The organism is Stenotrophomonas sp. 62841_Sma, from assembly GCF_056482945.1.
Genome location: NZ_CM151224.1, coordinates 987,416 through 1,043,381, shown reverse-complemented (window position 1 = coordinate 1,043,381; position 55,966 = coordinate 987,416). Strand labels below are relative to the sequence as shown.

The window sequence follows — 55,966 nt, the reverse complement described above, 5'->3', positions numbered from 1 at the left end:
TCATCGGGGTCATTGGGGAAGCAGACTGTTGGGACCTTGTTACCGCACACATAGCCCGGCTCCACCAGGGCTGCCATCATGGAGCGCTCGTTAGTCTGACCTGCGATATCACAGAAGCCGACCCTACGGCGCTGGATGCGCTCTTGGGCCTTGGCAGGACAGTCCTTCGCAGCGATGTAGAACTGAGGGACAACCTCAGCCCCTCCCAACGGAAGGCTTTCCCAGACGGCTGAACGGCCCGATCCAGCGACGTAGGCCTTCGCACCAAAGCGGTGTTGCTGAACATGACGGCCTTCAATAACTCCGATCCTTCCCTTCCCCGGACACCGTGTGAAATATGAGCGCTGGCCTGTCATGTCGACCTCGCGGCAGAACTCTGCAAACCAAGGCGAAAGAGGGTCGTCCATACGCTCTCCACGCTCAACCAAACGCTGGAACAATGCCCAGCTCGCATTGCTATGGACCTCCGGCACACTAAGGTCCGGCCGCACTGCGCGCAGGGTCTTCCTTCCAATGCGAACTCGGCTCAACACCTCCGTCTCTGTTTCCGTCCCACCCTCACGGGTCAGTTGGATAGGCTCCTTTGTATGGGTGTTAGCGTGCTGAGTAAAGCTGAGCGCCAAGAACTTAAAGCGGGTATCTATTCCAAAGAAGCGGGCGCGATTGTCGAACAGCCCAATCTCAAGCCGTTCAGCGCGGTCGAAAAGTGCTTCCCGGAGGGCTTGAGTACCTTGAGAGCGTATCAGCCCCCCCGGGACCAAGACTGATGCCTGACCTCCCGGCTTCAGCAGATTCAAGTAAAGCGCCATGAAAGCCGCATACAAGTCTGGCTCGCCTCGCACCAGGAGAGGAAAACGCCTCGCCAGGAACTCTGCGTAAGACTTCACCTCGCCCGACGATGCTTCGAACGCCGCGCGGTCCATGTGTTCGAGATCAGAGCCGTAGTGACGAGCGGTGCCCTTTCCCAAGAGGAACTCGTGCTTAGTTAGACGAACTTTTTCCCACGGGGGATTAGCAATGATCGCGTCAAAGCCGCGCGGAGCCATCCTTTCCCACTCTGCCGCCTCGAGCGCAAGGCTGTCGCCTGCTCTCCAACGGCTACGCATCTCGATAACCGCACTAAGGTCATCGGTGAGCGCCGCTAGAGACAATGTTGCCCCGCGAAGCGCAGCTTCAGAAAGGTCCATTGCATGGACGCCATTCCGAAGCCAACGAGCCGTCATCCGACGATCATCCCCGCATACAGCCAAGGTCAGCGCTACAAGCAAAATCCCCGAACCCGATGCCGGATCGATGACCTTACTCTTGGCGGTTAGGTTCGGAGCCAAGACCTTCGCCAGACGCTGAGCGAGTCGAAAGTCTGTGTGATACGCCCCAGTGCTTTTCTGCTGGGACGCCGTAAGTGCCTCCCGAGAGAGTGCACTCAGAGCAAGGGCCGGTTCAATGCCAGCCATACGAATCCGTGCAAGCACTGCGCCGGCGACTTCGTCCAGCTGAGCAGCTGGAGCAATCAAAGCCCGGCCAAAAGCTCCTTGGAACTCTGCAACGTCGTGTGAGCCAAGGCGTGCTGCCACAGCCTCCAGCAACTGGAATCGAGCTTCTTCCTGCTTAGACTTGAACTGGCTTGAGAAATCGCGAATCTGAGACGCCGCAGCTCGCAGCCGCGCTTGTTCCAATGTTCCAGGTGAACTCATTTCCGTGCCGTCGCACTCATTCTTGGCAGCGAGGCCGCTGACTTCGGCTCGATGACGACGAGGTATTCACTGACCTCAGAAGCGTTGTCACTCGCCTTCTGATTTGGCCTGTAGCGACCAATACTTGCCAGTGGTTCAACATTGACAACGCCAGTGTCAACCAAACGTTCGGTCAGCTCGTCCAGATCAACGTGACCTTCGCTGCTGTAGGACAAGAGGACTCGCCGTGCGTCAACACCTTGAATCAGGCCAACCAATGCCCCGAGCGCCTTTCGCTTGTAGCAAAAGTCGGATGCCAGATGCTGCCAAGGGCGAAGTCCCGAAACACCCTCCACCACGGGAGCATCGCCATGAACGATCGTTTCCAGGAGGTGGTAATAGGACGCGTATTGGCGCTTCGTGTAAGGGGGATCCAAGTAGACGGTGTCATCAGGGGTAATGCTGACATCCATCACGTCCCCCACCGAAATGTCGACTGGCATCCCTTCGTCGACCAAATCACGCGGACGAAGCAAAAGGCTTCCTTGGCTCTGCGCCGTCCAGCGCGACAAGAAGCATCCGTAGGTGCCCGCAATATTGGCCACACGATTGGCGGCTGAAAGCAGATCTGCCAACAGCACTCGTTCTTCTGAAGAATTCAGCAGCCCCGCCTTGCTCCAGTCGAAAATCTGCGAACGGCAGCTGTCGATACGCGCGGCGTTGGCCTCGGTGAAGTAGCGACGTTCTATACCTGCGCGGGAATGCTGCAAGGAAGCCGGGCTGTACTCGCTCCAGATGAACCCCCGCCGGCCGTCTAGTTCGTTCAGCCGCTCTATCGCTGAGGTGTAGCCTCCCAGCTCAGCGAAGGGCACCTGATTGCGGCCCGTCAGCCGAGCCGAGCTCATGACAGCAGCGTAAGACAGGTGGTCGTTCAGCAACACAGGCCAGCCTAGCTGGGATGCCTGGGCTGCCACAGAGCCCATGCCACAGAAGGCGTCAACGAAGCGACCTTTCCCGGAATATTGCCCGATGAAGGGTGCCAAGCCATCCACGAGGCGAGTCTTCGAACCGATGTATCGCAAGGTCACTGAAGCTCTCCTAAGGGCCCACAAAGTGCTCTAACAGACTGAACAGCCAAGGATTCCAAACTAACGGAATCTTCCGTGCAGTCAAGGGCCGGACAGCGGAACCGATTGTAACATCTGGACCGACGACGGCTCAGAGCCTCCTGGGCCGCCCGCTCTACCCGTCCCTCCTGAAGGGGACAAGGTCAAGGCACTCTCCCACTGTTTCCCGTCCCCCTCGGAAGCTATGATGGACAGGACACAACACAGGACACACTCCTGGTTTGCGATCTGTTGCAGGGTCAAGGGGTTAGGTTCGAGTCGATCCGATCCCCCTCTCTCCGCCAGATAACTGAAAAAGGCTGCCCCCAGGGGCGGCCTTTTTCAGTTATCTGGCGCGGGACGCGAAGTGCGCTGCGCGCGCTTCGCCCCAAACGTTGCTGCGCAACCTTTGGGCCCCTCCCTTTGCCGGCCTCTCCCCGCCCCTGTCGGGGCAGCCCCTCAACAGAGGGGCTTGTTCCTCCAGATGCGCGACATGCACGGACAGATCACCGCAGGCGGGTCCCGAGGCGCAACGCGCATCGGGATCGGGTGCATGGATGCACACGACAATCCCCCTCTCTCCGCCCCTGTCGGGGCAGCCCCTCAACAGAGGGACTTGTTCCTCCAGATCCATCAGTAGATCCACGCCAGGCGTGGATGCTTTTGATCGCCTTACGCACGCTCGTTGGCACTCCAAAACAAAGCTGAACGAAACCTGAAAATTCGCTATCGTAGGCGCCTTCATCCGACGCCTGGCCCATTGCCCATGAGTTCGACCGACAGCGCTCACGCCGACTGCGAGAACTGCAACACCGCCCTGCAGGGCCACTACTGCCATCGCTGCGGGCAATCGGCGCACAACCCGCTCAAGCACGTGGGCCACGCCATTGAAGAAGTGTTCGAATCCTTCTGGCACCTGGACGGGCGCATCTTCCGCACGCTGCGCGATCTCTGGGTTCCCGGCCGCATCACGCAGAACTACCTCAAGGGCCGCCGGGTCGGATACGTGCAGCCTTTGCGGCTGTTCGTCATCCTCACCCTGTTTACGTTCTTCATCGGCAAACTGTTCGTGCACGTCGACGACATCCGCATGGGCGGAGGCGATTCGCTGTATGCCAAGTCCATCACCGTTGAACAGATCGAGGCCGCACGCGCGAAACAGCTGACGATGATCGATCAACAGCAGGCCAGCTCACCTGCTACCGGCAACGCCGGCTTCGCCATGGCCAGAGCGGCGGTGAATGCGGCAGCCGCACAGCGCAAAGCCGAGCTCACCGGCACCAGCAAGGAGGTCGCCACGACCGAGCCCCGCACCTTCTTCAACCACACCGTCAACGGCAAACCGTGGGACGCTGACACCAACCCCATCGTGGTGGCCGGCTGGCCCCGGTTCGCCAACAACTGGCTCAACAAGCGCCTGCACAACGGCAACGCCAACATCCAGCGCATGGGGGGCAAGACCGATCTGTACATGCAGGCGATCCTGACCGCATTGCCCGGTGCCCTGTTCTTCCTGATGCCGGTGTTCGCGCTGGTACTGCGCATCGCCTACGTGCCACGGCAGATGGGGTATCTGGAACATCTGGTGGTGGCGCTGTACAGCCACTGCTGGCTGATGATGGTGCTGCTGGCAACCTTCCTCATCGCCGGCATCAGCAGCGCGCTCGCATCCCCCGCCTTCGCCGCCGCCAGCCAATGGCTGTATGCCCTGCTGTGGCTGGCGGTCCCGGTCTATCTGTTGTGGATGCAGCAACGCGTGTATGGCGGCAACAAGGCGCTGACCGTGTTGCGCTACCTTGCCATCGGCGGCGTCTACCTGTTCCTGGTGAGCTTCGTGGTGATGTATGCGGTGCTGGCGGGAATCTCGGCCTGAGGGATACACGCACGGCATCCGGCCCATGAATCCACGTGTAGCGTGGATCTACTGACGATCGTCTATCGTGGGCCCATGAACCTCCGCCTCTACCGACCCGCAGATGCCAGCGCCTGCCTGTCGATTTTCGACAGCAACGTGCCCACCTACTTCGCGCCCGAAGAGCGCAGCGACTTTGAACGCTTCCTGCGTGAGCAGGCCATGGACTGCGCCTTCCAGGTGATCGAGCGCGACCACCGCATCGTGGCCTGTGGCGGCCTGTCGCGACGCGGTGATGGCAGTGCCGGTTTCTGCTGGGGCATGGTGCAGCACGCGCTGCACCGGCATGGACTGGGACGCGAACTGGCGCTGGCGCGCCTGCGCCAGGCCGAAGCGGATCCCTCGATCAATCGCGTCACGCTCAGCACCAGCCAGCACACCCAGGGCTTCTACGCCGGCCTGGGCTTCCAGGTGACACGTGTGGTGCCCGATGGCCACGGCGCCGGGATCGACGCTGTGGAAATGGAGCGGGAGCTCTAGCGCTCCCGCCCCGGTCCCATCCACGCCCGCCGTGGTTCTACCGCTGGCCCGCTCCCCTCAGAAGCCCACGCGCAGGTTGATCTGCCCGCCGACATCGCGGCGACCGTCGCCGTGCTGGCCCTGCACGAACATCGACAGCTGGCTGTTGCGGCCGAGCCCAACCGCCACGCCCAGCTGGCTGACCAACGCATTGCGTGCCATCACCGCGCTATAGACGTCGAAGGAATTGCCACCGACCGCGAAGCGGTTGCGGCTGGCCACGTCGGTGTCACCCGAAGCATGCTGCCAGCCGAGGCCGACCGTCAGCTGTGCAGGGAAGCGCTCGCCGCTGCCCACGTCCCAGCGGCCCCGCACACCCACGGTGCTGACATTGAGCGTGTCCTTGCCGCCTTCCAGCTCCAGCGCAGCAGTGCCGCCCTGCTCCACCGCGCGATCACTGTCGACCCAGTGCTTGGTGAACTGCACATACGGCTGCAGCTGGGTCCTGCCGTGGGTCCAGGTCCAGCTGCCTTCCACCTGGGCGATGGTCACATCCGAGTCCTGGCGGCTGTACAGGGTCTGGCCCAGCAGCGGCACCTCACGCGTGGTGCGCGTGCGGTAGTCGCCGCGCGACACGCTGCCACCGACCGCAAAGCCGTTGTTCCACTGGCCCTGCGCATACAGGCCGAAGGTGTTGCCACGCAGGCGGGCGCGCGAGCTGCGATCGTGCAGGCGCGTATCCAGCCGTTCGTTGCCGGCCGCTGCACCCAGCACCACGTGCTCGCCCAGCTGCCAGTCCACGCCGGCCATCAGCGCATTGCGGTTGGAGCGTATGTCGTCGCCGTTGCCATCACCATCCTGCCTGAACACCTTGCCGCTGCCGGCCAGCCAGGCCGACGCGCGCTCGCCACGCACCGTCGGCAGCTCGCTGCCCAGGCGCTGGCGGATGCCTTCTTCCAGATAGTTGTCATACAGCAGCACAGCGCGACTGGCGGCATGCACTTCACCGGACAGCTGGTCGAATGCGCTGCGCGCGGTGGCGGCGTCATAGATCAACACCGTGTTGTACAGCCCCAGCGCCGGACCACTCTGCGGCAGGCTGTCCAGCGCTGCGGCGGTGTTGTACTGGTTGCGCGTCTTCGCCGCCGTGGTGAAGGCTGCGGTCTGCGCCACATCGATCTGCAGATTGGCCGTGTTCGCCGTGTAGACCGGGGTGATGGTCAGGAAGGCCGACGGCGTCTTCGCCGAAGCGAACTGCCCGCTCACGCCACCGCCCGCATTGACCACGGTGTACTGCTGGCCCTGCTGGTAGCTGGTGCTCGGCGAGATGGTATTCACCTGCACGCTGCTGCCACCCACGTTGGCACTGCCACCCACCTGCACCGTGTCGCTGCCGGTGGCACCCAGATCGATGCCCAGCGTGCTGCCCGGCGACAAGGTCAGGTTGCCACCCACCGTGATCGTGCCGGTGCCATTGCCCGCACCGCTGCCATTGCCTGGGCCATTACCCGGCGACAGCACGCCGCCACTGGATACCGTCACGCCACCACCGGTACCCCCGATGGTGCCGGTGCCGGACAGCGTGGTGCCGCTGCCGATGGTCCACTGGCCGCCGATGTTGCCGGTGACATTCAGGCCACCGCCGGTGACCTGGCCGGTGCCGCTGAAACCACCACTGTTGCCGCCGAGATTCAACCCACCCGGGCCGGCCTGCACGATGCTGCCACCTCCGCTGATGCTGCCGCCCAGCGTGGTGCTGCCACCGGTGTTGATGATCAGCCCACCGTTGTTGGTGATGTTGCCGGTGATCGAGCCACTGGCGCCGCCATTGCCAACCTGCACGGTGCCACCGGCGTTGATGGTGGTGCCCCCGGTGTAGGTGTTGTTGCCGGTCAGGGTGATGGTGCCAGCACCGGCCTGGGTCAGGCCACCGCTGCCGCTGATGGTGCCACCGACGGTGGTGTTGCCACCGACGTTGAACACCAGGCTGCCGTTGTTGCTGACGTTGCCGGCAATCGATCCGCTCGCGCCGCCGTTGCCGACCTGCAGCGTGCCGCCGGTGTTGATGGTGGTGCCGCCGGTATAGGTGTTGTTGCCGCCCAGGATCAGCGTGCCGCTGCCGGCCTGGGTCAGGCCACCGCTGCCGCTGATGGCGCCGCCGACGGTGGTGTTGCCACCCACGTTGAAGATCAGGCTGCCGTTGTTGGTGACGCTGCCGCCAATCGCACCGGTCGCGCCGCCATTGCCCACCTGCAGGGTGCCACCGGCAGTGATGGTGGTCGGGCCGGTGTAGGTGTTGTTGCCGGTCACGGTCAGTGTGCCGCTGCCGGCCTGGGTCAGGCCACCGCTGCCGCTGATGGTGCCGCCCAGCGTGGTGTTGCCCGCGACGTTGGACACCAGCGTACCGTTGTTGGTGATGTCGCCGACGATCGAGCCGGTCGCACCACCATTGCCCAGCTGCAGCGTGCCACCGGTGTTGATGGTGGTGCCGCCGGTGTAGGTATTGGTGCCGGTCAGCACCAGCGAGCCACTGCCCGCCTGGGTCAGGCCACCCGCACCACTGATGGTGCCTCCCAGCAGGGTGTTGCCTGCGACGTTGGAGATCAGCGAACCATTGTTGGTGATGTCGCCAGCGATAGCACCGGTCGCTCCACCATTGCCCACCTGCAGCGTGCCACCGGTATTGATGATGGTACCGCCGGTATAGGTGTTGTTGCCGACCAGCGTCAGCACGCCGGCACCGGCCTGGGTCAGGCCACCACTGCCACTGATCGCGCCACCGACGCTGGTGTTGCCTGCCACGTCGAAGACCAGGCTGCCGTTGTTGGCGACGTTGCCGGTGATCGCACCGGTCGCACCGCCATTGCCGACCTGCAGCGTGCCACCGGCATTGATGGTGGTGCCGCCGGTATAGGTGTTGTTGCCGGTCAGCACCAGCGTGCCAGCGCCGGCCTGGGTCAGGCCACCACTGCCGCTGATGGTGCCGCCCAGCGTGGTGTTGCCCGCCACGTTGGACACCAGCGCGCCGTTGTTGGTGATGTCGCCGACGATCGCGCCGGTCGCACCACCGTTGCCCACCTGCAACGTGCCGCCGGCATTGATGGTGGTACCGCCGGTATAGGTGTTGTTGCCGGTCAGCACCAGCGTGCCGCTGCCGGCCTGGGTCAGGCCACCGCTACCGCTGACCACACCGCCCACGGTTGCGGTGCTGCCCAGGTTGTAGACCAGGCTGCCGTTGTTGGTGATGTCGCCCAGCACCGAACCGGAGCTGCCACCGTTGCCGAGCTGCAGCGTGCTGCCACCGTTGATGGTGGTGCCACCGGTATAGACGTTGTCGCCGCTCAGGGTCAGCGTGCCGGTGCCGCTCTGCACCAGGCCACCGGTGCCACTGAGCACACCGCCGAAGGTGGTGCTGCCGTTGTTGCCGCCGGTGGTCAGGGTCGCACCGCCCAGCACCACGCTGGATCCGGTTACGCCGGCCAGGCCTCCGATGCTCTGGTTGCCACCGGCACTGATGTCCAGCGTACCGGCACCGGTCAGATTGACCGTGCTCGCACCCGACAGGGTGCCACCGGCCGCCACCGCCAGCGTGCCGCTGTTGATGGTGGTGTTACCGGTGTAGGTGCTGGCACCGCCGAGGGTGACCGTTGCTGCGCCATCCTTGAGCAGGCCGCCAGCGCCGCTGATCGGGCCGTTCAAGGTCAGCGCGTTGCTGCCGGCAAGGGTCAGCGTGCCGCTGGCCAGCTGCACGGTATTGGCCAGCGTCAGCGCGCTGGTGCCGTCCAGGCTGGCATTGCCGCCCACGGTCAGCGTGCCGGTTCCCAGTGCATTGTTGTTACCCAAGGCAAGGCCACCGGCGTTGAGTGCCACGCCACCGCTGAAGGTATTGCTGCCGGTCAGGCCCTGGATGCCTGCACCATTCTTCACCAGGCCACCGGTACCGGTAATGTCACCAGCGAAGGTCGTGTTTCCTACGCCATTGAGGGTCAGCGTGCTGCCGCCGAGCGCAACCGTACTGCCGGTAACACCCGCCAGTGATCCGATGCTCTGCGCACCACCGGCAGAAATATCGAACGCTGTTCCGGCGTTGGCCAGTGTCACCGCGCCATTCGCTGCCAGGCTTCCTCCGGCGCCAATCGCCAGCGTGCCCGCATTGATGGTGGTGCCACCAGTGAAGGTATTGGCACCGGTCAGGGTCTGGGTGCCGGTGCCTTCCTTGATCAGCCCACCGGTGCCCCCCACCGAACCACTGAACGTGCCATTGACGGGACCACCAATGGTCAAGGTGTTGCCGCCCAGGTTCACCGTGCCGTTGCCGATCAGGGTACCGAACTGCTGCGTGCCGCTGCCCGCCGACAGATCGAAGGTGGCACCACTGGCCAGGTTGACGATGCCACTGGCATTCAAGCTCGCGCCGGCACCCAATGCCAACGTACCGGCATTGATGAAGGTGCCACCGGTATAGGTATTGGCACCGTTCAAGGTCAGCGTTGCCGCGCCCTCCTTGGTCAGCGAGCCGGTGCCACTCAGGCTGCCGTTGAGGGTGAGGTTGTTGCTGCCGAGTACGGTCAGCCCGGCGTTGAGGACGAAGTTGTTGGCCAACGTCACCGCAGTGTTCGAATCGAGCGTGCCGTTGCCACCCACCGTTACCGCCCCGGTGCCCAGAGCGGCATCGTTGCCGACCACCAGGCCGCCTGCATTGAGCGTTACACCGCCACTGAAGGTGCTGGCGCCGTTGAGGGTCTGCACGCCTGCGCCGTTCTTGACGAGGCCACCATTGCCGGTGATCGCACCGTTGAACGTGCTGTCTACCGTGCCGCCCAGGGTCAGCGCACTGCCCCCCAGCGCCACGGTGCTGCCGGCCACACCGGCAAGCGAACCGGTGCTCTGGTTGCCGGCCGAGATGTCCAGGGTACCGGTACCGGCCAGGTTCACCGCACCGGTCGAGGCCAGGCTGCCACCAGCACCGATGGCCAGCGTGCCGCTGTTGATGGTGGTGCCTCCGGTGTAGGTATTCGCACCGCTCAGGGTCACGGTGGCCGCACCGTTCTTGATCAGCCCACCGGTACCGGAAACGATGCCGCCCAAGGTCAGTGCATTGCTGCCCAGCAGGTTGAGGTTGGCACCTGATGCCAGCGTGATGTTGTTGGCCAGGTTGGCCGCGGTCGAAGCATCCAGCGTAGCGCTGGCCCCCACCGTCAGCGCACCGCTGCCGAGCGCAGCGTTGTTGCCGATCACCAGGCCACCGCCGTTGAGCGCCAGGCCGCCGCTGAACAGGTTGGCGCCGCCCAGCGTGAGGATGCCGGTGCCGTTCTTGACCAGGCCACCGGTGCCGGAAATCGCGCCGTCGAACACGCTGTTGCCGTTGCCGCCGAGGATCAGCGACTGCGCGCCCAGAGTGACCGTGGAGCCGGTCACGCCGGCCAACGAACCAATGGTCTGGCTGGCACCGGACGTCGAGATGTCGAAGCCGGTTCCCGCTGCGGTAAGTGTCACTGCACCGGTGGCCGCCAGGCTGCCGCCCGGACCGATCGCCAGTGTGCCGGCATTGATGAAGGTGCCGCCGGTGTAGGTGTTGGCACCGGTCAACGTCTCGATGCCCGCACCGACCTTGGTCAGGCCACCCGTACCTGCGATAGAGCCACTGAAGGTGCCATTGGTCGCACCGCCGACTTCGATCGAGTTGGCACCGAGATTCACCGTACCGTTGCCGACCAGCGTACCGAACACCTGCGTGCCACTGCCGGCCGACAGATCCAGCGTCGCGCCGGTGGCGAGGTTCACGGTACCGCTCGCCGCCAGGCTGGCACCGGCCCCCAGCGCCAGCGTGCCGGCGTTGATGTTGGTGCCACCGGTGTAGGAGTTGATACCGTTCAAGGTCAGCGTTGCGCCACCATCCTTGGTCAGGCTGCCGGTACCGGAAATCACCCCGTTGAGCGTCAGCGCATTGGTGCCCAGTACGGTCAGGCCTGCGTTGAGCGCGATGTTGTTGATCAGTGCTGCCAGGCCGGTGGTGTCCAGCGTGGCGGCCCCGCCGACGGTGAGCGCGCCAGAGCCCAGCGCCGCGTCATTGCCGAGCACCAGCCCGCCTGCGTTGAGCGTCACGCCGCCGCCAAACGTGTTGGCACCGGACAACGTCTGCACGCCTGCACCCACTTTCACCAGGCCGCCGCCGCCACTGATCACGCCGTCGAAGGCGGCATTGCCGGCCGTGCCGAAGGTCAACGAATTACCGCCCAGCGCCAGCGTGCTTCCGCCCGCACCGTTGAGCGCGCCGATGGTCTGGCTGCTGCCGGCACCGGAGATATCGAAGCCAGCGCCTGCGCCCAGCGTGACATCACCCGCCGCGGCAAGGCTGCCACCTGTTCCCAGTGCCAGCGTACCGGCGTTGATGGTGGTACCGCCGGTATAGGTGTTGGCACCGGACAGCGTCAGCGTGGTGGCACCGTTCTTGATCAGGCCGCCGTTGCCATCGATCACACCCGACAGCGTCAGCGCATTGCTGCCCGGCAATGTCAGTGCAACACCCGAGCCCAGCGTGACCGCATTGCCGAGCGTCGCTGCAGCACCCGCATCCAGCGTGGTGCTGGCATTCACCGCCAGCGTGCCGGAACCGAGTGCGCCGTTCGCGCCGACCACCAGGCCACCACCGTTCAAGGTCAGGCCGCCACCGAAGGTATTGGTGTTGTTGAGCGTCAGCAGGCCTGCACCGTTCTTGATCATGCTGCCGCTGCCGGCCACCACGCCTGCAAGGGTGAGATCGCTGCTGCCGCCCAGCGTCAGCTGCGTACCCCCACCGAAGTTCACGGCGTTGGCCAGATTCAGTGCCGTCGTTCCGTCCAGGCTGACGTTGCCGCCGATGCCCAGCGTGCCCGTGCCCAGCGCCCCCGAATTCCCGAGGATCAGGCCACCTGCATCAAGCGCGACACCGCCACTGAAGGTATTGGCACCGGACAGCGTCTGCACGCCAGCACCGACCTTGATCAGCCCACCGCTGCCATCGATGACACCGGCAAAGCTGCCATTGCTGGCGCCACCGAAAGTAAGGGTCTGCGTGCCCAATGCCACATGGCTGCCTGCCACGCCGTTCAACGCGCCAATGGTCTGCCCGGCACCCGCTGCGGAGATGTCCAGCGTCGCGCCGGCACCGGCGAGGTCCACCGCACCGATGGCGGCAAGACTGCCACCCGCGCCGAGTGCCAGCGTACCTGCGTTGACCGTGGCGCCACCGAGGAAGGTATTGGCACCGGACAAGGTCAGCGTCGAGGCGCCGTCCTTGATCAGGCCACCGGCACCACTCACCACACCGCTCAGAGTGAGATTGCTGCTGCCCGGCAGGGTCAGCGTATTGGCGCCCAGGTTCACTGCATTGACCAGCGAAACCGGGGCGCTCGCATCCAGAGAAACATTGCCGCCGATGTTCAGTGCACCGGTACCCAACGCACCGTTGGCGCCGACCGACAGACCGCCCGCATTCAGCGTCAGACCACCACTGAAGGTGTTGCTGTTGTTCAACGACAGCACGCCAGTGCCGGTCTTGATCAGGCCACCGGTGCCGGTGATCAGTCCGCCCAGAGCAACATTCTCATTGCTGGTCAGGCTCAGCTGCGCACCGGCATCGAGATCGATGGCATTGCCCAGGTTCAATGCCACCGTACTGCCCAGGGTCGCGTTCGCGCCCACGGCAAGCAGCCCGGTTCCCAGTGCGCCAGCGTTGCCCAGCATCAGGCCACCGCCGTTGAGCGTCAGCCCACCGGCGAAGTTGTTGGCGCCGTTGAGCGTGAGCGTGCTGGCGCCGTTCTTGACCAGGCCACCGGCTCCGGAAACCACCCCGCCAAGCGTGATCGCCTGCGAACCCGGCAGCGACAGCGCAGCCCCACTACCCAGAGTGACATTGTTGACCAGGTTCAACGCCGTGCTGCCATCAAGCGATGCATTGCCACCCACGCTCAATGCGCCCGTCCCGAGTGCACCGCTGTTGCCCAGCAGCAGGCTGCCGGCATTGAGGTTCAGGCCGCCGCTGAAGGCATTGGTGCCGTTCAAGGTCAGCAGCGAGGCACCGTTCTTGATCAGGCTGCCGGTGCCGGTGATGTTGCCGCCCAGGGTGAGGTTCTGGCTGCCCGGCAGGGTCAGCACCGCGCCAAGGTTGATGGCATTGCCCAGATTCAGTGCTGCGGTTGCGTCGAGCGAGCCATTGCCGCTGACCGTCAACGCGCCGGTACCGAGTGCACTGCCGTTGCCCAGCAACAGGCCACCGGCCGCCAGGTTCAGGCCACCACTGAAGGTATTGGCGCCGCTGAGCGTCTGCGTGCCCGTTCCCTGCTTGACCAGGCCACCGGTACCGCCGATCACGCCGCCGAATGTCTGGTTGGTGGCATCACCGAAGGTGAGCGTGCTGCCGCCCAGCGTCACGGTGCTGCCAGCGATGCCGGACAGCGCGCCGATGGTCTGGTTGCCGCCGAGCGAGATGTCCAGTTCGGCGCCGGCCCCCGCCAGGCTCACCGCCCCGGTGGCCGCCAGACTGCCGCCACTGGCCAGTGCCACCTTTCCTGCGTTCACGTTCAGACCGCCGGTGAACGCGTTGGCCCCACCCAGCGTGAGCGTGGAGGCGCCGTTCTTGACCAGGCTGCCGGTACCACCGATCACGCCGCCCAGCGTCAGCGCGTTGGAGCCCAGCACGTTGAGCGAACCACCCACCCCCAGGTTGATGCCGTTGCCCACGGTCAGTGCCGAGCTGGCATCAAGCGTCACCGCGCCACCGACATTCAATGCGCCGGTTCCCAGCGCACCGCCGTTGCCGAGCACCAGTCCTCCAGCCGTGAGCGACAGCCCTCCACCAAACGTGTTGGCGTTGTTGAGGGTCAGGGTGGTCGCACCGTTCTTGACCAGGCTGCCGGTCCCACCGATCACGCCGTTGAACGTAAGTGCCTGGTTGCCGGACAGGTTGAGGATGCTGCCCGCCCCCAGATTGACCGTGTTGGCGAGCGCAAGCGCGCCCGTGGTGCCATCCAGCGTCACGTTGCCGCCGACGCTGAGCGTACCGCTGCCCAGCGCAGCAGCATTGCCCAGCAGCAGGCCACCGGCGTTGAGTGCCACGCCGCCACTGAGGCTATTCACGCCCGACAAGGTCTGCACGCCGGTGCCCAGCTTGATCAGGCCCCCCGTGCCTGCGGCGAACGTACCGGCGTAGCTGGTATTGCCCAGCCCGGCGAGCGTGAGCGTGTGGCTGCCCAGGTTGACCGAACCGCCGAGGCCCGCCAGCGAACCGATGGTCTGGTTGGCGGCTGCCGACAGGTCCAGGGTGGTGCCGACGCCGACCGTGATCGCACCGGTGGGCGACAGGTTGCCACCCGCGCCCAGCGCCAACGCGCCTCCGGCCAGGTTGAAGTTGCCGGTCAGCGAATTGGCGCCGTTCAGGGTGAGGGTGCCGGCACCGTTCTTGGTCAGGTTGCCGGCACCGGAGATCGAACCGTTCAATGACAACGCATTGCTGCCCAGCAGGTTCAGCGAGCCCCCGCCGTTGATCACCAGATTGTTGCCCAGGGTGAAGCCCGCCGTCGTATCCAGCGACGCGCTGCCACCGACGGTCAGGTTGCCGCTGCCCAGTGCCCCGGCATTGCCCAGTACCAGGCCGCCGGCATTGAGGTTGACGCCGCCGGAGAACAGGTTTGCGCCGCCGAGAGTAACGATGCCGGTGTTGCTGACCGTCAGCCCGCCAGTACCGGACAGCACGCCACCCAGACCGAATGCATTGGTTCCGGACAGAGACAGATTGCCACCGAGGCTGAAAGCGTTGGCCAGGTTCAGACCGGCCGTGGAGGAGGCGATGGCACCGCCGCTGGCGGTGAACAGCCCTGTGCCGAAGGAACCGGCATTGTTGAAATTGATCAGACCATCATTGAGCGTGGTCGTACCTGCACCAGCCCACGCACCCTGCAGGTTCCAGGTACCGCTGTTGACGGTGAGCCTCTGGAAGTTGATGTACTGGTTCCAGCCCAGCGTGGTCACCGCCCCACCGGTACCGCTGCCCGGGCCGGTTGGGCTGTTCTGCAGCACCAGGCTGTTGTTGGACGCCGAACCACCGTCGACGATGCCGGCCGCGGCCAGATTCACCGCAAGCACGCCGACCTGTCCAGCGACGCCGATACCGGCGGTATTGACGCTGGAACCAGACACGGCGGTGAAGGTGTTGCCGGAGACCGAACTACCCAGGTTCACGCTGCCGTTGATGGTTCCCGCATTGAGGAAGGTATTGCCGGCCCCCGCCGTGGCCGAGCCTTGGAACCCTATGCGGCCGGTAATGGTGCCGGTGTTGTTGAGATTGGTCTGCGCACCACCGTAGCTGACGATCGATGCCGCATCGGCCGTGGTCAACAGGCCTGCGCCAAGGATCGACATGTCCACATTGCCGGCGTTGATGATGTTGCTGACACCGCCGGAAGCGTTCTGCATCACCAGCGCCTGTCCACCGAAACCGAGAATGGAGCCGATATTGACCAGGCCTTTGATCGCCCCGCCCGCCTGGTTGTTGACGTTGATGGTGTTTCCACCGACGGTGTTGTTACCCAGCACCATGCCCGACGCCGCCAGGCTCAGGCCACCGTTGAGGGTGGGATCGATCGTGCCCTGGTTGTTCACGGTGATGCCGTTACCGCTCAAATTCACGGCACTTCCGCCAACGATCGGCGGCACGCTGAGCACAGCGCCGGTCTGGATATCCAGCGTCACGCCATTGATGCTGTTGGCCAGCGAATTGGTATTGGAGCCAGTCGCGCAGGTCACCGTGGTGCCTGCGGTAGTGCACGCCGCGAATACCGAACCACTGGCCAGCGTGGCAGCCAATGCCACCGCCAACTGGTGCGCCCTCAATCGCGGCACCCGCCCTGCGCAGACCGCGCTTCCGCCGGGATTCTGGGCGACCTCCGAAGCAACCTGCATTACGCCGAGGGCACGATTGAAAACCAGACGGTAAATGCGGTTCATCGGTAAATCTCCATGAAAAGACCAGATGGCACTGCAGGCAGGTTTTTTTGAAGACAATGCGGCCCACCCCGGCTCCCGACACGGGAACAAGGCCTGGCGTCATTAACTTCTGAAAATCTTCACATCTTCACGCGACCGCACCTGGAAAAGGCAGGTCAACGTGTCCGTCAAGGCGAAAACTCCCCGATTTCGCATGACGAATGGCGGCACTGTGCGGCCGATGGCGCCAGCGGCATGTGAATCACGCTCGTTATTTTCATGACGCACGTCAAATAAAACGGGCGGACAAAATGGTTTTGCCGAAAATGCATATACCTGCAGCAGGCGGAGATTCCTTTCTCCGCCCAACTAAATGCATTCAGCTGCTCGAGAGTTTCATCAGCACCAGGCCGGAAACGATCAGCACCGCCGCACCGATCCGCATCGGGCTGACCTGCTCACCGAGGAAGACGATGCCGACCACGAACGCACCGACCGCGCCGATGCCGGTCCAGATCGTGTAGGCGGTGCCCAGCGGCAGGCTGCGCATGGCCACCGCCAGCAGCCAGAAGCTGGCGATCATGCCGATGATGGTGACCACGGTAGGGGTGAGCTTGGTGAAGCCTTCGGACTGCTTCATGGACACGGCCCAGACGATTTCCAGCAGGCCGGCGAACAACAGATAGATCCAGGCCATGACAGCCCTCCTCTTGGTAGGGCCAGGCCGTCCTGGTCATTGATTCCCGATGTGGGGGAGGTCGTTCCTCCTGGCCGGCATTCTAGCAACGCCGGTCGGCGCGGGGCGTTGCCGGCAGACGCGGGTTACAGCCGATTCAGTGCACGAAGCTGGCGTCGATGTACCTGCCTGCGCTATAGTTGCCGTCTGCCATCGGCCAGCCGATGTGCAGTCCGGCTGTGGTCTCCGGCGCATCGCGCGCTGCTTCCCCTGATCCGTGAACCGGCCGCCCATTGGGCGGCCAACGTCTCTATGGTGGCCCCGTCGGCCCCTCGCGACGCTAGGTCGAAAATCCCGCCAGGGCCGGAAGGCAGCAACGGTATCGATCGACGCGGGCGCCGAGGTCAGCCGGCGGGGCCATCGCCTTTTCGGGCGTGGCCCCACTTCTGGTAGCTGCCAATCTTGGTTGGCGCTTTTCGCCGGGCATGGCCCGGCGCTACCGCGCCTCAGGCGTGCCCTGGTGAAACACCACCCTCCATTCCTGCGCATGCCGTCGCCACAGCGAACTGCGCAACACCCAGCCCTGGGCCTGGCCATCAACGTGATAGCGGCTGCGGTAGCGCACCTGGGCCAGATTCTCGGCCAACAGCCACACCGCGTACTGTTCCGATTCGATCAGCACCTGCGCGCGCTCCAGCGGGATCTCCTGCAACGCCGCATCACGGCCGTAGCATTGCCCGGAACTGCCGATCTCGCTGAAATCCTCGTCCAGAAGTGCCGCCAGTTGCTCGCGATCGGCCCGCACCTGCGGCGCATGCAGCGCGCGTTCCAGCGCCTCCAGCTCGGCAGCCAGCGCCGCGTCGGCGGGCTGGCCAGCACCGCTCACGGCGGATCCTGCACCAGCACGTGCGCTGCAGTGGGGTTGGCCAGCGGCACGCACTGCCCCGGCTGCGCCACACGGTGCCCCCGCGCGGCCAGCGCCTGGCCGTCGGCCGCGCTCGCATAGTGGTAGAGCATCATCCGCGCCTGCAGTTCGGCGCTGTACTCGCGCTCCAGGTCGTCCACGCCAGTATGCGACGGGTTGCCGTGCAGGCCGCAGTCGTGCGCGATCAGTTCATTGTCGTTGGCGAAGCGGGCCAGCATCTCCGGAATCGGCCGGGTATCGCCACTCCAGGTCAGCGCACCCTGCAGGCGCAGGCCATAGGCCGTCTCCGGCCAGTGGTGGCGCACCGGGAACACTTCCAGGCGTACGCCCTCATGCCAGAACGCATCGCCCACCACGATCAGCTGGAACGCATCCCAGAAGTTGGCACCGCCCTCGGCCAGCACGTTCGGGTAGTCCCCGATGCGCTTGTGCAGCAGCGGCACCACCGTGGCAGGCACATACAGGCGCACCTTGCCGCGCCGGTGCGCGTTGAAGAAGGTATCGACGAACAGGCGCTCGAAGCCCGCTACGTGGTCCAGGTGCACATGGGTGACGAACAACGCCTGCGGCATGTGGCCGTAGTGCGCCTTGAACGCGGTCAGGCCTTCGCCGCCACAGTCGATGGTCAACCACGGCCGACCGTCCCGTTCGATCACCGACATCGGCGACCCCAGCTCGACCGCCGACGCATTGCCGACGCCGAGGAAACGCAACGACCAGTCCATCAGGTGCCCCGGTTCCAGGCCATGTCATAGGCGCGGCGCAGCCGCGCGTAATCCTTCTGCACGTCTTCCATGCTGCGCTCGCCGCGCAGCTTGATCAGCGAGCGCAGCAGGCGCTTGAGATTGCGTTCGCGCCAGGCGGTCGCCGGGATGCGGATCACCCCGCGGTCGAAGTCGATCAACCAGCCGTGGCCGTTGCCGTCGAACAGGATGTTGTGCGCATTGAGGTCGGCATGGTCCAGGCCGGCACGATGGAAGCGGGCGATCAGCCGCCCGGTCTCCTCCCACGGTGCGCCCCGGCCCGCGACCAGCGCGCGGTCGGCCAGCGAACGGACACCCTCGATCCGCTCCATCAGGATCGCAGCCCGGTAGCGCAGGCCCTCGCGCATGTAGAACGCCGCCAGTGGCCGGGGCACCGGCAGCTTTTTCTCGCGCAGCGCGCGCATCAGCCGGAATTCGGCGAAGCTGCGCGTCCGGTCCGCGCCGCGCCAGAGGTACTGGTCATGGCTGATCTTCGCCGCCAGGCCACCGCGCAGGTAGTGGCGCAGCACGCTGGCGCCGAACGGCGCATCGACGAACCAGGCGCTGCCACGACCGCCCTCGCCCACCGGCCGAGCCCTGCTGCCCCAGTGCTGGGGCGAGAACAGGCCGATCTCGGCTTGCCGCAGCCGCTCGCGGTCGAACAGAATGGCCCCGATGCCGCGACCCTCGCGGCATGGCGTCAGCGCTTCATTGGCGTCGAATGCGACCATTTCATTGAGTCTAACAACACATGGCATCAGCGTCCTCCTCCTTGTGCCTCCTGCGCCTGTCCGCACTTGGCGATGTCACCCACGTGGTGCCCCTGGTGCGCACCCTGCAGGCTGCGCGCCCGGATACGCCGATCCACTGGATCATCGACAAGGCCGGCCACAAGCTGCTCGACGGCCTGCCCGGTGTCACCTTCCATGCCTACGACAAGAAGAGCGGCATGGCCGGGGTCAAGGAACTGCGCAGGCAGCTGCCGCCGGGGCGCTTCGAAGCGCTGTTGCAGATGCAGGTGGCGTTCCGCGCCAACCTGCTGTCGGCCTTCATTCCCGCAGAGCGTCGCATCGGCTATGACCGCAGCCGCTCCAAGGACCTGCATGGTCTCTTCATCAACGAACGCATCCCCGACCGCCCCGGCATCCATGTGCTGGATGCCATCGGCAGTTTCTGTGAACCCCTTGGCCTGCGCCAGACCGAGGTCAGCTGGGACCTGGCGGTGCCGCAGTCCGCATATGAGTGGGCCGCCGCGCAATGGCAGGACGATGGCCGCCCGGTGTTGATGATCTCGCCCTGTTCCAGTCACGTGCGCCGCAACTGGTATGCAGACCGCTACGCCGCCGTGGCCAACCACGCCGCACAGCGCGGTTGGCAGGTGGTGCTGTGCGGAGGCCGCAGCGAACTGGAGCGCAGCATGGCCGATGCCATCCAGGCACAGCTGCACACACCGGCGCTGGACCTGGTCGGCAAGGACACCTTGAAGCAGCTGCCGGCGCTGCTGGCCCGCGCCAATCTGGTGATGACCCCGGACTCGGGCCCGATGCACATCGCCAACGCGATGGGCGCCAAGGTATTGGGCCTGCATGCAGCCAGCAACCCGAACCGCAGCGGTCCCTATTCCGACCGCCGCTACTGCGTGGACCGCTACGACGATGCCGCGCGCAAGTACCTGGCCAAGCAGGCCTCGGATCTGAAGTGGGGCACCAAGATCGAGTTCGACGATGTGATGGAACTGATCACCGTGGAAGATGGTATCGCTGCGTTCGAACGCTACGTCGCCGACCACGTGGGGTGAGCGGCGGGCTGCCCCGGATTACGCGCGCTGTGCGTAATCCTGGTAAGACTTCTCTTCCACGTACGCCGAACCCAGCGCCAGGTTGATCGCCTTCTTGATGCGCGCGCGTTCGTCATTGCGCAGGTAGACGCTGCGCGCCAGATCGATGAAACCCTGGTCGAACGCCTGCGCCTTCTCTTTCAGGCGGATGTCGTCCTCGATGTCCCACAGCTGCTCGTTGACCGCCTTCAGCTCGGCACGCAGCTTGGCGATGTCCTTCACCGCCGCCGGGTGTGCCATCCAGGTCTGCTCCAGCGCCGACAGTTCTTTGCGCACATTGGCCAGCTTGCCCTCGTCACTGATGCGCTCGGACTTGATCTGCAGGATCGAGATCTTGTCCAGCAGCTCGCCGAAAGAAACGGGAACGAGGATTTCAGCGGTCATGGGGAAAGCTCCAACAGGTGATGCAGGCAGTTTAACCCGCAGCTCGCGATGGAATGGGTAGATCCACGCCATGCGTGGATGAGCCTGCCAGCAGGAACAGCATCCACGCATGGCGTGGATCTACTGATGACCCGTCCTGAATTGGGTTGACACCTTTTCCCTCTGGAAAAGGAATGTTCAATGAAATCAACAATCAGGCGCAGTCAGCGGGATTACTCGCTGGCCTTCAAGTTGTCTGTGGTCGATCAGGTCGAGCGTGGAGAACTGACCTATAAGAAGGCTCAGGAGCGATACGGTATCCAAGGCAGCAGCACGGTTCTGAAGTGGCTTCGCCGCCATGGTCGGCAGGATTGGTCAGGTGGTGCATCATCTGCCCCCATGACGACTTCTCCCAAAAGTGGACCGGCCACGCCGCTGACGCCGGAACAACAGATCAAGGCCCTGCAGGTCCAGTTACGGGAGGCCAACGAGAAAGCACAGCTTTTCGAAGCCATCGTGGATGTCCTCAAAGAGGATTACGGGGTGCGCATCGTAAAAAAGCCTTCAGGCAAGTCCTCACGCAAGGGCGCCTCAAAGGCGTAAGCGTGGCAAGGGCTTGCCGCCATTTCGGCATCAGTCGACAGGCGTTCTATCAAGCGGGGTGCCGGCATCAACGACGACGCGCCAGCGAGACCAAAGCACTGGCGCTGGTGAGCGATTGCCGCGTGCGGCAGCCACGGATCGGGACGCGCAAGTTGCACTATTTGATCGAACCGAAGCTGCAGGCGGCGGGAATCACCATGGGACGTGACCGGTTGTTTGACGTACTTCGGGAAGCGCGCCTGCTGGTACCGAAACGTCGGGCTTATCACAAGACTACCGACAGCCATCATCGCTTTCGCAGGCATCCGAATCTGCTCAAACCTGGCCAAGGATGCGTAATACCAACCGGTAGCGAGCAGGTGTGGGTGGCGGACATCACCTATCTGCCGACGCAGGGGAAGTTCGTGTATCTGAGCCTGGTCACCGATGCCTGGTCGCGCAAAATCGTGGGCTGGAGCGTGCATGAAACGCTACAGACAGAGCAGGTAGCTCAGGCGCTGGAGATGGCGCTGAAAGGGAGAAAGGCACCGCAGAAGCTGATCCATCACTCTGATCGTGGAATCCAGTACTGCTCGGATTACTACCAGAAGATCCATGCGCGGCACGGCCTGATCTGCTCGATGACCGACGGCTACGACTGCTATCAGAACGCTCTGGCAGAGCGAGTCAACGGGATCCTCAAGTGCGAGTTCCTGCTTCATCGCCCACGGGACCTGGGGCAAGCCCGCCAGATGGTGGCTGAGGCCGTAGACATCTACAACGCTGAGCGCCCCCACCTGTCCCTTAAAATGCAGACGCCCGATGCGATGCATCGGGCGTCTTTGGCCGCCTGACGGCGGCCGGACCATCCACCCATCGGTGTCAACCTATGGCAGGACGAGTCACCCTGCCCGTAGAAGCCCGAAACCCACGCCGCGTTGATGACGATTTCGCGAATTTTCTCGCGCATGGGCTTATCCACATCGACTTGGAACAGCAGTCGAGGCGGATTGGGGCCGCGCGTGCGGCTGTCGCCCGTAGTGGGAACGGCACCGAAGCGCGGCTGCGCGTTCAACAGTCCGGCGAACCCGATTGACCGGCCAAAGGTGCTGGTCTCCCCCAGGTCGTTGGTCTTGGTCAGTTTGGCGTCAGCGCAGGTCTTGAACGTCTCCTCCCGGGATGCCGTAGGACTGGTCCAGATCGTGGCCTTGACCGTCCAGCACGGCAGGTTCCGCCCGTACTCCACGAACGTGAGCGCCGCCCGAGGCCACTGCAATCGCCCTTGAATGGCTTGGTCGTGGTCTTCGTTACGGAACAACGTTGCAAAGGTCTGCCCGCCACTGATTGGCGTGTACAGCCCCCCCCCTGCAAGGCTTCCGCCACCGTCGGGGTACTCGATGCGAAGGCCCAACTTGTCCTTCACGCCCTTGAAGAACCCTCCAATCCCACCGGGTTTGGGGCCATCAGGTTCAGCAGCCGCCTGCGCAAACACGCTTGCAGTGAGCGGCAACAGGCACACCGCCAACAAAGTCCGTTTCATCTTCTGCCCCCTCTCGGGCCGTTGTGGAGACCCAGTCCTACGATAAACGCAGAGTTGTGCGCACAGCCGATGTGTCAGGTACTTCCTGACAGCCGTCAGTCAATCAGGGTTGGGCCCACCAGCCGTCGCAAACGGCGCAGAAGCCGATCCTGGCTGGGATCGTCCAATTTTGCGTACATGAGGATCAGCCGCGCCATGCGGTCGTCTTCAGCGAAGAAGAACGGCAGTGGGAAACCGAGTGTGTCGGCGATCTGCTTGGCGCTTTCAATGTCCGGGGTGTGATGCCCCTTCTCGTAGCGGCTAATTCGAGGCGAGCCCACGCTTGGATCCAGTCCGATCAGTTCGCCCAATCGTATCTGCGACAGTCCGGCCGCCAGGCGTGCCTGGCGCAGTCGGTTGGCGTAGATCGAAGACGGCATAGGGCGGGTGGTGGCTTCGCAAAGACAATGACGGAGCATGCCCACCCGGTGACGCGAAGAATACTACGCAAAACGCAGACACTCGCCTATCGGTCCGCTAGCAAGCCTTGTGCTTGACATTCAGCATCACTAAAGTGAACGCCCCCTTCACACTGGATGATGACTTTGGGACAAGGAATAAGGATGCGGGCCGTCTCACCATGGAACACGTTTCTGCTGGCTTTAGCGCTGGCACTGGCAACGACAGCGTGCAGAGACAGCACAGCCCCTTCTGAAGCCAAAGATGCAGCGCGCACGGCAAAGGCCACTGCCATCTCAGCCACAGAAATCGCGAACTCCAGCATGGCGGTAAGTGGGAACGCCCCCGCCGCCTATCAGAAGTACTACACCGCGCGGAACGTTCAACCGCTGATAGCAGACCTTGAATTCCTGTCCAGGAGCGGTGACGCGAACGCGAGTTTTGTACTCAGCCGCATCTATGACGACTGCGCCGTCATTCCTGATTGGGGCTCGCTCGCAGGACTGGATATCTCGCAAGAAAAGAAGATCGCAGTCGAGCGCAGCACCACGTGGTTCAAGACACGATGTGAGGGCATGCCCAAAGATGTAGTGAGTGACATTCGCAATGTGAAGCGCTACAAGGCACTGGCGGTGAAGCAGGGGAACCTCGCTGCGCAGATTGAGCAGGCGGCTCCTGGCCTCCACCTCCCGGATCAACATCTTTCTGTGAATGATCACAAGACGTTTGTCGAGGCCGTGCTCATGCAGGATGACGGCGAAGCCTACATGGCGCTTGCAGCAACCATGGGGGAAACAGCCTCCCGCCGCATCGAAGAAATGAAGCCATACAAGGTTGGCAATCCCGTCGAGGAGACTGCGTGGATGCTGGCGGGCTGTCGAAAAGGTGTGCCGTGCGACGCAAATTCGCCCATCGTCCAACGCATGTGCCGCGCTGGCGGGTGTGGTTACAACTCCCTTGAGGAGTTGTACAGCAATGAGGTACTTGCGCCCGAGCAAATGCAACAGGCCCGCGCACGGGCAGACGAGATCATTGCACTATCAAGGAAGATGAAATGAAAGCAAAGACGATGAGGAACCTGTTTCTAGTGTGCCTGCTGCTTCCGGGTGCGGCCTTGGCACTTAAAGGGACAAAGATCATTAACGGTGGAGACGCACTGTACAGAGATCTCCCCAATGTCAAGGAAGTCAACGTCACGGAGATGTCTGAGATCCGTCAGGCGGGAATGTACAATATGCTCGGCAAGTACCGCTTAGCAAACGGCCTGGGGTCGATTAAGGCAGGAGAAACCGTCACATTCATGTGGCCGGATGGCTCCATTGAAAAAGCCGTTGCCAACGACCCAAGATCCAGTGTTGGCGCTGTCATTATTGAGGGTTCGCAGATGACGAAGAAGCAAGTGTCCATCCGCTGCGGCTCATGCCACACCCAGTACCGTTAAGGCAGGCCACTGATATTTATCAGAAATAGAATAAGGAGGGACCCCCTCCTTATTCTTTACTTGAAGCATCAAACGACCAGGTGCAAGAGCAAGAATTCAACACCTTGACAAAACCGCAACTTCAACTAAATTTAATTTACGGCCCCAAGACCGGTAAACCTTGGGGCGAGTAAAGCAAAGCACATTTTGCAATACCCAAGCGTTCGCTCCTGTAGTTCAACTTAGCGAAACATTGCAGAAAGTCAAACCCTCTACTCGCCCGAATATCGACTGCCCGCAAGGCCTGCGGATACCGAACATACGTCCCGCCTTGTCGTGAGTGCGAAAGCACGTGCAGTAGCGCAAGGTCTAAGAATTGGAATTCTGAGTACACGGTCATAGGTATCGCCATTTTTGCTCCTGCGGGGGCCATGGCAACGCGCGCTAGACGATGCCAGTAGCGCGGTCTGAGAGAGGAGCACACCGCCTGTAGGTGTGTGGGGTAACCAGAGGCGCGCTGCTGTAATGCGGTGAATACCCCAAGGCGCGGTGGATTACACAGCCGCACTAGAACCCTGCAAATCCAGGGTGATCGTACCTCAGCACGCAAACTTTTTTGGGTTTGTCTAGGGGCACCTATACCCGCAGCGCGCCCGCAAAGCCAACGTTGAGCATAAGGCCGACAGGCCCGAAGCAAAGCGAAGGTGACACGGCGGCGCCAGCCCGCAGTGTCGGCGGTGGGGGAGCGCCGGAAGGCGCGGGGGAGGGGAACGCTCCCCTCCCCCGCTTGTCACGGCAGGCAGGCAAGCCAGCGCGGTTCAGCAACGAGGTACAGCGTGCATGCGGCCAGCCCGTAGGGGAGCGCTCGTCCCACGAGGGGGCTTCAAAGCCAACCCCCTTCCGACGACGCCCCCACACTTGGGGGGCTGTCGGGTCTTTGTGGAGTATTCACACGCGGGGACAGAGCCCCGCACGCATCCGCGCTTTAGTCAGGAGCAAACAGCGGCGCCAGCGCCGCAATATTCACCACCCGACATTGCCCCAACTCAACGCCGGAAAACACTGCGCGGACAGTACAGCAGGAGAAATTTTCTTGCTGTACACAGCGGAGTGGTCGTCATCAGTCTCCCGCCCACCCTCATGCCCAACGTAGGCAACGCGGTACTCCTTCCCCACCAACGCGTCTTGCATCCGCTGGATGACCGTCTTGCGGAAACTGTGCAAACCAATGCGCCCTTCCCCACGCGCGGAAATTTTCAGCGTGTCGCTCAGGAGATGGCTGAACGCCTTCTGCGGTCCGTTGGCCGGGCCGTTCTTTGCGTCAAACGTCAGATTGGGGAACAACTTGCTTTCGCCCTTCTCCCGCAAACGCTCGACAAGCACCCACAAGCCCAGTTCCAACAAGTCCGGATGAATTGGGATGATGCGCTCGCTTGCCTCCGTCTTAAGGCTCTTGTCCAGGCCTTCCGTCGTGATGTGGATACACTTGACGCCATCCACCACTTTGAAGTCCTCCAATTCCAACTGCGCGATCTCATTGCTGCGCGCCCCGGTGTACAACGCAATCAACGCCACCCAGCGCGACGACTGCCGCCGCATGGCCTTAAGCGCCGTAAAACCAAAAATCAACTTCAGTTGTGGCAGGTCGAAGGGCTGCCAGCCGGTCTTTTTGGATTGCAAGCGTTTGGCCTTCTTGCTGACTTTGATGTGGCCTCGGGCAATGTTGTCGCCCTTGGGGTAGTAGCCCGCCGCCATGGCCCAGTCAAAGAACAGCGACAGCCACCGCGTCTTGGTCTCAATGTAACTGTCCGCCAGCGGCTTACCGGTTCGCTCGGCGGGCGTCTGTTTGAGGTGGATAACCCACTCAGCGCAATCAGTCTTAGACAGGTCACCCAGCGCCACGCGCGCGGGGGAGCGCTTGCGCGTGGAATTCTTCCACGCCACAAACGCCTGCACAGCCTCACGTTTCTGATCTGAGGTCTTCCGCGCCCCGCCGGTCAACGTCTTTTCCCACTTGCCCACCGCCATTTCCAGGGCAATGCGCTGGTTGGGAGCCAGAGGCGCCCCGCCGACAGCGGTCACGCCATTGGCGTTCAACAGACGGACGGCCTCGACGGCGGCTGCGTTGTCCTGCGCCGATCCGTCCGTTTTGACCGTATAGCCGTGAGGACCAGCGACGACTTCAAAGTCGGCCCGCCCCTTCTGCGCGCTGCGCAGCAATTCGTCCACGCTCTTTGCCATATCGCCCCCTTGTACAGCCACAGCATAGCGGGAGGCGAGCACAAGGGCTTGCAGATGCGCCACACGGGCGTCGCGCGTTCCGAGCGAGCGCTTCACCACCTTCAGGCCCAACGGGCCTTGGAAGCGTTTAGGGATCTTCCAGCGGAAGTGATATACGCCAGTGGATGAAACAACGAGATAGTTTGGCAATCGCATGAGTGTCCAAGCGAGTGCCCAAGAGCCCCAAAACAGAAACGCCCGCAAGTCATTGACTGGCAGGCGCTTCGTTCAATCTGGCGGAGAGGGGGGGATTCGAACCCCCGAGGCGCTATAAACGCCTGCCTGATTTCGAGTCAGGTACATTCAACCACTCTGCCACCTCTCCGGGTGGTCCCCGGCGGACCGGGGACGCGCATCATACGAGGAAGTGAGGCCGACGACAAGTCATTCCGGCCAACGAAGTGAAAATTTCCTGAGCGCACGCCTTGCCGGATGCGCGCAGCCACCCGATGATGCCTGTCTCCCCAGCAACACCCCGCCCCAGCGCCCATGATCGAATTCGGACACCTCACCCACCCCGGCATGCGCCGCGAGCTCAACGAGGACACCTACTACGGTGACAGCGAGCTGGCCCTGTGGCTGGTGGCCGATGGCATGGGCGGGCACGCCTGCGGTGAAGTGGCCAGCGCGCTGGCGCGCGAGACCATCGTGCGCGAGATCCGCCGCGGCGCGCCGCTGGCGCAGGCCATCCGCACCGCCGACGAAGAGATCATCCGTGCCTCGCGCCGGCGCAACGACACGTTGCCGATGGGCACCACCGTGGTCGCCGCACGGGTACAGGGCAACCGCTATGAAGTGGCGTGGGTCGGCGACAGCCGTGCCTACCTGTGGCGCGACGGACAGCTGGCCCAGCTCAGCCAGGACCACAGCGTGGTGCAGGAGCTGGTCGCGCAGGGCAACCTGACCGCCGAACAGGCGCGTGCGCATCCGCACCGCAACGTGGTCACCCAGGCGCTGGGCGTGACCGATCCGGCGCATCTGAACGTGGCCACCACCAGCGGCGAACTGCGTCCGGGCATGCAGCTGCTGCTGTGCAGTGACGGCCTGACCGAAGAAGTGGACGACCGCAGCATTGCGCGCACCCTCGCCTTCGAGGATGCCAGCGCACAGGAATGCGTGGACACGCTGGTTGCCGCCGCGCTCGACGGCGGCGGCCGCGACAACATCAGCGTGATCCTGGTGCGCTGCCACTAACCGGTAGATCCACGCCATGCGTGGATGCGGCGCTGCCGGCCTGTGGCCGGCACTACCCCATCCCAGGCATTACGCGCTGGCGGGCTCTTCCACCTTCGGGCCATCCCACAGCGCGTGGCCAGCCTTCTTGCGCAGCCGCTCCAGGCGCGCGGCATGCGCTTCCAGCTCCGACGGCGTGGCCACCACGCGCGGGCGCGGCAGCAGCTTGCTGGTATCGAAGGCCTGCAGCGCCGCACCGGCACCACCACCATCGTCATCGCCCAGACCGAAGCCGATTTCTTCCTGGCCCGAAGTCAACGCGATATAGACGTCGCCCAGGATCTGCGCATCGAGCAGGCCGCCGTGCAGCGCACGGTGCGAGTTGTCCACGCCCAGCCGCTTGCACAGCGCATCCAGCGAGTTGCGCTGGCCCGGGAAGCGCTCACGCGCCATCACCAGGGTATCGATCACGGCGCAGCGGTCGGTGATCTTCCCGTACTGCGGCCCCAGCAGCGACAACTCGTTGTCGAGGAAGCCGAGGTCGAACGCCGCGTTGTGGATGATCAGCTCGGCGCCATCGATGAAGGCCAGGAACTCGTCGGCGATCTGCGCGAAGTCCGGCTTGTCATCGAGGAACTCCAGGGTCAGGCCGGTGACTTCCTGCGCGCCCTGTTCGAACTCGCAGTCCGGCTTGATGTACTGGTGATAGTTGTTGCCGGTCGGGCGGCGCTTGAACAGCTCCACGCAGCCGATTTCGACGATGCGGTTGCCCTTCTTCCACTCCAGGCCGGTGGTTTCGGTATCGAGGATGATCTGACGCATGGGCTCAGTTTACCGGGCTGGCGTCGCGGATCTGGATCGCCGCGTTGCGGGCCAGCGTATCCACCCGCTCATTGTCCGGGTCGCCGGAGTGACCCTTCACCCAGCGCCAGTCGATCTGATGCCGCAGCGTGGCCGCCTGCAGGCGCTCCCACAGCTCGCGGTTCTTTACCGGATCGCCGCCAGCCGTCTTCCAGTTCTTGCGGATCCAGCCCGGCATCCACTGGGTCAGACCCTGCCGCACATACTGAGAATCGGTATAGAGCACGATGTTGCACGGCTCGGTCAGCGACTCCAGCCCGGAAATGGCCGCCATCAGCTCCATCCTGTTGTTGGTGGTGTGCGCCTCGCCACCGCTCAGTTCGCGCTCGTGGCCCTTGTAGCGCAGCAGCGCAGCCCAACCGCCGGGGCCGGGATTGCCAAGGCAGGAACCGTCGGTGTGGATTTCGATGGTTTTCAATACAACTCCAGAATCAGGTAGCTACGGTGCCGTGCCAGCGCACCGGCAGCGGTTTCGGCCCAGGCAGGGCCAGCGTACGTTTTTCCGCATGGAACAGGCAGGCCGCGCGCAGCGGTGCCCAACCTCCGGGACGACGGCTGCCCGCACCGCGCCAGAGCGGGCCCAGGTAACGCATATCGTCGCATTCCAGCCCATGACGGCCGAGCAGCAGGCGGATCCGCTGCGGCGTGCGCACCACCAGCCCATGCTGGCGCCAGCGCGTGCGATACGGACTGAACGGATTGAGGCTGCTCAGCCACAGATGGCCGCCCGGCATCAGTACGCGCTCGCACTCGTCGAGCAGCCGGTCGGCGTCGGCCGCAGTGACATGCTGCAGCACGATCGCATTGACACTCTCATTGGCCAGCGGCAGCGGCAGCGCACAACGGGTGTCGCCGGCATAGCCCTGCCCCTGCCGGAACAGGCGCAGACCGCGTCCGCCCAGCTGTGCATCGTCCAGCCAGGCCGCACTTGGTGCGATCCACAACCAGGGCTGCGCCGGCAGCACCGACAGCTGCGGCAGCAGCAATTGCCGCTCCAGCACACGCAAGGCCTCCGCCGGTTCGCTGTCGAACCACGGGGTCTGGCTCGCTTGACGGGTGCTCTGCAGCGCGGGCATGGTCCAATTCTATGCGACTGACTGCCCTGCCCGCATTTGCGGATAACTACATCTGGACGCTGATCGACAACGAGGGCGCTGCCGTGGTCGTCGACCCCGGCGATGCCGCGCCAGTGCTCGCACTGGCCGATCAGGGCCTGCGCGTGGACACGATCCTGCTCACCCATCACCACGACGACCACATCGGTGGCGTGCCGGCATTGCAGGCGCGTTTCCCCGGCGTGCGGGTCATCGCGCCGGTCGAGGAACGCATTCCCACGGCCACCGAGCGGGTCGGCGAAGGTGAACGCGTTCAGGCACTGGGCCGGACGTTCCACGTACTATCCGTGCCCGGGCATACCCGCAGCCACATCGCGTTTCACACTGCTGAACATCTTTTCAGCGGAGATTCGTTGTTCAGCCTGGGCTGTGGACGCCTGTTCGAAGGTACGCCGTCCCAGCTGCTGGCGTCGATGCGCAAGCTGGGTGCCCTGCCCGCGCAACTGCTGCTTTGTTGCGCTCATGAGTACACCGTGTCAAATGCCGTCTTCGCGCGGCATGTCGACCCCGCCAACGCTGCCTTGTGGCAGCGCCAAGAGGAGGCTTTGGCCATGCGCCGCGATGACCGTTCCACCCTGCCGGTAACCCTGGCCAACGAATTCGACTGCAATCCCTTCCTGCGTGTGCACGCTGCACCGATCCGTGCGTCGGTGTCGGCACACCTGGGCCGTGACGTCGTGGACGACGTCGACGTGATGGCCGGTCTCCGGCACTGGAAAGACGGCTTCCGCGCATGATGCGCCGAAGTCTGCCGCTGGCCCTGGGCCTTGCCCTGGGGCTGGCCGGAACCGCGGGCGCACAGTCGCTGGGCGCCGGCATCAGCCAGAACCTGACCGCCGCTGCGGCGCTGCCGCTGGATCCGTCCGCGCTGCCTGCGCCCTCGGTGCGCAATGGCCAGGAGATCTTCACCAGCTTCCGAGACGGCTTGGCCGAGCCCAGCTGCGATGCCGAGGCTACCAGCCCGCGCTGGCAGAAGCAGTTCGCCCACGCCCCCTCGCGCCTGGCCAACCAGGATGACGATGCGCTGGTGCTGTTCGGCTATGTGGTCGAAGAGCTGCGCAAGGCGAACCTGCCCACCGAATTCGCGCTGATCCCATTCGTGGAAAGCGGCTATCGGCCCAATGCCCGCAACGGCAGCGGCCCGACCGGCCTGTGGCAGTTCATCGCCACCACGGCGCGCAACCACCGCGTACCCATGGCCAACGGCTACGACGGCCGCCTGTCGGCGGTTGATTCCACCCAGGCCGCGGTGCGCTACCTGAAGACTCTGCACGGCATGTTCGGCGGCGACTGGCGCCTGGCCACCATGGCCTACAACGCCGGCGAGTACCGGGTACTGCAGTCCATGCGCAAGGCCGGCATGAACGCGCAGAATGCCAAGCCGGCAGCCCTGCCGGGGCTGTCGCCGGTTACCCATGCCTATGTCGAGAAGCTGCATGCCCTGGCCTGCGTGCTGGAAGACGTGGAGGACCAGCCTCGCGTGATGGCCTCGCTGGACCGCACCGTGCCGGTGTTGAAGGACCACACCCTGCCGGCCGGCACCAGCGTCCAGCAGTGGGCCGCACAGCGCGCCCTGGACCCCGCCAGGATCGCCCGCCTCAACCCGGCCCTGGCCGCCGGCAACCGCGCCTCCGGAACCACCCGGGTCCTGGCCCCGGTCTCGGCCGCCAATGCGACGGTGACGGAAGCCGCCACCACGCAGGTGGCCAGCACCGCACCGGTTGCCACGACCACGCCGACGCCGCAGGTGGCCAAGACCGTGGCCGCGATCGCCGACCGCCCGCGCAGCCGCCGCCACACCGTGCGTGATGGCGAGTCGGCCTGGACCATCGCCCGCCGCTACGGCATGCCGGTAAAGGCCCTGCTGTCGCTGAACGGCCTGAGTGGCAGCAGCGTGCTGAAGCCTGGCGCAGTGCTGCGCGTCGAGGACTGACGCGCTCCAACCCCGCTGTATCTGCTCTTTGTAGAGTCGAGCGATGCTCGACTGCATCTGCACGACTCTACAAAAGGCGGTCGAGCAAGCTCGACCACTACCAAAGCTCAAGCGCGCCACAGACGACGCGAAGGCACAAAAAAAGGCCCGACATTGCCGTAATGCTGTTCACTTAAGCGGTGCAGCCTTGCGATCGACGGGATAACGGGTTTTGGAGATCTTCACCGTCCTCGGCGTTGTTGGCCGGGGACGGTGCTCCAGGAAGAGGCTGGCGACGCCGGATCGCAGCTGGGATAAACGCCTTCCGGTAGCCGAAGCGGGTTGTGCCGCCGCCATCACGATCAGCTGCGCGGCGATGTAGTGGCAGGCAGGTTTGAAACGTATCTCCGAGGGTGCGCGCCCGTAGGCAACCGCTGCCTGGCTGGCCTCCCGGCGGATGATGTTGTACGCCAAAAGCAGGCCCCAGACTTCCTGATACACCAGCTCGACGGTCTTGCTGCGCAGGGTGATGGCATTCCGCTGCATTGAGCTTTTAAGGTCCCTGAAACCAAGCTCGATTTCCCAGCGCTCCTGATAGAGCTCGGCTACGGCCTTTGTGCTGTACGTCTCTGCCGGTAGCGAGGTCAGCACCGTTTTCAGCTTGCCCTGATGCTCATAGCTCACTTCGCGCACCCGCCAGTGCGTGGGCAGCGCAGGATTTTTCTTCCGCGCCTGCGCAGAGACGCGCATTTCCAGCAACCGATCATGCGCGTTGTAACGCTCCACTTGCTCAGATGCCAGATGGCTACGCGAGGGCATGAGCCAGTGCCGCTGATTGCCAGTGCGCGCCAACCCCAACAGCAGATCCGCACCCCAGAAACCCTTGTCCAACAAGGTAATTGAGCGATCTGGAATCTTCTCGACGAAGTCCTGGGCCAAGCGCATTTCGCCGCGACGATAAGGGCTGAGCCGAGCGTCGAGCATGATGTGCGAGCGCACGTTCATCAGCGCTACCAGCCGCATCAGCGGATAAGGCGTCTGGCGTTCGGTGCCGGTATTGCCAGAGCCAAAATGCGCGCGCAGTTCCGGTGTATCTGCGGTGCGCAACAGAGCACCATCAACGGCCAGAACCTGCAGACCCTGCCAGTCATCGCCGGGGTAGCGCTCGGCTCCCCAATGCTGGCCGCATCTGCGGAAAAGATCCTCCACTGGATCAGCGCCAAGCCGCGCGCGAGCGTGGCTGATGCCGCTGCGTGCAGGCAGATCCAGCGACGCAAGGCCTTGGGCACAGATGTTCAGCCGCCTGGCCACCTCATGCACCGGCTCGTCGCGGAACAGGGCCATACCCAGCACCAGCCAAAGCACCTGATCGCTGGGCAGTCTGCGTCTGCGGATTGTGGCCTGCGACGAGAGCTCCAGCGCGCTGGACACCCACTCCACCGGAATGTTCTGGGTGAAGGTGCTCAGGTCGGAGAAATTGAACAGTTCACCAAGGTCGAGCAATTGCTGTTGGACGCCCACAAAAAATCCGATGCCAGGAAACTGGCATCGGATTCTGAGTTGCCCGGCTGCTTAAGTGAACAGCATTACGACATTGCCGGGCCTTCTTCGATCCTGCCCCGCCGCGAGGCTTACAGGTTCTCTTCGGTGGTCTGGATCACGAACTTCCTGCGCATCGCCTCGACGTAGGCCTTGGCTGCGGCCATGCCGTCGATCTGGCTCAGCTGATCCTTGAGCTGCTTCTGCTGCTCGGCGGTCACTTCCTTGATGTCGCCCGGGTTGACCTTGTTCACTGCGAACAGCAGCGCGTGGCCGTTGACGTCGACCTTGCCGTAGCTCGGCTTGCCTTCCGCCGGCACCGGCGCACTGAAGATCGCGCGGTTGATTTCCGGGGTCGGCACCGGCTGGCTGCGCGGCAGGCCCGGCATCGGGCTCACCTGCAGCTTCTCGCTGGCGGCCAGCGACTGCAGGGTGGCACCGGCCTTCAGCTTGGCCAGCACGGCGTCGGCGGCCTTGTCGCTGGCCTGGCGCTGGCGGTCGGCGCGGATCGCGGCGATCACCTGTTCACGCGCCTTGTCCAGCGGCGTTGCCTGTTCCGGGGTATGCGCGGCAACGCGGATGACCACGCTGTGGTTGGTGGCACCACCCAGGGCGATCGGGTCGCTGGCAGTACCATCCTGCACCAGCACTTCGGAGAAGGCCGCACGCAGCACGGCCGGATCGGTGGCGATGCCACTGGCGGTTGCGCGGGTGATCGGGCCCAGGGTCTGCAGCGGCAGGTTCACTTCCTTGGCCGCAGCAGCCAGATCACTCGGGCTCTTGTTGATCGCATCGACCAGGTGGCCGGCCAGCTCGTTGAAGCCGCGCTCGCCGTCGGCCTTCAGCTGCTCGGCGGCCAGCGTGTCACGCACTTCCTCGAACGACTTGCCTTCGCCGCCACGCACCGCGGCGACCTTGATGACGTGGTAGCCGAAGTCGGTCTTGACCGGGCCGATCACGTCACCCGCCTTGGCGGCGAACAGGGCGTCTTCGAACGGCTTGACCATCGCGCCACGCTCGACCCAGCCCAGATCACCGCCCTGGTCCTTCGAACCCGGGTCTTCCGAATTGGCCTTGGCCAGTGCAGCGAAGTCGGCACCCGCCGCCTTGGCTTCGGTGGCGATCTTGTTCGCCTTGGCTTCGGCACCGTCACCGGTGATCAGGATGTGCGCGGCCTGGCGCTGTTCCGGCGAAGTGAACTTCGCCTTCTCGTCCTCATAGCGCTTGCGCAGGGTCGCTTCGTCGGCCGCGGTCGGTGCCGGCAGGTTGGCGCCATTGATCTCGACGTATTCCAGCGACACGCTTTCGGCCTGGCGGAAATCCTTGCCGTGGCTGTCGTACCACTGCTTGATCTGCTCATCGGTGACCGGCGCGGTATCGGCCGGAACCTCCGGCAGCGCGGCCAGTTCGACGTCGCGGGTCTCACCCAGCAGCTTCAGCAGGCGCTCGGTCTCGGCCTGGGTGACGAAGCCCGAATTCTGCAGGCCCGACGGGATCACCGACTGCTGCAGGCTCTCGCGCACCAGCTCCTGGAACTGCGTGGGGGTACGCGGCGGATTGCCACCGGCCAAGGCCAGGCGGTAGTTGTTCTCGTTGAACTTGCCGTTCGAATCGAGGAAGGCCGGGATGGTGGCGATGTACTCGCGCACCGCGCCATCGCCGATCACAACACCGGCCTGCTCGCCCACCAGGCGCACGACCTGCTCGTCGATCAGCTGATCGAGCACGGCCATCTTGTTTTCAGTGCTTTCGAACGCGCGCGGGTCGAAGTTCTCGCCCTGCTGCTGGCGCTCACGCATGCGCTCCTGCTCGAAGCGGGTGCGGAAATCCTGCGCGCTGATCTCGTGGTGCTGCCACAGCATGCGCACCGGCCACCACGACGGTGCCGAACGCCACCAGGTCGGAGGCGCGGAAACCTTGGCCACGTTCTGTGCGCCAACGCCACCCAGGTAGCTGTTGTCGATCACGAACAGGAACGGAATCATCAGCAGCCCCAGGATCACGGTGACGATCCAGCCTGAGGTCTTGTCGCGGAGTTTCTGCAGCATGGTGAGGAATCACAAGGCCTGATTGGCGAGCCCGGCAGTGTAACCCGCTTCGTCGCAGGGACCAAAAGCAGCGCCGGCGCGGCCTGCGCCGATCTCCGCGGACCTGTGCCGTCAGCACCTCGGCAGGCCTGCCGCAGGGCACAAAGAAAAAGCCCCCGGCTTGCGCCGAGGGCTTTTAAAGTTGGCGGAGCGGACGGGACTCGAACCCGCGACCTCCGGCGTGACAGGCCAGCATTCTAACCAGCTGAACTACCGCTCCGCGCTGAAACTTTGCAGGCGCCCAGTATATCCGAAGACTCCCTGGAAACCCAGCCCGATGAACACTTTTTTCAAAGTTTTTTCACAGGGACTTAAGAATTCTGCAATGGCGGAGCGGACGGGACTCGAACCCGCGACCTCCGGCGTGACAGGCCAGCATTCTAACCAGCTGAACTACCGCTCCGTTCTTGCAAAAACCTTTTCGCCTTCCTTCCGAACCTGTCGGTGAGAAGACAAGGCCCCCAGCTTTAGGCCGGGGGCCTCGATGTAGTGGCGGAGCGGACGGGACTCGAACCCGCGACCTCCGGCGTGACAGGCCAGCATTCTAACCAGCTGAACTACCGCTCCGCATTGTTGCTATTTTTGTTTTTCCACCGGCCTGGACCGGGGAGAAAACAAAGCCTCCAGCTTTTGGCCGGAGGCCTCGTTGAATGGCGGAGCGGACGGGACTCGAACCCGCGACCTCCGGCGTGACAGGCCAGCATTCTAACCAGCTGAACTACCGCTCCACACTCAAACTTTTACCGCGGTGCTGTGGTGGGTGCTGAGGGTTTCGAACCCCCGACCCTCTCCGTGTAAAGGAGACGCTCTACCGCTGAGCTAAGCACCCCAGCGAGCCGCTTAGTTTACAGCATCCTTCAGGGCCTTACCAGCCTTGAACGACGGATTCTTCGAAGCAGCGATCTTGATGGTGTCGCCGGTCTTCGGGTTGCGGCCGGTGCGGGCAGCACGGTCGCGGACCTGGAAGGTACCGAAGCCAACCAGGGTGACCGGATCGCCGTCCTTCAGCGCCTTGGTGACGGCAGCAACGACGGCATCGACAGCGCGGCTGGACTCGGCCTTGGTCAGGTCGGCAGCTTCAGCAACGGCATCGATCAATTCGGTCTTGTTCATTCTCTACAACTCCTTTGGCGGTGGGTTCCGCTTATTCGACAGGGAAGCAACCGCACGCCTTCTGCATGCGGCCGCCATGTGGAAACGGTTCGCCGATTCAGTCATCGCTGACAGCGATCACTCATTCGCGAGTGCTGCTTTTATACCAGTGGCCCTACCCCCACGCAAGCTGGAAAGCCAGCAACGACGCGGGTTTCGGGCCATCGGACAGCGCGCGTCAATGCTTGACGCGCGCGCTTCCACTCGGTTTGGCCTTGCTGCGCACCGTGACACGCTGCGCACTCTTGCGCGCCTTCTTCGGTGCCAGCGGGCGCTCCAGCGCCAGGTCCAGGACTTCTTCGATGTACTTCACCGGCACGATCTCCAGATCGCGGGTGACGTTGGCCGGAATATCTGCAAGGTCCTTGCGGTTCTCTTCCGGAATGATGACCGTGCGGATACCACCGCGCAGTGCGGCCAGCAGTTTCTCCTTCAAGCCACCGATGGCGGTGACACGACCACGCAGGGTGATCTCACCGGTCATCGCCACGTCGGCACGCACCGGCACCTTGGTCAGCATCGACACCAGCGAGGTGACCATTGCCGCACCGGCACTCGGTCCGTCCTTCGGCGTGGCACCATCGGGCACGTGCAGGTGCACGTCGTGCTTCTGCAGGAAGTCGCTGTCGATGCCAAAGCCCACGGCGCGCGAACGCACCACCGACAACGCCGCCGACGCCGATTCCTTCATCACGTTGCCGAGCTGGCCGGTCAGGATCAGCTGGCCCTTGCCCGGCACCAGCGTCGATTCGATCTGCAGCAGATCGCCACCGACTTCGGTCCACGCCAGGCCGGTGACCAGGCCGATCTCGTTCTCTTCCTCGGCGCGGCCGAAATCGAAGCGACGCACACCCAGGTACTTGTCCAGGTTCTTGCTGGACACGCTCACCAGCGCCTTGGACTTCTTCGCGCCCTTCTTCGCCTTCACCGGCTGCGGGCCGGCCAGCGCGATCTCCTTCACCACCTTGCGGCAGATCTTGGCGATCTCGCGTTCCAGGTTGCGCACGCCCGATTCGCGCGTGTAGTAGCGCACGATGTCCTGGATCGCATCGCTGCCGATCTCCAGCTCTTCCGGCTGCAGGCCGTTGGCCTTGATCTGCTTCGGCACCAGGTAGCGGGTGGCGATGTTGAGCTTCTCGTCCTCGGTGTAGCCGGGGATGCGGATCACTTCCATGCGGTCCAGCAGCGGGCCGGGAATATTGAGTGAGTTCGAGGTGGCCACGAACATCACTTCGGACAGGTCCAGGTCCACTTCCAGGTAGTGGTCGTTGAACGCGTTGTTCTGCTCCGGGTCGAGCACTTCCAGCAGCGCCGACGACGGATCGCCACGGAAGTCCATCGACATCTTGTCGATCTCGTCGAGCACGAACAGCGGGTTCTTGCTGCCGACCTTGTTGAGGTTCTGCACGATGCGGCCCGGCATCGAACCAACGTAGGTACGACGGTGGCCACGGATCTCGGCTTCATCGCGAACGCCGCCCAGCGACATGCGCACGAACTTGCGGTTGGTAGCCTTGGCGATGGACTGGCCGAGCGAGGTCTTGCCCACGCCCGGCGGCCCGACCAGGCACAGGATCGGGCCCTTCATCTGCTTCACGCGCGACTGCACCGCCAGGTATTCAAGGATGCGCTCCTTGACCTTCTCCAGGCCGTAGTGGTCGGCGTCGAGGGTGTCCTGCGCGGCCTTCAGGTCCTTGCGCACCTTGCTGCGCTTCTTCCACGGCACGCCCAGCAACCACTCCAGGTAGTTGCGCACGACCGCCGCTTCGGCCGACATCGGCGACATCTGCTTGAGCTTGTTCAGTTCATTGCGTGCCTTGGCTTCAACCGCCTTCGGCATGCCGGCTTCGGCGATCTTGCGGGCCAGCTCTTCCAGCTCGCCCGGTGCATCGTCCAGGTCACCCAGTTCCTTCTGGATGGCCTTCATCTGCTCGTTGAGGTAGTACTCGCGCTGGCTCTTTTCCATCTGCGACTTCACGCGGCCGCGGATGCGCTTTTCCATCTGCTGCACGTCGATCTCGCCATCGACCAGGCCGACCAGCATCTCCAGGCGGTCACCGACGGCCAGCGTTTCCAGCAGGCGCTGCTTGTCGGCCAGGCGCACGCTGATGTGCGCGGCGATGGTGTCGGCCAGGCGGGCCGGCTCATCGATGCCCGACAACGTCTGCAGCAGCTCCGGCGGCAGCTTGCGATTGGTCTTCACGTACTGCTCGAACAGCGACATCAGCGAGCGGGCGATCGCCTCCACCTCGCGTGCTTCGCGCTCGTCGGTGGCGTCGATCTCCACGGCCTGGCCGTGCAGCGAGCCGTTACGCTCATCGACGTGGGTGACCTGCACGCGCGACAGGCCTTCGACCAGCACCTTGATGGTGCCGTCGGGCAGCTTCAGCAGCTGCAGCACCTGCGCCAGCGTACCGACCTGGTAGAGGTCGGCCGCATGCGGGTCGTCGGTCTCGGCCGACTTCTGCGCCAGCAGCAGGATGCGCTTGTCCGACTCCATTGCCTGTTCGAGCGCGTGCATGGACTTGTCACGGCCGACGAACAGCGGGATGACCATGTGCGGGAACACCACTACGTCGCGCAGCGGCAGGACCGGCAGGTCGAGGGTTTCACTTGGGGAACGGGCCATGGGGGCTCCAGGGAAGGGGAAAACCGCCTCCGGGAGGGCATCTTCCGGAGACAAAAAAAGCCGATGGCCCCGTTATGGGGCCATCGGCTTTCAGATGCAAGGCATTCCTTGAAAATCCTTTCCAATCAACAACCTGGAAGGATCACTCGGCGCCTGCGGCCTTCTGTTCAGGGGCCGCCGGGGTCTGGTAGATCAGGTACGGCTCGGACTTGTGCTCGATCACCGACTCGTCCACCACCACCTTGCTTACGTTTTCCTGCGACGGCAGGTCGTACATGGTGTCCAACAGGACCGATTCGACGATGGTGCGCAGGCCACGGGCGCCGGTCTTGCGCTTGAGCGCCTTCCTGGCGATGGCCGACAACGCGTCCGGACGGAACTCCAGCTCGACGTTCTCCATCTCGAACAGCTTCTTGAACTGCTTGGTGATGGCGTTCTTCGGCTCGGTCAGGATCCTGATCAGGGCCGGCTCGTCCAGCTCCTCCAGGGTCGCCACCACCGGCAGGCGGCCGACGAACTCGGGGATCAGGCCGAACTTGATCAGGTCTTCCGGCTCGACTTCGGCCAGCACCTTGCCCACTTCCTGCTTGCGCTCGCTGCTCTTCACCTTGGCGCCGAAGCCGATGCTGCCGACGTCGGTGGAACGGGCCTGGATCACCTTGTCCAGCCCGGCGAACGCGCCGCCGCAGATGAACAGGATGTTCTTGGTGTCCACCTGCAGGAATTCCTGCTGCGGGTGCTTGCGGCCGCCCTGCGGCGGAACGCTGGCCACGGTGCCTTCGATCAGCTTCAGCAGGGCCTGCTGCACGCCTTCGCCGGACACATCGCGGGTGATCGACGGGTTCTCGCTCTTGCGCGAGATCTTGTCGATTTCATCGATGTAGACGATGCCCTGCTGCGCCTTCTCGACGTCGTAGTCGCACTTCTGCAGCAGCTTCTGGATGATGTTCTCCACGTCCTCGCCCACGTAACCGGCTTCGGTCAGCGTGGTGGCGTCGGCCATGGTGAACGGCACGTTGAGCAGGCGGGCCAGGGTCTCGGCCAGCAGCGTCTTGCCCGAACCGGTCGGACCGACCAGCAGGATGTTCGACTTCGCCAGTTCGACGTCGTCGTTCTTCTGCCGGCTCTCGATGCGCTTGTAGTGGTTGTACACGGCCACGGCCAGCGTGCGCTTGGCGCGGTTCTGGCCGATCACGTACTGGTCGAGGACCTCGAGGATCTCGCGCGGCTTGGGCAGCGAACTGCGCGCCGACTGCGCCTTTTCCTCAAGCTCCTCACGGATGATGTCGTTGCACAGCTCCACGCACTCATCGCAGATGAATACGCTCGGACCCGCAATCAGCTTGCGCACTTCATGCTGGCTCTTGCCGCAGAAAGAGCAGTAGAGGATCTTGCCGGTGTCCGTGGAACGACCTTGGCGGTCTTCGCTCATGCTTCGCTTACCCAGTTACCCCACCCGCTGAACGGGGGTTCGATTCGAGAATAGCACAGGGCCGAGGGGACACCAGTCCCGCCCGACCCTGCAGGAACGGGGCCTCCATGGCCCCGTGATGGCCGGTCAGCCGGCCTGGATCGACTCGTCCGGACGACGCTCCAGGACCTGGTCGACCAGACCATAGGCCTGCGCCTCGAAGGCGCTCTTGAAGTTGTCGCGCTCGGTGTCGCGGGCGATCGTCTCCAGCGACTGGCCGGTGTGCTTGGCCAGCACCTCGTTCAGGCGCGAACGCAGGGTCAGGATCTCACGCGCGTGGATGTCGATGTCGGTGGCCTGGCCCTGGTAGCCACCCAGCGGCTGGTGGATCATCACGCGCGAGTTCGGCAGCGCATAGCGCTTGCCAGCTTCGCCCGCGGCCAGCAGCAGGGCGCCCATCGAGGCGGCCTGGCCGATGCAGGTGGTGCTCACATTCGGCTTGATGTACTGCATGGTGTCGTAGATCGCCATGCCGGCGGTGACCACGCCACCCGGCGAGTTGATGTAGATGTTGATGTCCTTTTCCGGGTTCTCCGACTCCAGGAACAGCAACTGCGCCACCACCACGTTGGCCATGTGATCGTCGATCGGGCCCACGAGGAAGATCAGGCGCTCCTTCAACAGGCGCGAATAGATGTCGTAGGCACGCTCGCCGCGGCTGGTCTGCTCGACCACCATCGGAACCAGGTTCAGGGCTTTGGTTCGGTTGTCCATTACGTGAGGTACCTATCTTGGGGGGCAACAACCCCGCGCCGGCAAAGGCGCGGGGCATCCGGTGATCCGCCCGGGCTTACTGGCGGATCGCGTCCTGGAACGACAGCTTCTCTTCGGTGTGCTGGGCACGTTCGGCGATCCAGTCGATCACCTGCTCTTCCATCACACGGTTCTGCAGGCCAGACATCAGCTGGGGGTCGTTGCGGTACATCTCAATGACCTGTTCCGGCTCTTCGTAGGTCGAAGCGATCAGGCGCATCGTTTCGTTCAGGCGCTTGGCTTCCAGGCGCAGGTCGTTGATGCGGGCCACTTCACCGACCAGCAGGCCGACCAGCACGCGCTTGGCGGCCGCTTCCTTGAAGCCTTCGTGGGCATCGGCCGGGATCTCGCCGACGTTCTGGCCGTTGCGGCGGATCTGCTCGACCTGCTGGGCCAGCATGGCGCGGGCTTCGTTCTCGACCAGGCGCGGCGGCATTTCCACCGACGAATAGGCGGCGATCAGCTGCTCGCCCACTTCGCGGCGCAGGCGGTTCATCAGGGCACCCTTCAGCTCGCGCTCCAGGTTGGCGCGGATGTCGCTGCGGAACTGCTCGACGTCGCCGCCCTTCACGCCGAAGCTCTTGATGAAGGCTTCGTCGACCGCCGGCACGACCGGCTCGGACACTTCGGCAACCTTGACGGTGACCTGCACGGTCTTGCCTGCCAGCACCGGCACGCGCCAGTCAGCCGGGAACTCGACGTCCAGGGTCTTTTCTTCGCCCTTGGCCAGGCCGACCAGGCCCTTTTCGATGGTGTCGAACATCATGCCCTGGCCGAGCACGATCGAACCCTTCTCGGTGCCCTCGGCCGGCAGGCGCTCTTCGCCGGCCTGCGACCAGGTTTCCACCGCGACCAGGTCACCGTCCTGCGCGCCACGGCTGACCGGGGCCCAGGTACGACGCTGGTTCTGCAGGTTCTCGATCATCTGGTCGATGTCGGCGTCGGTGATCTCGGCGCTGTGGCGCACGACGGTCAGCTTGCTGACGTCGATGTCGCCGAAGTCCGGCACCACTTCCACGGTGGCCACGAAGGAGAATTCACCCTCGTCGCCCTTGTCGATGCGCGGGCTGCCGACGATGCGCAGGTCGTGCTCACGCACGGCGGCATCGAAGGTTTCGCGCAGCAGGCCGTCCAGCGCCTCGCCACGGACCTGCGCGCCGAAGCGCTGCTCGATCACCTTGGCCGGCACCTTGCCCGGACGGAAACCCTTGATGCGGGTGGTACGGGCGATTTCGCCCAGGCGGCCGACGATGTGGCTCTGCAGACGCTCTTCCGGCAGCGAGAAGCTCAGGCGGCGTTCCAGGTTGCCGGTGGATTCGATCGAAGCTTGCATGTTGACTCCTGCCACCGGTGGCCCACGCCCCCGGCTCGATGATTGGGATGAAACGGTTGTAAGGACACGACGTCTGGGACGCGCCTGCTTGCCGCAGCCCTTTAGTTTCGCCCAATTCGGCCTGCACTGCCAGCGCGTGCCGGTCAAGGGGGCGCAGATGGCCCGATCAGGGCGGGGACAGGCCGGCACTGGTGCGAAAGGGGGGACTCGAACCCCCACGCCTTGCGGCACTGGAACCTAAATCCCGAAGCCCCTGCCGATTAGTGCTGACCACTCAACTACTTACAGCGTTCCAGTCTATCAGGTGACGCTTCGGGTGACATATAGGTGACGCCGGGTGCCGCGACAGGTGACACCAGGTGACGCCGAATAAAGTGGTCATCTTCGGCGGACCTCCTCCTAGGACAACCATTCAGAACTACTCATTGCTGTTCACCACCGAGGACTACTACAGTTCCACATAGGTCCACCCAGGACCAACAACCGAACCACTCAGGACCGTACCGGGCAGCCCCCGGTGCGGTCCTCCCGTTTTGACTTTTGCATCCCCCGAGGGCAAACGATGACGACTTGGCAAGAGAACGACCTGCACGCCGCCCAGCTCGAACTGGAGAAGGAAAGCACCAGCCTGGGCATTGCCCGCTACGAGAAGATCAGGGAGCAGCGCCAGGAGGCCGAGACCGGCCCCGGCCGCAAGCTGGTCATGGAGAGCATCGACGCCACCGCCGCCGCGATCATGGCGTTCGTGGCCGAAGCCGACACCGGCAAGCCGGGCAAGCGCCACGCCGCCCTCAAATTCATCCGCCACCTGAACCCCCACGCCCTCGCCTATCTGACCAGCTTCACCTGCGTCAACGCGCTGGTCGCCGATCACCGCAAGGCGGTGTCCGTGGCGATCACCCTGGGCCACGAGGTCGCCAACGAGATCAACTTCTCCCTGCTCCGCGAGAAGCACCCCGGCCTGTACCGGGTCGTCCAGGAGCAGCTCAAGAAGTCCACCTCGGCCCGGCACTCCACCGCCGTCATGCGGCACGTCATCGCCGACGCCGAGTTCGCCCCCGAGGACGACAAGCGCCTCTACCTGTCCGACAAGGACGCGCTGCTGGTGGGCATGAAGCTCATCGAGCTGTTCGTCGAGGCGACCGGGCTGGTCGAGCTGGTCACCGTCGCCGAGCGCGGCAAGCGCCACCTGCTCATCGCCGGGAATCAGAAGGTGCTCGACTGGCTGACCAAGGCCCACGACAGCGCCGCCCTGTACCAGCCGGTGCTGATGCCGATGGTCGTCCCGCCCCGTCCGTGGACCACGCCCCGCGACGGCGGCTACCTGACCGACATCGGCGGCCGGGCTGACCTCGTGCGTACCCGCAACCGCGCCTACAAGCGCGAGCTGGCGCTGGTCGATATGCCCAACGTCTACCAGGCCCTCAACGCCATCCAGGCAACCGCCTGGAAGGTGAACGTGCCCGTCCTAGAGGTCATGCGCGAGCTGTGGAACGCAGGCGGCGGTGTCGCCGGGCTGCCGGAGCGTGAACTGATGGACCTGCCGAGCCGCCCTGCCCTGCTGGAGACCGACCCGGACTACTTCAAGGAGCACCACGCCGACGAGTTCAAGGAATGGAAGCGCGACCGCGCCAAGGTCTACGAGGCCAACGCGCGCAGCGTGTCCACCCGCCTCGCCGCCGCGCAGAAGATCGCCTTGGCGGAGAAGTTCGCCGAGTACCCCGCGATCTACTTCCCTCACAACCTCGACTTCCGCGGCCGGTGCTACCCCCTGCCCCCGACGCTGACCCCGCAGGGTGATGATGCGGCCAAGGGCCTGCTGACGTTCGCCCAAGGCGTGCCGCTCGGCGAGGACGGTGCCTACTGGCTCGCCATCCACGTCGCCAACTGCTTCGGCGTGGACAAGGTGTCGTTCGAGGAGCGCGTGGCCTGGGTGCGCGAGCACGAGGAGCAGATTCTCGACAGCGCCCTCGATCCGCTGGACGGCCAACGCTTCTGGATGGACGCCGACAGCCCGTTCTGCGCGCTGGCAGCGTGCTTCGAGTGGCTCGGCTACAGCCTCAACGGCCGCGATCACGTCTCCCATCTGCCCATCGCGCTCGACGGCTCCTGTAACGGCCTCCAGAACTTCTCGGCCATGCTCCGCGACTCCGTGGGCGGTGCAGCCACCAACCTGATCCCGCAGCCGAAGCCCGCCGACATCTATTCGCGCGTGAAAGACGTGGCCCAGGAGAAGCTGCGCGCCCGTGCCGAGAGCGGCGACCCGCTGGCGATCAAGCTGGACGGCCAGCTCACCCGCGACATCGTGAAGCAGCCGGTGATGACGCTGCCCTACGGCGTCACGAAGTCGGGCATGCGCGCCCAGGTGCTCTCCAAGTTCAAGAAGCTGGGCATGGAGGACGATTGGGAGACCGCCGAGTACCTGGCGACCCTGCTGTGGGAGTGCATCGGCGAGGTCGTGATCGCAGCCCGCGCGGCGATGGACTGGCTGCGTGACGCCTCCAAGGTCGCCTCGTCGGCCGACCTGCCGGTGAGCTGGACGACCCCCGCTGGCTTCCCGGTCCTCCAGGAGTACCGCGAGGAGGAAGGCGTCCGCATCCGGCCGCACGTCGGAGGCCGCGAGGTGAATTTAGTGGTCAACATCGGCGGTACTAAGCTCGACCGTCGCAGGCAGACCCTCGGGATCAGTCCGAACTTCGTCCACTCCTGCGACGCCAGCCACATGATGCTGACCACCTGCCTCGCGGCAGAGAACGGCATCGAGTCGTTCGCCATGATCCACGACTCCTACGGTACGCACGCGGGCCAGGCAGCAATCCTCGCCGCCGCACTCCGGCAGGCGTTCGTCGATCAATACAGCGGCGACGTACTGGCCGACTTCCGACAGCAACTCGTCGAGCAGCTCCCGCCAGAAGCGGCAGAGAAACTCCCACCCCTCCCGCCGCATGGCGACCTGGACCTCAGCCTGGTGCTGGAGTCGCGCTATTTCTTTGCCTAGTCCATCCCCCTTTGGCAATTGATACCCCAAGCGAGAACATCAGCATGAGCATCAACTACCAGCACGCACTGAACACCTACGTTGCCCAGGACCACTTCGGTGTGGTCCTCGGCATCTACAACCCGGCCGAACACGGCACGGTCGAGGAGTTCAAGCACCGCATGACGGAGCTGCACGCAGGTGCGTGATCGCGTCATCGACGGACTGCACTCACGTTCTGCCGAGAGCGCCGCACGCGGCGCTTTCGTAGTGATCGACAGCGTGCAGTCCCTCGGCCACCCGGCCGATCAGGTGATCGGCTTGGCGTGCGCCTTCAAGAACTTCTGCGAAGTGCTCGGCCTCGATCCGATGGAAGTGCTGCGGGTCGTCTCGCGCATGGAGCAGGACTGCCGCTACCGGCAGGTCAACACCCTCAACGCCGTGCGCCGCTACGCGGAGCGCGAGCTGAAACCGCACTACCCGTGATGCGTGACCCGATCACCGACGCCTTCATCGACGAGGCGCTCATCGGCTTCGACATCGACGAAGCCTTCGGCATTTCCGCCGACACCCCGTTGACCGCCGCCGCTGACCTGTGGCGCGCGGGCATCTATCTCCCGACCAACTACGAGACCGACAACTGATGGCAACCAAGAAGCGCGAACGATTCGTCTCCCCCAAGGGCACCGCCGTGTGGCCGCGCCTGAACGAACCGGACACCAAGTTCAAGCCGGAAGGCGAATACACCGTGAGCCTGGCGTTCGACCCGAACGACAAGGACTTCAAGGCGCTGGCGAAGAAGCTGGAAACCCGGCGCGACGAGCTGTTCCAGGAGTTCCTGAGCGAGAACCCGAAGAAGAAGAAGGGTGCCGAAGTGGCCCCGGTGTTCACCGAAGAAACCGACGAGAACGGCGATGACACCGGCCGCGTGCTGGTGAAGTTCAAGATGAAGGCCAGCGGCGTCAGCAAGCGCACCGGCAAGAAGTTCACCATGCGCCCGGACATCTTCGACGCCCGCGGCAAGAAGATCGACAACCCGCCGCAGATCGGCGGCGGCAGCGAACTCAAGGTCTCCTACGAGATCGGCGGCTCGTTCGTCGAATCGGCCAAGAAGTTCTACCTGACCTGCTACATGGTCGCCGTCCAGGTGATCGAGCTGGTCGAGTTCGGCCAGCGCAACGCCAAGGACTACGGCTTCGGCGAGGAGGACGGCTACGAGGCCGCCGACAGCGCGCCGTTCAGCGACAGCGATGACGACTCGGACGACGACAGCGACTCCGACGACGAGGGCGATGACGGCGACTACTGATCCGCTGTCGGTCATCGTGAACACCGCGAGGGGGGCCAAGCATTTGGCCTCCCTCACGTTCCCGTTTGACCCGGTGCCCGCCTCGCGCCCGAAGGTTTCGCGCTGGGGCGTCTACTACGGCAAGACCTACAAGACCTGGAAGGAAGCCGCAGAGAAGCATCTGCCAGCCGGTGATCTGGACCTGTCGCCGACCGATCCGGTTTTAGTGGTCATCATCGCGGTATGCAAACGCGCCAAGACCTCGAAGGCCGCGTTTCCCAAGGGCGACGTGGACAACCTCGCCAAGGGGCCGATGGACGTTGTGACCAAAGCCACCGGCTATTGGGCCGACGACAAGCAAGTCATGTGGCTGCTCTCCGGTAAGCGCTGGGCGCAGCCGGACGAAGAACCACGCACCGAAGTCCACCTCTACAAACTCTAAGTGCGCCTCAAACCTCTGGAATCGGTAGAGGCGCTGTTCGTCCTCGCCAGCATGACCCGCCCCGAGCAGGTCACGACCGGCGAAGAACTCGCACGCCTGCACCGCTCGCAGGGCTACTCGAAGATCGCCGTCCACTTCGTCATCGAACGTGACGGCTCGATCTACGACGGTCGCCCGCTGAATCAGCCCGGCGCTCTCGCCGGTAAGCACAACCAATCCGCATACCAAGTCTGCCTCCTGGGCGGCGTCAACGACGCCATGCAGCCCGAGGACAACTTCACCGAAGCCCAACACGCCGCGCTGCGACGCCTGCTCGCCGCCTACGGCAAGCCCGTCGTGTGGGCACCTGACTTCCCTCGATAGGAGAACCCAACGTGAAACCGCTGCCCCCGCAAACCCAGGTCGTCCTGGATCACCTGCGTCGCCACTCGCACCTGACCTCGTGGCAGGCCGAAGGCGTCTACCGCATCCGCCGCCTCGCCTCGCGCGTCGATGAGCTGCGCGCTGCTGGCTTCGAGATCGAAACGCAGACCTGCGAGGACGCCTCGGGGCAGCGGTACACGCGCTATCGCCTGTCGCGCCGTCAGCGCCGCAGCAAGGCTCCGCTCCTGGAAGCGCGCCGCGCTCCGAAGCAGTACCGCGTCGATGCGCTGCTCCAGCTGTATCGCAACTACTGCACCGACGAGCTGGGCCTCGACGCCAACGATGCGACCGAAGAAGTCGCCGCATTCACCAAGTTCCTGCTGGAGAAGAACGCATGACCAACACCGCTACCACCGTCATTCCGTCCGCGATGCGCCTGGCTTTCGAGCGCGCATGGGCGCGCGCCGACAAGCCGTTCCGCGGCCTGGGCCGCACCGTCAAGGGTGCGCTGAATCGTCGCCTCGGCATTTCCTACCGCAAGCGCATGTGGTCCGTGGAGCGTGCAAAGCGCTGACTCCGAATACCTCCACAAAGAGCCGTGCCCGAACTGCGGCAGCAAGGACAACCTTGCGCGCTACAGCGACGGGCACGGCTACTGCTTCGGCTGCGGTCACTACGAGCCAGCCGAAGGCGAGGAGGTCTCTCAACCCACCAGCAGGAAAACCATGAGCGACTTTGCGAAGGGTGAACCGCAAGCCCTGGCGAAGCGCGGTATCACTGAGGAAGCATGCCGTAAGTACGGCTACTGGATCGGCAAGGACAAGCACGGCAAGACCGTGCAGATCGCCAACTACAAGCGCGATGGCGGCATCGTCGCGCAGAAGCTCCGCTACCCCGACAAGAAGTTCTCATTCATCGGCGACTCGAAGGCGTGCGGGCTGTTCGGCCAGCACCTCTACGAACCGGGGCGACGCCTCGTCATCACCGAAGGCGAGATCGACGCGCTCTCCGTGGCGCAGGCACTCGGCCTCCGCTGGCCGGTGGTGTCCGTTCCGAACGGAGCGCAAGGCGCGGCCAAGTCCATCAAGCGCGAGCTGGAGTGGGTCAACGGCTTCGACGAGGTTGTGCTCATGTTCGACATGGACGAACCGGGCCAAGCCGCCGCGCAGGAAGTGGCGCTGCTGCTGACTCCCGGCAAGGCCAAGATCGCACAGCTCCCGGCGAAAGACCCGAACGAGCTGCTCCAGCGTGGCGATGCCGAGGCGATCACCCGCGCCATCTACGAAGCGCAGACCAAGCGCCCCGATGGAGTGGTGACGTTCGGCTCCCTCAAGGAGAAGGCACTCAAGCCGGTCTCGATGGGCATGCCTTGGCACGACCCGCGCCTCACCGCGCTGACCTACGGCAAGCGGTACGGCGAGGTCTACACCTTCGGCGCGGGCACCGGCATCGGCAAGACCGACTGGCTGATGGAGGAAGCAGCCTTCATCGCGCAGGAAACCGGCGACCGCGTTGGCCTGTTCTTCCTGGAGCAGCAGCCGGTCGAGACGGCGAAGCGCATGGCAGGCAAGGTTGCTGGCCGCCGCTTCCACGTCCCCGATGGGAGCTGGACGCAGGAGGAGCTGGAAGCCGCGTTCGAGATTCTCGACAAGGGCCAGGTGTTCATCTACGACCACTTCGGCTCGTCCGAGTGGGACGTGATCGAAGCCAAGATGGCCCACATGGTCGTCGCCGAGGGCGTCAAGCACATCGTCCTCGACAACCTCACGTCGTTTGCGGCCGGTGCCGAGGACGAGCGGAAGATGCTGGAGGACACGATGGCGAAGATCGCGCAGTTCGCGCAGCGCCACCTCATCTGCATCTACCTGGTCTCGCACCTCGCCACGCCGGAAGGCAAGCCACACGAGGAAGGCGGGCGCGTGATGCTCCGCCACTTCAAGGGCAGCCGCGCGATTGGCTTCTGGACGCACTTCGCGTTCGGCCTGGAGCGCAACACGCAGGCCGAGAACGAGGCCGAGCGCAACTGCACGACCTTCCGCGTCCTAAAGGATCGCTTCACCGGCCAGTCGAACGGCCAGGTTCTCTACTACAGCTACGACCACGCATCCGGCCGCCTGCTCAATGCAGATGCTCCGGGCGAATACGGCGACTTCGCCGACGAGTCATCCGATGTATCCACCTCCGACTACTGACGGCCGCTCGGTCGTCGGCTTCATCCCAGCTGATGCGCCGCTCTCCTTCGCTGAGAGCCTCGTTCTCCCCTACCAACTCCCGCGCTCCGACCAAGCCTGCCGTGTCATGTACGGCAAGCCTGGGCGGCGCGTGGTCATCCACATCAAAGCCGAGGAACTACCCCAATGAAAGAGATCGTCGCCATCGCAATCGACCTGCTGACCGCTCCGTTCCGCAAGGACACCGTGACCGACGTGGTGAAGGTGCTGGAGGGCCAGGTGGACAAGCTGTTCAAGATCAGCGCCGACCGCATCGCCACCGCATCGACGCTGCGCGACAAGGCCGATGTCCTGCACTCGCAGGCCGACGAGCACGAGGAAGAAGCCGAGCGCGCCCTGCGCGTCGCCGAGCGCTTCACCAACCTGATCCGCTAAGGGACCAACCATGACTGCCGAGCAACACGCTCGGTCCCTGTTCGACGTGTTGCCGGCCGAAGTCCGCCACCTGGTGATCCTGGGTGGCGGAAGCCTGCGCGCGTTCTACGACGGGACCGAAATCAAGGACATCGACTGCTTCTTCGTGTCACTGGCGAGCTACACCTACGTGGCCGCGTACCTGAGCGGCCGTAACGACTGGACCAGCGAGGCCGCTCCGAACGGCATCCGCAACTTCCGCTCGCCCGAGGGTCACCTCGTGAGCCTGATCGGCTTCGAGTTCGGTACGCCGCACGAGCACTGCGCCCGGTTCGATCTGCGGTGCTGCGCCCACGTCGCCATCTACGAACCCAGCACCGACGAGGTGGTGGTCGTATCCCTCGAAGGCGCGGTTGCCGACGCATCGGAGAAGCTGCTGTTCGTGCTGAACAACAACGGCACCGAGCGCACCATCCGCCGCATCACGCACTACGTCGAGGATTACGGCTACACGCTGCATCCCGACCAGCCCGAGCAGGACGAACTGTTCGAGGACGACGACTTCCCCGGCCACGCGCCGCAGGGCGTCCACACGCCGCCGAAGGCCCCCGAGCCGGAGTACATCCTCCGCGCCCGCCGCCGCGTCCGCGCAATCCCCGTAACCAACCACGGCTACCCGTAAGGAGGACCGCCGTTGATCCTCGTATTCGACTGCGAGACCAATGGCCTCCTCGACGAACTTGACACGATCCACTGCATTTCCCTCCAAGAGGTAGATGAGACCGGCGCACCGCGCGGTCCCATCCTGTCCGCCAACGATCACGGCACGGGCGAAATGACAGTCCGTCAGGCCGTCGAGAGGCTCAAGAAGGCCAAGCGCGTTGTCGGCCACAACATCGCCGGATTCGACATTCCGGCTATCGCCAAGGTGTTCCCGGACTTCAAGGTCCAGGCGTACTTCGACACGTTGCTGATGTCCACGCTGGTCTACCCGGACCTCAAGGACCGCGACTTCAAGGCCCGCAAGAAGCAGGGAGCGAACCCGGTGTTGCCGGGCAAGCTGATCGGCCGCCACGCCCTCGAAGCGTGGGGCTACCGCCTCGGTCGCTGGAAAGGCGACTACGCGGCGCAGATGGCCGCACGCGGCCTCGATCCCTGGGCACAGTGGTCTCAGGAAATGGACGACTACTGCGACCAGGACGTTGCGGTCACGCAAGCGCTGTTCGCGTTGCTGATGAGCAAGGGCCTCCCTACCGAGGCCATCGAGCTGGAGCAGGCCGTCGCGCCGATCCTCTCGCGTCAGCAGCGCTACGGCTACCTGTTCGATCAGGAGAAGGCGCGTGAGCTGGAGTGCATCCTCGTGTCCCGGCGCACTGCGCTGGAGGCCGAGCTGCGCAAGGTCATTCCGCCGTGGAAGGTGGTGAAGCGCAAGTTCGTACCGAAGCGCGACGACAAGCGCCGCGGTTACGTCAAGGGCGTGGAGGTCACGACCTACAAGGACGTGGTGTTCAACCCGGCAAGCCGCCAGCACATTGCTGACCGCTTGACTGCAATGTACGGCTGGCAGCCCCAGGAGTTCACCGAGAAGGGCCAGCCGAAGATCGACGAAGAAGTCCTGGGCGCGCTCAAGTTCCCGATCATCCCGCTCCTGCTGGAGCACTTCATCGTCAACAAGCGCCTCGGCCAGCTCGCCGAAGGCGACGAGGCGTGGCTCAAGGCCATCAAGAAGGACGGCCGCATCCACGGCAGCGTGAATCAGAACGCAGCGGTGACCGGCCGCATGACGCACTCGAAGCCGAACATCGCTCAGGTGCCGAAGGTCCAGCACTCGAAGGAGAAGGGAATCCTCAAGGGCCAGGAAGGCGGCTACGGATTCGAGTGCCGCTCGTTGTTCTGCGTCCCAACAGGGAAGCTCCAGGTCGGCGCGGACGCCTCGGGATTGGAGCTGCGCTGCCTGGCGCACTTCATGGCAAAGCACGACGGCGGCGAGTACGCCAAGGTCATCCTCGAAGGCGACATCCACTCCGTCAACCAATCGGCGGCAGGACTGCCAACCCGCGACAACGCCAAGACCTTCATCTACGCCTTCCTCTATGGGGCAGGCGACGCGAAGCTCGGCTCCATCGTTGGCAAGGGTCGCCAGGCCGGGGCGAAGCTCCGCTCGAAGTTCCTGGCCGGGCTGCCTGCGCTGGAGAAGCTGGTACGCGGGGTCAAGAAGCGCGCGGCCGAGAAGGGATACCTGATCGGTCTCGACGGCCGGAAGCTGCACATCCGCAGCGACCACGCCGCGCTCAATACCCTGCTCCAGTCGGCCGGTGCGCTGGTGATGAAGAAAGCCCTGGTGATCCTCGACGCCGACCTGCAAGCCGCAGGGTTGGTGCCGGGCGTCCACTACGAGTTCCTCGCCAACGTCCATGACGAGTGGCAAATCGAAGTGGACGAGGACAAGGCCGAGTTCGTGGGCAAGACCGCCCAGGCTGCCATCCGCAAGGCTGGCGATTACTTCGGCTTCCGCTGTCCGCTCGATGGCGAGTTCAAGATCGGAAGGAATTGGGCCGAGACGCACTGACCCGCGGCAAGCGGGACATTGCACTCGCCCTGGTGCGCCAAGCGAAACGCCGGGCAGCTAGGAAGGGACTGCCGTTCGACCTCACGTCGGACGACATCGTGGTCCCCGACTTCTGCCCGGCACTGGGCATCCCGCTGTACCGCGCTGTCGGGCGCAAGGCCCAAGGCCCCAACTCACCCACGCTCGACCGCATCGAACCTGACCTCGGCTACGTCCGGGGCAACGTGCGCGTGATCTCCGCACGCGCGAATCAGATCAAGTCCGACGCGACTCCCTCGGAGCTTCTGCGAGTCGCCTGTTACGTCCAAGAGAACCGATGAACCCAACCAACATCCTGCGCGCCCTCGCGGCGCTGCTGGTCGTTGCCGCGCTCGCGGCAGGCGGCTTCGCAGCCTGGAAGTACACCGCAATGGCCCAGCGCGTGACGGAGCTGGAGGAGTCGGCAAAGGAACTGGCCGACCTCAAGCAGACCGTCGAGACCCTCAACCGCGAAGCCGTGCGCCGCTCTGCCTTCGATGCAGCGCTGCGGAACGCCCGCGCCACCACCAACCGCTCTGTGGAGATTGCAGCAAATGCTGACCCGGAAACTGGCGATTACCTGTCTCGCCGCATTCCTGACGAGCTGCGCCGCGCACACCTCGAAAGTCGTGCCGGAGCAGTTCCTCCAGCCGACCGTCATTGAGGGCACGCACTCCTCACTCGACGCCGTGATGGCTGACCCGACCACCACCACCTACGACCTCTACCGCTTCGGCGGCAACGCCGAGGACGGCCTCCAGCGTTGCAACGCCGACAAGGCGAGCGCCCTGGAAGTCCTCAAGGAATCGAACCGATGAACGAGAACCGGCTTCGCGTGCATTTCATTGGCGGCCCCGCTGACGGCGATGTCCGCGTGATCGATCCGTGTACCACCTACCGCGTGGCTGTGCTCGAACACCAGCCCGAGGTTCATGCCTACAACGCCAAGTGCCCGTGCTGCACCGAGCGCATGCTGCGCCCCGTGGAGTGGAGCACCGCGACCTACTTCATCCGCCGCGTTAGCGAGAAGTGCTGGGTCGCCGTACACGAGAGCATGGTATGAAGCGCGCTCTCCTGATCCTGGCGCTGTGTGCTGGCCTCGCTGCGTGCGATATGAAGCCCTGGCCGCCGAGTGCGGACTATGGCTCGTGCCTGAAAGGGCACAGCGAGAACTCCTACATCATCATGTGGCAGTCGATGTGTACGGGGAACTCCTGCACGCAGATTCCGTACACCATCCCGACCACCGACTTCGTGTGCGACGAGCACGAGTACCCGCTCGGCGACGGCCCGGAGTACCAGGCCGGAATGAAGCGCTACGCCGCCGAGCTACAGGCGTGGTATGAGCGCCACCCGGAGAAGCGGCCATGACTTCCTACGTCACCTATCGGCCACCGCAGGCGGCCGGTTCCTGGGTCATTGGCGGCAACTTCTTCGTGCAGGTCCGGGAGCGTCCGAACTGGCTGCACCGCTGGTTCGCGCTGGCGTTCCTGGGATGGCAGTGGGTGGACGCATGAACAAGCGCGGCCCCCTGCTACTGATCGACGCCGATGTGCTGCGCTACCAGCTCGCGTTCTCGAACACCGCGAACATCGACTGGAACGGCGACGGCAACAAGGTCGAAGCGATCCAGCCCGAGCGCGCGAAGGCGAAGCTGGAGGACTACATCGACGAGATCGTCGAGAAGTTCGGCGCGCGTGATTACCTGCTGGCCCTGTCCTGCAAGAAGCACAACTTCCGCAAGGACATCGACCCAACCTACAAGCTCAACCGTGCCAGCAAGGACAAGCCTGCCCTGTGGTACGTGCTCGACGAGTTCGTCTACGACGAGTTCGGCGACAAGATCGTGGAGATCGAGAACCTGGAAGGTGACGACGTGCTGGGGCTGCTGGCCTCGCACCCGAATCCGAAGCGCGCGCCAGGCAGCCGCATCGTCGTGTCCATCGACAAGGACATGCAGACGATCCCCGGCATCCGTCTCTACAACCCCAACCGTCCCGACGTGGGCGTCCGGCCGATCTCGGCTCACGACGCTGACCTGTTCTGGATGAAGCAGGTGCTCACGGGCGACCAGGTGGATAACTACCCCGGCTTCCCCGGCATCGGCCACAAGGGCGCGGACGAGCTGCTCATGCCCATCCACGAGGCGTACCGCGATGCGTCCGTCGAGGAGCACCTCGGCGCGCTGTGGAACACCGTCGTCACCACCTACACCACCCGCATCCCCCGCGGCGGCACCGAGCCGCTGTCGAAGCACGATGCGATCCGCCAAGCACGCCTCGCGCGAATCCTGCGCTACGGCGACTACAACCCCAAGACCAAGGAAGTGAAGCTGTGGAAACCCTGATCCTGTTCATCACCATCGTCGCCGTGCTGGCCGTGCTGTTCGCCTTCGTCGCCTACGGCGCTGCCTGGCTGTGGTGGCGCAGCCTCAACACCCTCGAACGCACCCTGTACCGCTCGGCTGGCAGCGTCAAGCTGTGGCCGGCCGCTGTCGGCGTTGCTGGCGCGGCTTGGCTGATCGCCCGGTGTTTCGCCTGACGACAACCAAGCCACCTGATCCTGCTTACCGCAACTCGTCCACGTAGAACTGCTTCCAGTGTGCAATCTCTGACGGATTCCGACTTACGGGTTCTCGGCTATTGAAAACCCAAAGCTGGATCGCCTTCGGCGTAGTCAACGTTTCATACGTGCAGCTGAACTCAGTGAGCTTATCTGTGATGAGCTGCTTGGCCGCATCGTAGCGCTCTCGCTGAATTCCTTGTGCTTGCCCTGATGCCACG

Annotated in this window: 52 protein-coding genes, 6 tRNA genes and 1 other RNA gene (2 of these 59 cut by a window edge); 31 read left to right on the top strand and 28 right to left on the bottom strand. The window is 64.1% G+C overall.

Annotation, left to right across the window (positions count from 1 at the left end):
- Positions 1-1,694 carry the 5' portion of an N-6 DNA methylase gene (locus tag ACZK5G_RS04850; RefSeq protein ID WP_478465464.1) on the bottom strand. The gene continues 529 nt to the left of window position 1, outside the view, so only the first 1,694 of its 2,223 coding nucleotides appear in the window; the start codon lies at positions 1,692-1,694; the stop codon falls past the left edge of the window.
- On the bottom strand, positions 1,691-2,761 hold the full coding sequence (locus ACZK5G_RS04845; RefSeq protein ID WP_478465462.1) for a DNA adenine methylase: 1,071 nt from the start codon (positions 2,759-2,761) through the stop codon (positions 1,691-1,693). Before ACZK5G_RS04845 ends, ACZK5G_RS04850 begins: the two co-directional genes overlap by 4 nt.
- Before the next feature lie 784 nt (positions 2,762-3,545).
- On the opposite strand from ACZK5G_RS04845, the gene ACZK5G_RS04840 reads away from it, so the two are divergent.
- Complete coding sequence (locus tag ACZK5G_RS04840) at positions 3,546-4,652, top strand: DUF3667 domain-containing protein (RefSeq protein WP_478465460.1); 1,107 nt, start codon at positions 3,546-3,548, stop codon at positions 4,650-4,652.
- A gap of 75 nt (positions 4,653-4,727) precedes the next feature.
- On the top strand, positions 4,728-5,171 hold the full coding sequence (locus tag ACZK5G_RS04835; protein ID WP_182267333.1) for a GNAT family N-acetyltransferase: 444 nt from the start codon (positions 4,728-4,730) through the stop codon (positions 5,169-5,171).
- Between the two features lie 57 nt (positions 5,172-5,228).
- Here the strand turns inward: ACZK5G_RS04835 and ACZK5G_RS04830 are convergent, their stop codons facing one another.
- Both ACZK5G_RS04830 and ACZK5G_RS04825 read right to left on the bottom strand, forming a co-directional pair.
- Positions 5,229-16,133, bottom strand: coding sequence for an autotransporter-associated beta strand repeat-containing protein (locus ACZK5G_RS04830; protein ID WP_478465457.1), 10,905 nt, complete (start codon positions 16,131-16,133; stop codon positions 5,229-5,231).
- Positions 16,134-16,491: 358 nt separating this feature from the next.
- Positions 16,492-16,809 carry a DMT family transporter gene (locus tag ACZK5G_RS04825; protein ID WP_010483859.1) on the bottom strand — a complete coding sequence of 106 codons (318 nt, stop codon included), beginning with the start codon at positions 16,807-16,809 and terminating at the stop codon, positions 16,492-16,494.
- Positions 16,810-17,109: 300 nt separating this feature from the next.
- Between ACZK5G_RS04825 and ffs the strand changes: the two genes are divergently transcribed.
- Positions 17,110-17,206, top strand: an RNA gene (gene ffs / locus ACZK5G_RS04820) — signal recognition particle sRNA small type.
- A 78-nt stretch (positions 17,207-17,284) separates the two neighbouring features.
- Here ffs and ACZK5G_RS04815 read toward each other — a convergent pair.
- Genes ACZK5G_RS04815 through ACZK5G_RS04805 form a run of 3 tightly spaced genes read right to left on the bottom strand, consistent with a single transcriptional unit; the run spans position 17,285 to position 19,187 of the window.
- Complete coding sequence (locus ACZK5G_RS04815; RefSeq protein ID WP_478465455.1) at positions 17,285-17,674, bottom strand: nuclear transport factor 2 family protein; 390 nt, start codon at positions 17,672-17,674, stop codon at positions 17,285-17,287.
- The gene (locus tag ACZK5G_RS04810) at positions 17,671-18,438 is read right to left on the bottom strand and encodes an MBL fold metallo-hydrolase (protein ID WP_049400635.1); all 768 of its coding nucleotides are present in this window, start codon (positions 18,436-18,438) and stop codon (positions 17,671-17,673) included. Before ACZK5G_RS04810 ends, ACZK5G_RS04815 begins: the two co-directional genes overlap by 4 nt.
- The gene (locus ACZK5G_RS04805) at positions 18,438-19,187 is read right to left on the bottom strand and encodes a 3-deoxy-D-manno-octulosonic acid kinase (protein WP_049400634.1); all 750 of its coding nucleotides are present in this window, start codon (positions 19,185-19,187) and stop codon (positions 18,438-18,440) included. Before ACZK5G_RS04805 ends, ACZK5G_RS04810 begins: the two co-directional genes overlap by 1 nt.
- A 20-nt stretch (positions 19,188-19,207) precedes the next feature.
- Here ACZK5G_RS04805 and ACZK5G_RS04800 point away from each other — a divergent pair, with 20 nt between their 5' ends.
- Positions 19,208-20,254, top strand: coding sequence for a glycosyltransferase family 9 protein (locus ACZK5G_RS04800; RefSeq protein ID WP_478465453.1), 1,047 nt, complete (start codon positions 19,208-19,210; stop codon positions 20,252-20,254).
- Between the two features lie 18 nt (positions 20,255-20,272).
- Here ACZK5G_RS04800 and ACZK5G_RS04795 read toward each other — a convergent pair whose 3' ends face one another.
- Positions 20,273-20,677: a DUF6165 family protein gene (locus ACZK5G_RS04795; RefSeq protein WP_046982834.1), complete on the bottom strand. Its 405-nt coding sequence runs from the start codon at positions 20,675-20,677 to the stop codon at positions 20,273-20,275.
- A gap of 180 nt (positions 20,678-20,857) precedes the next feature.
- Between ACZK5G_RS04795 and ACZK5G_RS04790 the strand changes: the two genes are divergently transcribed.
- Positions 20,858-22,092 (top strand): IS3 family transposase gene (locus ACZK5G_RS04790; RefSeq protein WP_478465451.1). Its coding sequence is split into 2 segments (ribosomal slippage): positions 20,858-21,209 and positions 21,209-22,092, totalling 1,236 coding nucleotides; the frame shifts between segments, so codons are not numbered across the junction.
- Here ACZK5G_RS04790 and ACZK5G_RS04785 read toward each other — a convergent pair.
- On the bottom strand, positions 22,014-22,778 hold the full coding sequence (locus tag ACZK5G_RS04785; protein ID WP_478465449.1) for a hypothetical protein: 765 nt from the start codon (positions 22,776-22,778) through the stop codon (positions 22,014-22,016). The genes ACZK5G_RS04790 and ACZK5G_RS04785 overlap by 79 nt on opposite strands.
- Before the next feature lie 95 nt (positions 22,779-22,873).
- Positions 22,874-23,197 (bottom strand): helix-turn-helix transcriptional regulator, encoded by a 324-nt coding sequence (locus tag ACZK5G_RS04780; protein ID WP_478465447.1) that lies wholly within the window; start codon positions 23,195-23,197, stop codon positions 22,874-22,876.
- Between the two features lie 183 nt (positions 23,198-23,380).
- Between ACZK5G_RS04780 and ACZK5G_RS04775 the strand changes: the two genes are divergently transcribed.
- Both ACZK5G_RS04775 and ACZK5G_RS04770 read left to right on the top strand, forming a co-directional pair.
- Positions 23,381-24,274 (top strand): hypothetical protein, encoded by an 894-nt coding sequence (locus tag ACZK5G_RS04775; RefSeq protein WP_478465445.1) that lies wholly within the window; start codon positions 23,381-23,383, stop codon positions 24,272-24,274.
- Complete coding sequence (locus ACZK5G_RS04770; protein ID WP_065722638.1) at positions 24,271-24,657, top strand: hypothetical protein; 387 nt, start codon at positions 24,271-24,273, stop codon at positions 24,655-24,657. The genes ACZK5G_RS04775 and ACZK5G_RS04770 overlap by 4 nt, the downstream gene beginning before the upstream one ends.
- Positions 24,658-25,659: 1,002 nt before the next feature.
- Here the strand turns inward: ACZK5G_RS04770 and ACZK5G_RS04765 are convergent.
- Both ACZK5G_RS04765 and ACZK5G_RS04760 read right to left on the bottom strand, forming a co-directional pair.
- Positions 25,660-27,072 carry a DUF6538 domain-containing protein gene (locus ACZK5G_RS04765; RefSeq protein WP_478465443.1) on the bottom strand — a complete coding sequence of 471 codons (1,413 nt, stop codon included), beginning with the start codon at positions 27,070-27,072 and terminating at the stop codon, positions 25,660-25,662.
- Between the two features lie 78 nt (positions 27,073-27,150).
- Positions 27,151-27,241 (bottom strand) — tRNA-Ser (locus ACZK5G_RS04760).
- Between the two features lie 164 nt (positions 27,242-27,405).
- On the opposite strand from ACZK5G_RS04760, the gene ACZK5G_RS04755 reads away from it, so the two are divergent.
- Positions 27,406-28,110: a PP2C family protein-serine/threonine phosphatase gene (locus ACZK5G_RS04755; protein ID WP_032129328.1), complete on the top strand. Its 705-nt coding sequence runs from the start codon at positions 27,406-27,408 to the stop codon at positions 28,108-28,110.
- Positions 28,111-28,179: 69 nt separating this feature from the next.
- Here the strand turns inward: ACZK5G_RS04755 and dnaQ are convergent, their stop codons facing one another.
- The 3 genes from dnaQ to ACZK5G_RS04740 are packed head-to-tail and all read right to left on the bottom strand — an operon-like array spanning position 28,180 to position 30,026.
- Positions 28,180-28,911: a DNA polymerase III subunit epsilon gene (dnaQ, locus tag ACZK5G_RS04750; protein WP_279913910.1), complete on the bottom strand. Its 732-nt coding sequence runs from the start codon at positions 28,909-28,911 to the stop codon at positions 28,180-28,182.
- Between the two features lie 4 nt (positions 28,912-28,915).
- Positions 28,916-29,368: a ribonuclease HI gene (rnhA, locus tag ACZK5G_RS04745; protein ID WP_032129326.1), complete on the bottom strand. Its 453-nt coding sequence runs from the start codon at positions 29,366-29,368 to the stop codon at positions 28,916-28,918.
- A 13-nt stretch (positions 29,369-29,381) separates the two neighbouring features.
- Positions 29,382-30,026 (bottom strand): methyltransferase domain-containing protein, encoded by a 645-nt coding sequence (locus ACZK5G_RS04740; RefSeq protein ID WP_049400387.1) that lies wholly within the window; start codon positions 30,024-30,026, stop codon positions 29,382-29,384.
- An 11-nt stretch (positions 30,027-30,037) separates the two neighbouring features.
- Here ACZK5G_RS04740 and gloB point away from each other — a divergent pair, with 11 nt between their 5' ends.
- Both gloB and ACZK5G_RS04730 read left to right on the top strand, forming a co-directional pair.
- Complete coding sequence (gene gloB, locus ACZK5G_RS04735; protein WP_032129324.1) at positions 30,038-30,802, top strand: hydroxyacylglutathione hydrolase; 765 nt, start codon at positions 30,038-30,040, stop codon at positions 30,800-30,802.
- Entirely contained in the window at positions 30,799-31,998 is a 1,200-nt protein-coding gene (locus ACZK5G_RS04730) for a lytic transglycosylase domain-containing protein (RefSeq protein ID WP_121504046.1), read from the top strand. The genes gloB and ACZK5G_RS04730 overlap by 4 nt, the downstream gene beginning before the upstream one ends.
- A 168-nt stretch (positions 31,999-32,166) precedes the next feature.
- Here ACZK5G_RS04730 and ACZK5G_RS04725 read toward each other — a convergent pair whose 3' ends face one another.
- From ACZK5G_RS04725 to tig, 12 genes are all read right to left on the bottom strand, one after another.
- On the bottom strand, positions 32,167-33,498 hold the full coding sequence (locus ACZK5G_RS04725; protein WP_478464969.1) for an IS4 family transposase: 1,332 nt from the start codon (positions 33,496-33,498) through the stop codon (positions 32,167-32,169).
- A 110-nt stretch (positions 33,499-33,608) separates the two neighbouring features.
- Complete coding sequence (locus ACZK5G_RS04720) at positions 33,609-35,564, bottom strand: peptidyl-prolyl cis-trans isomerase (RefSeq protein ID WP_132809331.1); 1,956 nt, start codon at positions 35,562-35,564, stop codon at positions 33,609-33,611.
- 182 nt (positions 35,565-35,746) lie between these two features.
- Positions 35,747-35,823: transfer RNA gene (locus tag ACZK5G_RS04715), tRNA-Asp, on the bottom strand.
- 106 nt (positions 35,824-35,929) lie between these two features.
- Positions 35,930-36,006: transfer RNA gene (locus tag ACZK5G_RS04710), tRNA-Asp, on the bottom strand.
- 87 nt (positions 36,007-36,093) lie between these two features.
- Positions 36,094-36,170: transfer RNA gene (locus ACZK5G_RS04705), tRNA-Asp, on the bottom strand.
- 84 nt (positions 36,171-36,254) lie between these two features.
- Positions 36,255-36,331 (bottom strand) — tRNA-Asp (locus tag ACZK5G_RS04700).
- A 26-nt stretch (positions 36,332-36,357) separates the two neighbouring features.
- A tRNA-Val gene (locus ACZK5G_RS04695) sits at positions 36,358-36,432 on the bottom strand.
- Between the two features lie 11 nt (positions 36,433-36,443).
- Entirely contained in the window at positions 36,444-36,716 is a 273-nt protein-coding gene (locus ACZK5G_RS04690) for an HU family DNA-binding protein (RefSeq protein WP_478465440.1), read from the bottom strand.
- Between the two features lie 217 nt (positions 36,717-36,933).
- A complete protein-coding gene (lon, locus tag ACZK5G_RS04685) occupies positions 36,934-39,384 on the bottom strand; it encodes an endopeptidase La (protein ID WP_032129321.1) in 2,451 nt (816 codons plus the stop codon).
- A 142-nt stretch (positions 39,385-39,526) separates the two neighbouring features.
- Positions 39,527-40,816 (bottom strand): ATP-dependent Clp protease ATP-binding subunit ClpX, encoded by a 1,290-nt coding sequence (clpX, locus tag ACZK5G_RS04680; protein ID WP_032129320.1) that lies wholly within the window; start codon positions 40,814-40,816, stop codon positions 39,527-39,529.
- A gap of 126 nt (positions 40,817-40,942) precedes the next feature.
- Complete coding sequence (clpP, locus tag ACZK5G_RS04675; RefSeq protein ID WP_004146318.1) at positions 40,943-41,569, bottom strand: ATP-dependent Clp endopeptidase proteolytic subunit ClpP; 627 nt, start codon at positions 41,567-41,569, stop codon at positions 40,943-40,945.
- 76 nt (positions 41,570-41,645) lie between these two features.
- A complete protein-coding gene (tig, locus tag ACZK5G_RS04670) occupies positions 41,646-42,941 on the bottom strand; it encodes a trigger factor (RefSeq protein ID WP_049400909.1) in 1,296 nt (431 codons plus the stop codon).
- 562 nt (positions 42,942-43,503) lie between these two features.
- Here tig and ACZK5G_RS04665 point away from each other — a divergent pair.
- From ACZK5G_RS04665 to ACZK5G_RS04565, 21 genes are all read left to right on the top strand, one after another.
- Positions 43,504-45,939: a DNA-directed RNA polymerase gene (locus tag ACZK5G_RS04665; protein WP_005412423.1), complete on the top strand. Its 2,436-nt coding sequence runs from the start codon at positions 43,504-43,506 to the stop codon at positions 45,937-45,939.
- 44 nt (positions 45,940-45,983) lie between these two features.
- Entirely contained in the window at positions 45,984-46,127 is a 144-nt protein-coding gene (locus tag ACZK5G_RS04660; RefSeq protein ID WP_005412422.1) for a hypothetical protein, read from the top strand.
- Entirely contained in the window at positions 46,120-46,404 is a 285-nt protein-coding gene (locus ACZK5G_RS04655) for a hypothetical protein (RefSeq protein ID WP_005412421.1), read from the top strand. The genes ACZK5G_RS04660 and ACZK5G_RS04655 overlap by 8 nt, the downstream gene beginning before the upstream one ends.
- Positions 46,404-46,562, top strand: a complete 159-nt coding sequence (locus tag ACZK5G_RS04650) for a hypothetical protein (RefSeq protein ID WP_154267700.1) — start codon at positions 46,404-46,406, stop codon at positions 46,560-46,562. The genes ACZK5G_RS04655 and ACZK5G_RS04650 overlap by 1 nt, the downstream gene beginning before the upstream one ends.
- Positions 46,562-47,227, top strand: a complete 666-nt coding sequence (locus tag ACZK5G_RS04645; RefSeq protein WP_004154595.1) for a hypothetical protein — start codon at positions 46,562-46,564, stop codon at positions 47,225-47,227. Before ACZK5G_RS04650 ends, ACZK5G_RS04645 begins: the two co-directional genes overlap by 1 nt.
- Complete coding sequence (locus ACZK5G_RS04640) at positions 47,211-47,648, top strand: RusA family crossover junction endodeoxyribonuclease (protein ID WP_157178715.1); 438 nt, start codon at positions 47,211-47,213, stop codon at positions 47,646-47,648. The genes ACZK5G_RS04645 and ACZK5G_RS04640 overlap by 17 nt, the downstream gene beginning before the upstream one ends.
- Positions 47,649-48,011 (top strand): N-acetylmuramoyl-L-alanine amidase, encoded by a 363-nt coding sequence (locus ACZK5G_RS04635; RefSeq protein ID WP_004154593.1) that lies wholly within the window; start codon positions 47,649-47,651, stop codon positions 48,009-48,011.
- 11 nt (positions 48,012-48,022) lie between these two features.
- A complete protein-coding gene (locus ACZK5G_RS04630; RefSeq protein ID WP_004154592.1) occupies positions 48,023-48,409 on the top strand; it encodes a helix-turn-helix domain-containing protein in 387 nt (128 codons plus the stop codon).
- Positions 48,406-48,585, top strand: coding sequence for a hypothetical protein (locus tag ACZK5G_RS04625; protein WP_004154591.1), 180 nt, complete (start codon positions 48,406-48,408; stop codon positions 48,583-48,585). The genes ACZK5G_RS04630 and ACZK5G_RS04625 overlap by 4 nt, the downstream gene beginning before the upstream one ends.
- Positions 48,586-48,736: 151 nt before the next feature.
- Positions 48,737-50,203, top strand: a complete 1,467-nt coding sequence (locus tag ACZK5G_RS04620; RefSeq protein ID WP_005412418.1) for a toprim domain-containing protein — start codon at positions 48,737-48,739, stop codon at positions 50,201-50,203.
- Positions 50,204-50,368: 165 nt separating this feature from the next.
- Entirely contained in the window at positions 50,369-50,617 is a 249-nt protein-coding gene (locus ACZK5G_RS04615; protein WP_005412417.1) for a hypothetical protein, read from the top strand.
- A 10-nt stretch (positions 50,618-50,627) separates the two neighbouring features.
- The gene (locus ACZK5G_RS04610; RefSeq protein ID WP_005412416.1) at positions 50,628-51,278 is read left to right on the top strand and encodes a Gabija anti-defense Gad2 family protein; all 651 of its coding nucleotides are present in this window, start codon (positions 50,628-50,630) and stop codon (positions 51,276-51,278) included.
- Positions 51,279-51,290: 12 nt separating this feature from the next.
- Positions 51,291-53,165 carry a DNA polymerase gene (locus ACZK5G_RS04605; protein WP_049417451.1) on the top strand — a complete coding sequence of 625 codons (1,875 nt, stop codon included), beginning with the start codon at positions 51,291-51,293 and terminating at the stop codon, positions 53,163-53,165.
- The gene (locus tag ACZK5G_RS04600; RefSeq protein WP_050483582.1) at positions 53,147-53,485 is read left to right on the top strand and encodes a hypothetical protein; all 339 of its coding nucleotides are present in this window, start codon (positions 53,147-53,149) and stop codon (positions 53,483-53,485) included. The genes ACZK5G_RS04605 and ACZK5G_RS04600 overlap by 19 nt, the downstream gene beginning before the upstream one ends.
- Complete coding sequence (locus ACZK5G_RS04595) at positions 53,482-53,847, top strand: hypothetical protein (RefSeq protein ID WP_005412414.1); 366 nt, start codon at positions 53,482-53,484, stop codon at positions 53,845-53,847. Before ACZK5G_RS04600 ends, ACZK5G_RS04595 begins: the two co-directional genes overlap by 4 nt.
- Positions 53,848-53,875: 28 nt before the next feature.
- A complete protein-coding gene (locus ACZK5G_RS04590; RefSeq protein ID WP_005412413.1) occupies positions 53,876-54,001 on the top strand; it encodes a hypothetical protein in 126 nt (41 codons plus the stop codon).
- Positions 53,998-54,246, top strand: a complete 249-nt coding sequence (locus tag ACZK5G_RS04585) for a hypothetical protein (protein WP_005412412.1) — start codon at positions 53,998-54,000, stop codon at positions 54,244-54,246. Before ACZK5G_RS04590 ends, ACZK5G_RS04585 begins: the two co-directional genes overlap by 4 nt.
- Positions 54,243-54,554 carry a hypothetical protein gene (locus ACZK5G_RS04580; RefSeq protein WP_043033722.1) on the top strand — a complete coding sequence of 104 codons (312 nt, stop codon included), beginning with the start codon at positions 54,243-54,245 and terminating at the stop codon, positions 54,552-54,554. The genes ACZK5G_RS04585 and ACZK5G_RS04580 overlap by 4 nt, the downstream gene beginning before the upstream one ends.
- Positions 54,551-54,700, top strand: coding sequence for a hypothetical protein (locus tag ACZK5G_RS04575; protein ID WP_005412410.1), 150 nt, complete (start codon positions 54,551-54,553; stop codon positions 54,698-54,700). Before ACZK5G_RS04580 ends, ACZK5G_RS04575 begins: the two co-directional genes overlap by 4 nt.
- Positions 54,697-55,530, top strand: a complete 834-nt coding sequence (locus ACZK5G_RS04570; protein ID WP_004154583.1) for a hypothetical protein — start codon at positions 54,697-54,699, stop codon at positions 55,528-55,530. The genes ACZK5G_RS04575 and ACZK5G_RS04570 overlap by 4 nt, the downstream gene beginning before the upstream one ends.
- On the top strand, positions 55,518-55,724 hold the full coding sequence (locus ACZK5G_RS04565; protein ID WP_005412408.1) for a hypothetical protein: 207 nt from the start codon (positions 55,518-55,520) through the stop codon (positions 55,722-55,724). Before ACZK5G_RS04570 ends, ACZK5G_RS04565 begins: the two co-directional genes overlap by 13 nt.
- Positions 55,725-55,749: 25 nt before the next feature.
- On the opposite strand, the gene ACZK5G_RS04560 is transcribed toward ACZK5G_RS04565, so the two are convergent.
- Positions 55,750-55,966 carry the 3' portion of a hypothetical protein gene (locus ACZK5G_RS04560; protein WP_032961816.1) on the bottom strand. 92 nt of this gene lie beyond the right edge of the window, so only the last 217 of its 309 coding nucleotides appear in the window; its start codon lies off the right edge, out of view — the gene reads right to left on this strand; it ends in the stop codon at positions 55,750-55,752.

What these genes read in the sequence shown, in the direction of transcription:
- ACZK5G_RS04825 (WP_010483859.1), bottom strand. Translation starts at nt 16,809, where the DNA reads ATGGCCTGGATCTATCTGTTGTTCGCCGGCCTGCTGGAAATCGTCTGG.
- ACZK5G_RS04805 (WP_049400634.1), bottom strand. Translation starts at nt 19,187, where the DNA reads ATGGTCGCATTCGACGCCAATGAAGCGCTGACGCCATGCCGCGAGGGT.
- ACZK5G_RS04755 (WP_032129328.1), top strand. Translation starts at nt 27,406, where the DNA reads ATGATCGAATTCGGACACCTCACCCACCCCGGCATGCGCCGCGAGCTC.
- ACZK5G_RS04640 (WP_157178715.1), top strand. Translation starts at nt 47,211, where the DNA reads ATGACGGCGACTACTGATCCGCTGTCGGTCATCGTGAACACCGCGAGG.
- ACZK5G_RS04720 (WP_132809331.1), bottom strand. Translation starts at nt 35,564, where the DNA reads ATGCTGCAGAAACTCCGCGACAAGACCTCAGGCTGGATCGTCACCGTG.
- ACZK5G_RS04575 (WP_005412410.1), top strand. Translation starts at nt 54,551, where the DNA reads ATGACTTCCTACGTCACCTATCGGCCACCGCAGGCGGCCGGTTCCTGG.
- ACZK5G_RS04665 (WP_005412423.1), top strand. Translation starts at nt 43,504, where the DNA reads ATGACGACTTGGCAAGAGAACGACCTGCACGCCGCCCAGCTCGAACTG.
- ACZK5G_RS04570 (WP_004154583.1), top strand. Translation starts at nt 54,697, where the DNA reads ATGAACAAGCGCGGCCCCCTGCTACTGATCGACGCCGATGTGCTGCGC.
- ACZK5G_RS04840 (WP_478465460.1), top strand. Translation starts at nt 3,546, where the DNA reads ATGAGTTCGACCGACAGCGCTCACGCCGACTGCGAGAACTGCAACACC.
- ACZK5G_RS04620 (WP_005412418.1), top strand. Translation starts at nt 48,737, where the DNA reads ATGAGCGACTTTGCGAAGGGTGAACCGCAAGCCCTGGCGAAGCGCGGT.
- clpX (WP_032129320.1), bottom strand. Translation starts at nt 40,816, where the DNA reads ATGAGCGAAGACCGCCAAGGTCGTTCCACGGACACCGGCAAGATCCTC.
- ACZK5G_RS04590 (WP_005412413.1), top strand. Translation starts at nt 53,876, where the DNA reads ATGGCTGACCCGACCACCACCACCTACGACCTCTACCGCTTCGGCGGC.
- ACZK5G_RS04690 (WP_478465440.1), bottom strand. Translation starts at nt 36,716, where the DNA reads ATGAACAAGACCGAATTGATCGATGCCGTTGCTGAAGCTGCCGACCTG.
- ACZK5G_RS04650 (WP_154267700.1), top strand. Translation starts at nt 46,404, where the DNA reads ATGCGTGACCCGATCACCGACGCCTTCATCGACGAGGCGCTCATCGGC.
- ACZK5G_RS04645 (WP_004154595.1), top strand. Translation starts at nt 46,562, where the DNA reads ATGGCAACCAAGAAGCGCGAACGATTCGTCTCCCCCAAGGGCACCGCC.
- ACZK5G_RS04835 (WP_182267333.1), top strand. Translation starts at nt 4,728, where the DNA reads ATGAACCTCCGCCTCTACCGACCCGCAGATGCCAGCGCCTGCCTGTCG.
- ACZK5G_RS04780 (WP_478465447.1), bottom strand. Translation starts at nt 23,197, where the DNA reads ATGCCGTCTTCGATCTACGCCAACCGACTGCGCCAGGCACGCCTGGCG.
- ACZK5G_RS04730 (WP_121504046.1), top strand. Translation starts at nt 30,799, where the DNA reads ATGATGCGCCGAAGTCTGCCGCTGGCCCTGGGCCTTGCCCTGGGGCTG.
- ACZK5G_RS04775 (WP_478465445.1), top strand. Translation starts at nt 23,381, where the DNA reads ATGCGGGCCGTCTCACCATGGAACACGTTTCTGCTGGCTTTAGCGCTG.
- ACZK5G_RS04770 (WP_065722638.1), top strand. Translation starts at nt 24,271, where the DNA reads ATGAAAGCAAAGACGATGAGGAACCTGTTTCTAGTGTGCCTGCTGCTT.
- lon (WP_032129321.1), bottom strand. Translation starts at nt 39,384, where the DNA reads ATGGCCCGTTCCCCAAGTGAAACCCTCGACCTGCCGGTCCTGCCGCTG.
- clpP (WP_004146318.1), bottom strand. Translation starts at nt 41,569, where the DNA reads ATGGACAACCGAACCAAAGCCCTGAACCTGGTTCCGATGGTGGTCGAG.
- tig (WP_049400909.1), bottom strand. Translation starts at nt 42,941, where the DNA reads ATGCAAGCTTCGATCGAATCCACCGGCAACCTGGAACGCCGCCTGAGC.
- dnaQ (WP_279913910.1), bottom strand. Translation starts at nt 28,911, where the DNA reads ATGCGTCAGATCATCCTCGATACCGAAACCACCGGCCTGGAGTGGAAG.
- ACZK5G_RS04580 (WP_043033722.1), top strand. Translation starts at nt 54,243, where the DNA reads ATGAAGCGCGCTCTCCTGATCCTGGCGCTGTGTGCTGGCCTCGCTGCG.
- ACZK5G_RS04625 (WP_004154591.1), top strand. Translation starts at nt 48,406, where the DNA reads ATGACCAACACCGCTACCACCGTCATTCCGTCCGCGATGCGCCTGGCT.
- ACZK5G_RS04660 (WP_005412422.1), top strand. Translation starts at nt 45,984, where the DNA reads ATGAGCATCAACTACCAGCACGCACTGAACACCTACGTTGCCCAGGAC.
- ACZK5G_RS04740 (WP_049400387.1), bottom strand. Translation starts at nt 30,026, where the DNA reads ATGCCCGCGCTGCAGAGCACCCGTCAAGCGAGCCAGACCCCGTGGTTC.
- ACZK5G_RS04585 (WP_005412412.1), top strand. Translation starts at nt 53,998, where the DNA reads ATGAACGAGAACCGGCTTCGCGTGCATTTCATTGGCGGCCCCGCTGAC.
- ACZK5G_RS04610 (WP_005412416.1), top strand. Translation starts at nt 50,628, where the DNA reads ATGACTGCCGAGCAACACGCTCGGTCCCTGTTCGACGTGTTGCCGGCC.
- ACZK5G_RS04785 (WP_478465449.1), bottom strand. Translation starts at nt 22,778, where the DNA reads ATGAAACGGACTTTGTTGGCGGTGTGCCTGTTGCCGCTCACTGCAAGC.
- ACZK5G_RS04810 (WP_049400635.1), bottom strand. Translation starts at nt 18,438, where the DNA reads ATGGACTGGTCGTTGCGTTTCCTCGGCGTCGGCAATGCGTCGGCGGTC.
- ACZK5G_RS04615 (WP_005412417.1), top strand. Translation starts at nt 50,369, where the DNA reads ATGAAAGAGATCGTCGCCATCGCAATCGACCTGCTGACCGCTCCGTTC.
- ACZK5G_RS04830 (WP_478465457.1), bottom strand. Translation starts at nt 16,133, where the DNA reads ATGAACCGCATTTACCGTCTGGTTTTCAATCGTGCCCTCGGCGTAATG.
- ACZK5G_RS04765 (WP_478465443.1), bottom strand. Translation starts at nt 27,072, where the DNA reads ATGCGATTGCCAAACTATCTCGTTGTTTCATCCACTGGCGTATATCAC.
- ACZK5G_RS04795 (WP_046982834.1), bottom strand. Translation starts at nt 20,677, where the DNA reads ATGACCGCTGAAATCCTCGTTCCCGTTTCTTTCGGCGAGCTGCTGGAC.
- gloB (WP_032129324.1), top strand. Translation starts at nt 30,038, where the DNA reads ATGCGACTGACTGCCCTGCCCGCATTTGCGGATAACTACATCTGGACG.
- ACZK5G_RS04595 (WP_005412414.1), top strand. Translation starts at nt 53,482, where the DNA reads ATGAACCCAACCAACATCCTGCGCGCCCTCGCGGCGCTGCTGGTCGTT.
- ACZK5G_RS04800 (WP_478465453.1), top strand. Translation starts at nt 19,208, where the DNA reads ATGGCATCAGCGTCCTCCTCCTTGTGCCTCCTGCGCCTGTCCGCACTT.